General features: G+C 55.3%; 53 protein-coding genes and 2 tRNA genes (1 of these 55 running past the window's edge). 27 read left to right on the top strand and 28 right to left on the bottom strand.

The window, feature by feature from the left end:
* On the top strand, positions 1–257 hold a 257-nt coding region (locus ACIQZK_RS04770; protein ID WP_397575133.1), incomplete at its 5' end, for a hypothetical protein.
* 103 nt (positions 258–360) lie between these two features.
* Here the strand turns inward: ACIQZK_RS04770 and ACIQZK_RS04775 are convergent.
* Both ACIQZK_RS04775 and ACIQZK_RS04780 read right to left on the bottom strand, forming a co-directional pair.
* On the bottom strand, positions 361–921 hold the full coding sequence (locus ACIQZK_RS04775; protein ID WP_397575134.1) for a hypothetical protein: 561 nt from the start codon (positions 919–921) through the stop codon (positions 361–363).
* Positions 918–1,235: a hypothetical protein gene (locus tag ACIQZK_RS04780; protein WP_397575135.1), complete on the bottom strand. Its 318-nt coding sequence runs from the start codon at positions 1,233–1,235 to the stop codon at positions 918–920. The genes ACIQZK_RS04775 and ACIQZK_RS04780 overlap by 4 nt, the downstream gene beginning before the upstream one ends.
* Positions 1,236–1,488: 253 nt before the next feature.
* Here ACIQZK_RS04780 and ACIQZK_RS04785 point away from each other — a divergent pair, with 253 nt between their 5' ends.
* The 5 genes from ACIQZK_RS04785 (at position 1,489) to ACIQZK_RS04805 (ending at position 7,620) form a co-directional block, all read left to right on the top strand.
* Positions 1,489–2,433: a DUF805 domain-containing protein gene (locus ACIQZK_RS04785; protein ID WP_397575136.1), complete on the top strand. Its 945-nt coding sequence runs from the start codon at positions 1,489–1,491 to the stop codon at positions 2,431–2,433.
* 110 nt (positions 2,434–2,543) lie between these two features.
* Complete coding sequence (locus tag ACIQZK_RS04790; protein ID WP_397575137.1) at positions 2,544–3,998, top strand: hypothetical protein; 1,455 nt, start codon at positions 2,544–2,546, stop codon at positions 3,996–3,998.
* 95 nt (positions 3,999–4,093) lie between these two features.
* Positions 4,094–6,076 (top strand): hypothetical protein, encoded by a 1,983-nt coding sequence (locus ACIQZK_RS04795; protein WP_397575138.1) that lies wholly within the window; start codon positions 4,094–4,096, stop codon positions 6,074–6,076.
* On the top strand, positions 6,073–6,765 hold the full coding sequence (locus ACIQZK_RS04800; protein WP_397575139.1) for a hypothetical protein: 693 nt from the start codon (positions 6,073–6,075) through the stop codon (positions 6,763–6,765). The genes ACIQZK_RS04795 and ACIQZK_RS04800 overlap by 4 nt, the downstream gene beginning before the upstream one ends.
* A 327-nt stretch (positions 6,766–7,092) precedes the next feature.
* Positions 7,093–7,620 (top strand): hypothetical protein, encoded by a 528-nt coding sequence (locus ACIQZK_RS04805; protein WP_397575140.1) that lies wholly within the window; start codon positions 7,093–7,095, stop codon positions 7,618–7,620.
* Between the two features lie 464 nt (positions 7,621–8,084).
* Here ACIQZK_RS04805 and ACIQZK_RS04810 read toward each other — a convergent pair whose 3' ends face one another.
* The gene (locus ACIQZK_RS04810; protein WP_397575141.1) at positions 8,085–10,637 is read right to left on the bottom strand and encodes a TonB-dependent receptor; all 2,553 of its coding nucleotides are present in this window, start codon (positions 10,635–10,637) and stop codon (positions 8,085–8,087) included.
* Between the two features lie 224 nt (positions 10,638–10,861).
* Here ACIQZK_RS04810 and ACIQZK_RS04815 point away from each other — a divergent pair, with 224 nt between their 5' ends.
* Positions 10,862–11,002 (top strand): DUF2256 domain-containing protein, encoded by a 141-nt coding sequence (locus ACIQZK_RS04815; protein WP_324477484.1) that lies wholly within the window; start codon positions 10,862–10,864, stop codon positions 11,000–11,002.
* 81 nt (positions 11,003–11,083) lie between these two features.
* The gene (locus ACIQZK_RS04820) at positions 11,084–12,448 is read left to right on the top strand and encodes a peptide MFS transporter (protein ID WP_397575142.1); all 1,365 of its coding nucleotides are present in this window, start codon (positions 11,084–11,086) and stop codon (positions 12,446–12,448) included.
* Here the strand turns inward: ACIQZK_RS04820 and ACIQZK_RS04825 are convergent.
* Genes ACIQZK_RS04825 through betB form a run of 3 tightly spaced genes read right to left on the bottom strand, consistent with a single transcriptional unit; the run spans position 12,445 to position 17,457 of the window.
* Positions 12,445–13,809: an FAD-dependent oxidoreductase gene (locus ACIQZK_RS04825; RefSeq protein WP_395637405.1), complete on the bottom strand. Its 1,365-nt coding sequence runs from the start codon at positions 13,807–13,809 to the stop codon at positions 12,445–12,447. The two genes, ACIQZK_RS04820 and ACIQZK_RS04825, sit on opposite strands and share 4 nt — an antisense overlap.
* Entirely contained in the window at positions 13,806–15,473 is a 1,668-nt protein-coding gene (gene betA, locus ACIQZK_RS04830; RefSeq protein ID WP_397575143.1) for a choline dehydrogenase, read from the bottom strand. The genes ACIQZK_RS04825 and betA overlap by 4 nt, the downstream gene beginning before the upstream one ends.
* A complete protein-coding gene (gene betB / locus ACIQZK_RS04835) occupies positions 15,460–17,457 on the bottom strand; it encodes a betaine-aldehyde dehydrogenase (RefSeq protein ID WP_397575144.1) in 1,998 nt (665 codons plus the stop codon). Before betB ends, betA begins: the two co-directional genes overlap by 14 nt.
* A 349-nt stretch (positions 17,458–17,806) precedes the next feature.
* On the opposite strand from betB, the gene ACIQZK_RS04840 reads away from it, so the two are divergent.
* From ACIQZK_RS04840 to ACIQZK_RS04880, 9 genes are all read left to right on the top strand, one after another.
* Positions 17,807–20,800 (top strand): TonB-dependent receptor domain-containing protein, encoded by a 2,994-nt coding sequence (locus ACIQZK_RS04840; RefSeq protein WP_397575145.1) that lies wholly within the window; start codon positions 17,807–17,809, stop codon positions 20,798–20,800.
* Positions 20,801–21,206: 406 nt separating this feature from the next.
* On the top strand, positions 21,207–22,958 hold the full coding sequence (gene ggt, locus ACIQZK_RS04845) for a gamma-glutamyltransferase (RefSeq protein WP_397575146.1): 1,752 nt from the start codon (positions 21,207–21,209) through the stop codon (positions 22,956–22,958).
* Between the two features lie 101 nt (positions 22,959–23,059).
* On the top strand, positions 23,060–24,214 hold the full coding sequence (locus ACIQZK_RS04850; RefSeq protein ID WP_397575147.1) for an acyl-CoA dehydrogenase family protein: 1,155 nt from the start codon (positions 23,060–23,062) through the stop codon (positions 24,212–24,214).
* Positions 24,215–24,217: 3 nt separating this feature from the next.
* Positions 24,218–25,420, top strand: coding sequence for a CoA transferase (locus ACIQZK_RS04855; RefSeq protein ID WP_397575148.1), 1,203 nt, complete (start codon positions 24,218–24,220; stop codon positions 25,418–25,420).
* On the top strand, positions 25,417–26,631 hold the full coding sequence (locus ACIQZK_RS04860; protein WP_397575149.1) for an acetyl-CoA C-acetyltransferase: 1,215 nt from the start codon (positions 25,417–25,419) through the stop codon (positions 26,629–26,631). Before ACIQZK_RS04855 ends, ACIQZK_RS04860 begins: the two co-directional genes overlap by 4 nt.
* Entirely contained in the window at positions 26,628–28,217 is a 1,590-nt protein-coding gene (locus ACIQZK_RS04865) for an acyl-CoA dehydrogenase family protein (protein WP_397575150.1), read from the top strand. The genes ACIQZK_RS04860 and ACIQZK_RS04865 overlap by 4 nt, the downstream gene beginning before the upstream one ends.
* Positions 28,217–29,074: a MaoC family dehydratase N-terminal domain-containing protein gene (locus ACIQZK_RS04870; RefSeq protein ID WP_397575151.1), complete on the top strand. Its 858-nt coding sequence runs from the start codon at positions 28,217–28,219 to the stop codon at positions 29,072–29,074. Before ACIQZK_RS04865 ends, ACIQZK_RS04870 begins: the two co-directional genes overlap by 1 nt.
* 1 nt (position 29,075) lies before the next feature.
* Positions 29,076–30,233 (top strand): acyl-CoA dehydrogenase family protein, encoded by a 1,158-nt coding sequence (locus tag ACIQZK_RS04875; RefSeq protein ID WP_397575181.1) that lies wholly within the window; start codon positions 29,076–29,078, stop codon positions 30,231–30,233.
* 66 nt (positions 30,234–30,299) lie between these two features.
* The gene (locus ACIQZK_RS04880; RefSeq protein ID WP_397575152.1) at positions 30,300–31,466 is read left to right on the top strand and encodes an acyl-CoA dehydrogenase family protein; all 1,167 of its coding nucleotides are present in this window, start codon (positions 30,300–30,302) and stop codon (positions 31,464–31,466) included.
* Between the two features lie 114 nt (positions 31,467–31,580).
* On the opposite strand, the gene ACIQZK_RS04885 is transcribed toward ACIQZK_RS04880, so the two are convergent.
* The 4 genes from ACIQZK_RS04885 to ACIQZK_RS04900 form a co-directional block, all read right to left on the bottom strand.
* A tRNA-Thr gene (locus ACIQZK_RS04885) sits at positions 31,581–31,656 on the bottom strand.
* A gap of 18 nt (positions 31,657–31,674) precedes the next feature.
* On the bottom strand, positions 31,675–32,523 hold the full coding sequence (locus ACIQZK_RS04890) for a hypothetical protein (protein ID WP_397575153.1): 849 nt from the start codon (positions 32,521–32,523) through the stop codon (positions 31,675–31,677).
* A 25-nt stretch (positions 32,524–32,548) separates the two neighbouring features.
* A complete protein-coding gene (locus ACIQZK_RS04895; RefSeq protein WP_397575154.1) occupies positions 32,549–33,874 on the bottom strand; it encodes a replication-associated recombination protein A in 1,326 nt (441 codons plus the stop codon).
* Between the two features lie 48 nt (positions 33,875–33,922).
* On the bottom strand, positions 33,923–35,089 hold the full coding sequence (locus ACIQZK_RS04900; protein WP_397575155.1) for a glycosyltransferase family 4 protein: 1,167 nt from the start codon (positions 35,087–35,089) through the stop codon (positions 33,923–33,925).
* A 35-nt stretch (positions 35,090–35,124) separates the two neighbouring features.
* Between ACIQZK_RS04900 and ACIQZK_RS04905 the strand changes: the two genes are divergently transcribed.
* Positions 35,125–35,835 carry an MOSC domain-containing protein gene (locus tag ACIQZK_RS04905; RefSeq protein WP_397575156.1) on the top strand — a complete coding sequence of 237 codons (711 nt, stop codon included), beginning with the start codon at positions 35,125–35,127 and terminating at the stop codon, positions 35,833–35,835.
* A 7-nt stretch (positions 35,836–35,842) separates the two neighbouring features.
* Here the strand turns inward: ACIQZK_RS04905 and ACIQZK_RS04910 are convergent, their stop codons facing one another.
* The 11 genes from ACIQZK_RS04910 to ACIQZK_RS04960 all read right to left on the bottom strand — a co-directional run bounded on the left by ACIQZK_RS04910 (position 35,843) and on the right by ACIQZK_RS04960 (position 43,753).
* Positions 35,843–36,781 (bottom strand): hemolysin family protein, encoded by a 939-nt coding sequence (locus tag ACIQZK_RS04910; RefSeq protein WP_395635184.1) that lies wholly within the window; start codon positions 36,779–36,781, stop codon positions 35,843–35,845.
* A gap of 32 nt (positions 36,782–36,813) precedes the next feature.
* Positions 36,814–37,320 (bottom strand): rRNA maturation RNase YbeY, encoded by a 507-nt coding sequence (ybeY, locus tag ACIQZK_RS04915; RefSeq protein WP_397575157.1) that lies wholly within the window; start codon positions 37,318–37,320, stop codon positions 36,814–36,816.
* Positions 37,313–38,308, bottom strand: coding sequence for a PhoH family protein (locus ACIQZK_RS04920; RefSeq protein WP_183940254.1), 996 nt, complete (start codon positions 38,306–38,308; stop codon positions 37,313–37,315). The genes ybeY and ACIQZK_RS04920 overlap by 8 nt, the downstream gene beginning before the upstream one ends.
* Entirely contained in the window at positions 38,309–39,643 is a 1,335-nt protein-coding gene (miaB, locus tag ACIQZK_RS04925; protein WP_397575158.1) for a tRNA (N6-isopentenyl adenosine(37)-C2)-methylthiotransferase MiaB, read from the bottom strand.
* A gap of 9 nt (positions 39,644–39,652) precedes the next feature.
* Entirely contained in the window at positions 39,653–40,453 is an 801-nt protein-coding gene (locus tag ACIQZK_RS04930; protein ID WP_397575159.1) for a lysophospholipid acyltransferase family protein, read from the bottom strand.
* Complete coding sequence (locus tag ACIQZK_RS04935; protein ID WP_295492172.1) at positions 40,425–40,847, bottom strand: Fur family transcriptional regulator; 423 nt, start codon at positions 40,845–40,847, stop codon at positions 40,425–40,427. Before ACIQZK_RS04935 ends, ACIQZK_RS04930 begins: the two co-directional genes overlap by 29 nt.
* A 91-nt stretch (positions 40,848–40,938) precedes the next feature.
* The gene (locus ACIQZK_RS04940) at positions 40,939–41,373 is read right to left on the bottom strand and encodes a MucR family transcriptional regulator (RefSeq protein ID WP_397575160.1); all 435 of its coding nucleotides are present in this window, start codon (positions 41,371–41,373) and stop codon (positions 40,939–40,941) included.
* A 108-nt stretch (positions 41,374–41,481) separates the two neighbouring features.
* Complete coding sequence (locus tag ACIQZK_RS04945; RefSeq protein WP_397575161.1) at positions 41,482–41,892, bottom strand: GNAT family N-acetyltransferase; 411 nt, start codon at positions 41,890–41,892, stop codon at positions 41,482–41,484.
* Positions 41,893–41,933: 41 nt separating this feature from the next.
* A complete protein-coding gene (gene tsaB / locus ACIQZK_RS04950; RefSeq protein WP_397575162.1) occupies positions 41,934–42,542 on the bottom strand; it encodes a tRNA (adenosine(37)-N6)-threonylcarbamoyltransferase complex dimerization subunit type 1 TsaB in 609 nt (202 codons plus the stop codon).
* A gap of 21 nt (positions 42,543–42,563) precedes the next feature.
* Positions 42,564–43,154, bottom strand: coding sequence for a malonic semialdehyde reductase (locus ACIQZK_RS04955; RefSeq protein WP_397575163.1), 591 nt, complete (start codon positions 43,152–43,154; stop codon positions 42,564–42,566).
* Between the two features lie 23 nt (positions 43,155–43,177).
* Positions 43,178–43,753 carry a NifU family protein gene (locus ACIQZK_RS04960; protein WP_397575164.1) on the bottom strand — a complete coding sequence of 192 codons (576 nt, stop codon included), beginning with the start codon at positions 43,751–43,753 and terminating at the stop codon, positions 43,178–43,180.
* A gap of 97 nt (positions 43,754–43,850) precedes the next feature.
* On the opposite strand from ACIQZK_RS04960, the gene ACIQZK_RS04965 reads away from it, so the two are divergent.
* On the top strand, positions 43,851–44,675 hold the full coding sequence (locus ACIQZK_RS04965) for an SDR family NAD(P)-dependent oxidoreductase (RefSeq protein ID WP_397575165.1): 825 nt from the start codon (positions 43,851–43,853) through the stop codon (positions 44,673–44,675).
* A 52-nt stretch (positions 44,676–44,727) separates the two neighbouring features.
* On the opposite strand, the gene ACIQZK_RS04970 is transcribed toward ACIQZK_RS04965, so the two are convergent.
* Together ACIQZK_RS04970 and ccmA are read right to left on the bottom strand one after the other, a co-directional pair.
* A complete protein-coding gene (locus ACIQZK_RS04970; protein ID WP_397575166.1) occupies positions 44,728–45,375 on the bottom strand; it encodes a heme exporter protein CcmB in 648 nt (215 codons plus the stop codon).
* Positions 45,372–45,983: a heme ABC exporter ATP-binding protein CcmA gene (ccmA, locus tag ACIQZK_RS04975; RefSeq protein WP_397575167.1), complete on the bottom strand. Its 612-nt coding sequence runs from the start codon at positions 45,981–45,983 to the stop codon at positions 45,372–45,374. The genes ACIQZK_RS04970 and ccmA overlap by 4 nt, the downstream gene beginning before the upstream one ends.
* A 49-nt stretch (positions 45,984–46,032) precedes the next feature.
* Between ccmA and ACIQZK_RS04980 the strand changes: the two genes are divergently transcribed.
* On the top strand, positions 46,033–46,332 hold the full coding sequence (locus ACIQZK_RS04980; RefSeq protein WP_395635172.1) for a 4a-hydroxytetrahydrobiopterin dehydratase: 300 nt from the start codon (positions 46,033–46,035) through the stop codon (positions 46,330–46,332).
* Here ACIQZK_RS04980 and ACIQZK_RS04985 read toward each other — a convergent pair.
* From ACIQZK_RS04985 to rlmB, 3 genes are all read right to left on the bottom strand, one after another.
* Entirely contained in the window at positions 46,313–47,134 is an 822-nt protein-coding gene (locus ACIQZK_RS04985; protein ID WP_397575168.1) for an SDR family oxidoreductase, read from the bottom strand. The genes ACIQZK_RS04980 and ACIQZK_RS04985 overlap by 20 nt on opposite strands.
* Positions 47,135–47,255: 121 nt before the next feature.
* On the bottom strand, positions 47,256–47,879 hold the full coding sequence (locus ACIQZK_RS04990) for a DNA-3-methyladenine glycosylase family protein (RefSeq protein ID WP_397575169.1): 624 nt from the start codon (positions 47,877–47,879) through the stop codon (positions 47,256–47,258).
* An 89-nt stretch (positions 47,880–47,968) separates the two neighbouring features.
* Positions 47,969–48,727 carry a 23S rRNA (guanosine(2251)-2'-O)-methyltransferase RlmB gene (gene rlmB / locus ACIQZK_RS04995; protein WP_324477419.1) on the bottom strand — a complete coding sequence of 253 codons (759 nt, stop codon included), beginning with the start codon at positions 48,725–48,727 and terminating at the stop codon, positions 47,969–47,971.
* A gap of 144 nt (positions 48,728–48,871) precedes the next feature.
* On the opposite strand from rlmB, the gene ACIQZK_RS05000 reads away from it, so the two are divergent.
* Positions 48,872–48,957 (top strand) — tRNA-Tyr (locus tag ACIQZK_RS05000).
* 58 nt (positions 48,958–49,015) lie between these two features.
* Here the strand turns inward: ACIQZK_RS05000 and ACIQZK_RS05005 are convergent.
* The gene (locus ACIQZK_RS05005; protein WP_397575170.1) at positions 49,016–50,032 is read right to left on the bottom strand and encodes a LacI family DNA-binding transcriptional regulator; all 1,017 of its coding nucleotides are present in this window, start codon (positions 50,030–50,032) and stop codon (positions 49,016–49,018) included.
* Positions 50,033–50,063: 31 nt separating this feature from the next.
* The gene (gene ald, locus ACIQZK_RS05010; RefSeq protein ID WP_397575171.1) at positions 50,064–51,191 is read right to left on the bottom strand and encodes an alanine dehydrogenase; all 1,128 of its coding nucleotides are present in this window, start codon (positions 51,189–51,191) and stop codon (positions 50,064–50,066) included.
* A gap of 130 nt (positions 51,192–51,321) precedes the next feature.
* Between ald and ACIQZK_RS05015 the strand changes: the two genes are divergently transcribed.
* From ACIQZK_RS05015 to ACIQZK_RS05040, 6 genes are all read left to right on the top strand, one after another.
* Positions 51,322–51,789 carry an Lrp/AsnC family transcriptional regulator gene (locus ACIQZK_RS05015; RefSeq protein ID WP_395635154.1) on the top strand — a complete coding sequence of 156 codons (468 nt, stop codon included), beginning with the start codon at positions 51,322–51,324 and terminating at the stop codon, positions 51,787–51,789.
* Between the two features lie 338 nt (positions 51,790–52,127).
* Positions 52,128–52,853: a TorF family putative porin gene (locus ACIQZK_RS05020; protein ID WP_397575172.1), complete on the top strand. Its 726-nt coding sequence runs from the start codon at positions 52,128–52,130 to the stop codon at positions 52,851–52,853.
* 74 nt (positions 52,854–52,927) lie between these two features.
* Positions 52,928–54,274, top strand: coding sequence for a glutamine synthetase family protein (locus ACIQZK_RS05025; protein WP_397575173.1), 1,347 nt, complete (start codon positions 52,928–52,930; stop codon positions 54,272–54,274).
* Positions 54,274–55,545, top strand: coding sequence for an NAD(P)/FAD-dependent oxidoreductase (locus ACIQZK_RS05030; protein ID WP_397575174.1), 1,272 nt, complete (start codon positions 54,274–54,276; stop codon positions 55,543–55,545). Before ACIQZK_RS05025 ends, ACIQZK_RS05030 begins: the two co-directional genes overlap by 1 nt.
* A 20-nt stretch (positions 55,546–55,565) precedes the next feature.
* Positions 55,566–56,888, top strand: a complete 1,323-nt coding sequence (locus ACIQZK_RS05035; protein WP_397575175.1) for an aspartate aminotransferase family protein — start codon at positions 55,566–55,568, stop codon at positions 56,886–56,888.
* Positions 56,889–56,911: 23 nt separating this feature from the next.
* Positions 56,912–57,671, top strand: the 5' portion of a protein-coding gene (locus ACIQZK_RS05040) for a glutamine synthetase family protein (protein ID WP_397575176.1). Its footprint extends 644 nt past the window's final position; 760 of the gene's 1,404 nt are visible here — the first part of the coding sequence; the start codon lies at positions 56,912–56,914; the stop codon falls past the right edge of the window.

The following is a 57,671-nucleotide window of genomic DNA, read 5'->3' on the forward strand; positions in this document are numbered from 1 at the left end:
TCCCATGTTCATATTTCAAATCAGAAACACGAAACTATCAAACACAGGCGGACATGTATCAATCTGCTGCTGAAATTGTGAATGCACAAAGTTCAGATGGATCCGGAATTGTAAAAGGAATATTTAGTTGGGGATATCACTATCTAGATAACCCTAGAAAAAAAGACGTAGTAAATGATACCTGCTATGATTTTTCAGCGAGCATCAGAAATAAGCCAGCTGAGGCAGTACTGAGTTACTGGTTTAAGGGGTGGTGAATTATTGCTTCAATCAAGCTGAATGACGCAGCACTAGGACTACCGTTCAAAGGCAATAGTCGGAGTGATGTTCTAGGCTTTGCAACTAAACGCTTAACCTAGATCAAGCCCGTCGTATAAATCGCACAGCCACAGTCATCGCCAACACTATCGCTGCGAGAACAATGGCCGCGCCCAACACATCACCAACGAAGATAGCGGTAATCGCTTCAATATCTGCCTGCTGTTTGCCCATTCCCCACATCAGTGCGTTAAGAACAGCAGAATTTGCTGCAGCGCCGGAAACAGACAATGCAACCACGTGCCAACCGTTCAATCCATTCAGGTCATGACTAATCGTGAACAACTGCTTGCAGAACAAGACTGCAATCAATGGTGCAGCCCCTGACGATATAGACAGCAGAATCTCGTAATTGAAATCGTTAGGGCTTGCATGGGGTAGCGTAAGATAGGCTCCAAGCATCAGCCCTACGCCTCCGCGCATTCCTAATACCAAAACAGCGATCATGCGAAATGCGGCGGGCAAAAAAATCCAATGTGCGCGTTCAGAAAAAGAGGCATGAGAGAACAGCCACATATTTAGGTTGAACACAGCAAGCCAGAGTAATGCCACGCCGCAGATTGCGAACACTACGCGCAAAATTCTCTCCCCAGAGATGCTCATGCAGAACGAGTATCCGCGATGATTTGCTCTAGGCCATCTTCCAGTTTCCGAATATAGAGTAATGATGCTTTGGTTGGTCGAATATGTCTTACTCGCTTATCATTCAGAGCTACGTCTAATGCGATGATACCCTTGTCCTTCAAGGCAACCAAACGGCGGTATGCTGTAGTGGATGAAGGGTAGCGTGGGTCATTAATCACTTCTCCGACGGTCAATGTCGCTGAGCCGTACCAGCGAACAATCAAATCGTTCAAAAGCAGCTCTTCTTCTGCATTCAGCAGCTCAAATGGTGACAGGTCGCGGATTGCGCTCATTAGATTTAGAAAGCGGGCGAGGGTGGAGGAAATTTTCATAATGGTTGTATTATTTTTTTTTAAAGCCGCATTGGGAGTTTTTTCTCAGTTTTGTTCTATACAAAAACATAGCCTCTGTGTAATTCATCCCATTATTGAAAGCAATTCATTAATCGACGCTGATTATATTAGCAGTAGGTGCGTTGTATATGAATTGAAACATTCTGTTCGCAGAGGCGTGCTGTGCCGTTGAAGCAATTTTGGAGACCCGGTAGTGAAATTTAGCGAAGCTGTCCAAACTTGCTTTGGAAAATATGGCACATTCGAAGGCCGCGCATCGCGATCAGAGTTTTGGTGGTTTTATCTAGCAAACATCGCTGTTGTGTGGATAGCAAATTTCGTTTTTTCTGTGACGGGATATATGACCGGCGGCCAAGAGGGCGCTCTCATTTTATCGAACTTGATGCAGTTCATAATAAATCTAGTTTTCTTTATTCCATTCTTGGCAGCTAGCTCCCGCAGGTTGCATGACACCAATCGCTCAGCGTGGTGGGTGCTGCTAATGTTGACGATTATCGGACTAATTCCATTAATCATGTGGTGGGCGCAGAAAGGCGACCAGCTTGCAAATAGTTATGGTCCGCCAGCCACACTTGAGGATCAACCGTCTCTGGTCCCCATCCCAATAACGCAACAAGAAGAAGTTGCGTCTTTGAAATCCGCACCTCCAAGGCCGCAGATCAAGTCGAAGGCAGCAGCTGCCAGTTCCGCGACAACAAGTGATCCTGTGATGTCAGCAGCGGAGCCATACATGCCCACTACCCAGGTAGGCGTCGCGAATGCTCCGTCTGCCCCACTTAATCAATTGAGCAATGGCGTTGTTCCAACAAGCCCTCGGTCGGGCACATCTACTGGGGCCATTATAATCGGTGTTGTGGTCGTTTTGATCGCAATTATCGCTGCGGCATTATACCTAAAGCCTTGGAATTCAGGTGCTACAAACACCGACCCCCAGGCCCCCGCGGCCCTGACAGAGACAAAATCTCCGATTGCTGACCCCGCCGAACCACAAGCCGTCGCCACCCAGGCAACTCGCAAGAACAATCAAAAATCAAAAGCTCCTAGCATTGATACCATCGAGGCAGGAGATGTCTCAATTCAGGAAGATGAAAACGGTAACGTTCGAATCCGGGCCGGCGACATCACCATAGAGGAATGAATTTAATGCGACTTACGGCTTTTTATGCGGCGACTGCTATAGCCACGCTGGCATTGGTTACATCAGTTCCGGCTCGCGCAGCCGAGATGCGTGGCGAAGGCCGAGCGCCGATGACCAAGGATGCTAATTCCACACGCGCGCTTGCCGAAGTTGAAGCACGTAAGGATGTCATTCGCAAACTGCTATTGACCGTAACAACCAAGGCAAATGCAAAGGCCGTTGCCGAAGAGGACATTACAAGTCTCGCGCAACAGATACCTTCAAGCGCTATAATTACACGAGAGCCAAACCCTATCGGCAAGGAATATATACTTGCCATCACAGTAGACATTGATGGCGGCTGGCTTATCAAGCGTATGCAGGATATGGAAATTCAGCTTCCCTCAGAAGCGGTTCAGGCACGTATCATGCTCGTCCTTGATAGCTATATTGAAGTCGCGACCGACTCTGCCAAACCACAAAGTGAGGTTGTCGAGTATCGCAGAGAAATAGGGTCATCTTTTTCCGATAAAAGCATTGATGCATATTCCGAAAAGGAAAAATCTGCATCTTCCGAAAGCCAGAAGAGCGCCGCGAGCGCGCGGGGTTCCAGCGCGGCTGGCTACAGTAACCGTTATGGATCCGCTGCAGGCTCTTCGCGCGTCAGCGGAAGTGCTGCAAGTTCCAGCAAAAGTTCTGCAGCTTATTCCAACTCCATCAGCGCGGTCAGCAAAGCCAATGTGCAGGCCGAGGAGCGTGACAATACTTACTATCGCAAGGAAGTGATTTACCAAGGTGGCGTTGGGGTAAGCGGTTCGGCTAATGCGGCGGCTGCCAAGCTTAAGGAAGAACTGCGAGCTTATGATGTTGTTATGGAGGCTCCGACGAGTGCGCTGAGCAGATTTCAAGTCAAGGAGTTCGGCGAGCTGCAAAATGGTTCATCGCTACAGTGGGAGCAGTTCCGGAGCTTTGCGTCCGGCAGCGGATTCAATTACATAGTTGGCGGAAAATTAGAGATTACAAAAGAAGGTTATATCGACGATCAACGGCTGCATATCTGCTCAGGAACAATGTCAGTCGAAGGTTTCGGCACTAACGATGGTGTGCCAGGTGTAACCGATGGCAGCGCACTGGGTAAATCCTCAGGCGACAGTGAGCAAGGTTGCCAACGCAATTTAGCCGACCTGTTAGCAAAACAACTAGCCGACAAGATAGGGCCCCAGATACAGCGCACATGGCGCCAGCAATCGCTAAAAGCGTCTAACGCCAGCGACGCTCAGTCGCGCGCAGCAAGCGAGGGGGCTGAGTATAATTTATCGTTTAAATCACCGGCTTTTAACCTGCAATCTACGCGCTTGATCGTAAGTACCTTGAATGGTTTGGAGAGCATTCAAAAGCCAATTGTCACTGTTAGCAGTGGCCCAAGGGAATTGGTTTACCGAGTTAAGTATAAAAGCACGGACGGGCAGGACCTTGGCATGGCGGTACTTGGCGCACTTGCCGATAAAGACCCCGCCCTAGGCCAATCCCCTTTACCAACCCTGTCCGGCCAGACGGTTACGGTCTGCCTGGTTTCATGCCAATGAGGCTTTGGCCGAGAGCAACCTGGGCACTTGCTGGCGTTGTATTAACGGCAACATCAGTGCAAGCTAACGGCCTAAAAATATGGTTGGCGCCGGGTATGGCCGGATATGGTGAATCCAACTGCCCACCGCCAAGCGCGGATGGGCGTGCCCGAGCTGTGACGACCATAATCGATCAGGACCTTTGCAAAGATTTCCAACAAAATAAGGCATATTTCGAATCTCAGTTCAAAGAGAATATGGCCATAGATTTCGCTGGTCTTATTGAGGAGAAGCCTGGGCAGAGCCTCTCTGAGGCTACAAGTTTATCGCGACGTGCCGATGGTACGCTGGCGGCATCAATCCATCTCAGCCAGCTTGGAATATGGAAAGTACCAAGAAATAATGGAACGACTGTCGGGTACTTACCGATTAGTATCTCCCTGTTGCTCACAAATATAAAAACGGGCGAAGTTGTTTTTACAGATACGTTGACCACAATTACTCCGTTCACAGCCGAGAACCAAAATGTTGTGACGGTGGCGCGCGAGCTGCTGCCAAAACAAATGGCCGACGCCATCGGGGAGCTAGTGCAACAAGCGAAAAAACGCTTCAAGCCGGAGCCTGTCAGCGCGACCGCACAGGGCAGAATAGGCAAATCCTATGTCCTAGACAAAGGTAGAACCGCTGGCATCATCGCTGGTAACCTTTTGGACAGCGGATCGAACCAAGTCATAGTAGACTTCGCTGGTTCCGATTATTCGATAGTTCGTCTTGTTAATCCAGAGAGCCCCCTCGAAGATAACGCTGTCCTCCGCAAACAAAATTTGCGGCCGGCCCAATTTTTGTCGAAGTTACCCGCAATGGTCGTGATCGGCCAAACGCCCGAAGGGATGTCACCGGCTTATCTGAAGCTGACGTTTGAAAATAAACTTGGGTCTGCAAATATTTTTAACGTTGTTTCAGTGAACCCAAGCTTATCCGATATTCGAACCCTCGCTGGAACTGCAGCGGAGACTAATGCCGCGAGCGAAGCGCGTCCAATCCCAGAGTATTTTGTTTATCTCGAGAGCTTTGTCCTCGAACCCACGGAGTTTCCAACTAACATCCCCAATCGGACGATAAAGACATATGAAGCATATAGTTTTGGCTATGTAACAGACAGAACCGGGCGCGTAATTCACGCGCAAGTTGCGAACGACCGCATTACGGATGAAACGAGCGGCATCAGCTTTCCTAAGCAGCAGCGCCAAGAAACCGTGGTCACAAATTCAATCGACAAGTTAGTTACACAGATTGGATTGGAATTTAAACTTAATAGCCTCCGCCTTCCTGTCTCAAAAGCAGACGGACAGTTGGTGATCAGCGATCCAAGCGGAACGCTTACCGACGGCGCAACAGGCAGTGTGCTCCGAAATGCCGGACGTTTTGGTAGCATCAAAGTCCCCATATGGCGGTATGTCAATGAATCCATTGCCATCGCGAAAGACGGTCGCTTTTTACTACAAAAAACTTCCGATCCTTTCGATGACCCGACAAGCAGCGGAGATGTATTCACAGTCGAAAGCGGCGGCGACAAACCGAGTAGCTCAGGGACTGTGTACGGATTATGCAAAACTTCGGAGGGGTTGCCAGCAAGCGATCTTTCCGCAGATCCGTTATTTAGAGCCATTGGCAGATCCAGATTTTATCAAGCCACCCGCGTGCCATTGTATATCGAAGATATGCCGAACCAGGCAAGTGAACTTTTAAGAGGCTTTAAAGACAGCGGTCAGGGTTATGGCATCACCCAAAATCGCAATGCCGATTTATGCATTAAGACAATTTTTCGGTCGACCTACTCGGGCCCGGCCAAGGCGGGAAAAGGGCTTCAGGCAGAAACGCACAATATGGTCATGGGCTTCAATATTCTCAGCGACAAAGCCGAAAGGCTCACTGGGTATGGGGTCGCAATGGATTTAACAACCAGCCCCCTCCCGAACGAGACGCCATCTTCCGATATACAATTTAGCACGCTGCGAGAATTCGCCGCGCAATTCGATAAAAACGCTAGCACAATTGCAGTTAAAGTACCCTTACCACAGACGGAGAAGAGCAAATGAAATCTTCAAAATTACTTATAGCTTCAGCAGCAATGCTTATCGCTGCTGCCGCTGCGCCAGCGCAGGCCCAGTTGGGCGGACTTAAACCTAAAATTCCTGGGCTTGGCGGCGGCGGGGGAAGCGCGTCAACGGTCAGCGCAGCTGATATTGACGCTTACCTCGACCGAGCACAAAAAAATGCAGATACGCTGACATGGTCTTATGAGCTGGTAAAGCAGGCCCAAGCTGGCAAAGTAGACATTGCCGCTTTGGCAGCCAAAAGGAAGGAGTATCTAAGCATTCCCAATCCTAAGGATAGGAACGCAAAGCTCGCCGAGCTTAATAAAGCTGATGATAAATCAAGCGCCATGACAGAGCAATCTGCTGGAGATATTGAAAAAAATATTGCAGCTCTGAGTCCCGCAGTACGGGCTCAAGTAGGCGCCGCCCTTTTTAACTTAGCAATCGCCATTCCAAGGGCAGCCCAGCTCATAAGTGAAGCTCCAAATCTTATAAAGGGATTGGGCACAAATCCAGCTGCATTAGGCAATATCGGAAAGTTAAAAAATGCCGCTGGATTGCTAGCATCGCAAGTCAAATCCACAGCACAAATTGCTCCATATTTGCCAAAATTGATGTCGGCAGCGAAAGTGAAGCCTCCAGTAGATGCAAAAACTTCTAAAACCGTGCCGCTGGACGGCATCACTTGAATAAATATTCCGGTTAGGTTTGAAATCGAAAAATCTTCTGCTGCCCTTTTCGTCGTACCAAAATTTACGGCGCAAAGGGTGGCAAAAGAACGTTCTTCTGCAAATGGCAGACATGCGTGACATGATCTTGCCAAGTTAACAGCCGTCGGGAATTTTGTATCCGAAACCTGGGGGCGATAGCGATGTTAGCATAGCCAACGCTTTCTGCATCGGAGCCATGCCAATGCCGGTCCCGCAGCAGAACTTCTCTCACGCCGCCAGCGGCGACCGATAAAGCTGCGAAATAATATCAGCTACTTTCCGTGTCAGAAGAAGCCCTAGCTTATTTTGAAACGCCCGCACCCATCAGCACTGCAATCCGGATATTTTTCAATTCTTTTAAGCCTCATTCCTTTGGAAATGTTGAATTATTTGCCGTTCATAATCGGTTCAAAGACCAGTCTTATGTTGTGCCCCAGTGCTAAATTTTACAATCAATTTTCTGGAAAGGTGGACGATATGACGAAGAAGATTTTCCTGGTCCTTTTGAGCTTATCGATAGCAACGCCTGCGGTAGCTGGCGGCAGGGGTGAGTATAATAATGGCAATAATTCCAGTTATGGAAACCAATATAACTCTGATCGCGGGCGCTCTGATTACCGCGACCACAGACGTCGGGGTAATAACAGCGGAAAGGCACTGGCACTTATTGGCGGCGTGATTTTAGGGGCTGCCATCGCAAAAAGTGCAGAGCGCAACACGCGCAAGGTTTACTATGCCGAGCGCACTTACACGCCACGATGCTATAATCAGGAAGTTACCGAGCGGACCCTTTCTGGGCGCCTCGTGACCTACACAGAGACCTTCTGCGATTAGGAGACTTTCATGTGACCAGCTCACATGGGTAACAACAATGCTGGCGCCCCAATTGTAACAGTGGATAGACGGAGGTCATGTCCGTTACGTCCGTCATCAAACTGCATTCTAGCCTGAATTCAAACGAGGTTCGCACCCTCAGAGATAAGCAGCTTCCCATATAAAGCCTTAGCTATCTGGATCGCTTCATACGCGTTCGGGGCAGTGACATAATGTTTACCAAAGCGAGCCTCTAGCTCATTCTTTTTTCTGAGCATTGGCTTGGTTGCTTAGAAGGCTCATGCGTAAACTACGATATATTAAAACAGAGCCAAGTCGCGGTGCAGTCGCAATATGTGCGAGTAGATTGCAGAATGCCGCTCATCGATCGTTGGCTTTTGCGCGCCGTGCATCTGCCGCGGGCAAAGAAAAAGCCGGAGCAGTTATGCTGCCCCGGCTCATTCTGCCCTGAGGTTGTCAGGATATTAGAACTTGTACTTCACCGATGCACCGTAAGTGCGTGGTGCGTTTGGATAGCCAGAAATCGAACCGGACTGCACAACGCTTGGGAAAATAACGGACAGATATTGCGCATCCGTCAAGTTGCGGCCCCAAAGCGAGAATTGCAGACCAGTGTCGAAACGCAACGTTACCGCTGCACTCAGGTCGTTAACTTCACGCTTATATTGGGCGTCAGCTGGGTTGTCGTTCATCACGGTGTTGGATTCATTGTGGTAATCGGCATTGAAGACCAGCGCTTTGCCGTCGTTCAAGTCCGCCGTGTAGGTTGCACCCACGGTTGTCGACCACTTTGGAATGCCACCGACCGAACGGCCGCTGATGTCACCAAATTGCGATCCGACATAGCTGTCATATTTCGAGTCGAGATAGACGGTAGCGACGCGCAATTGCAGTGCGTCGATCGGGTTGAAGCTGCTGTCAAATTCGATGCCCTTCACCGACTGCTTACCGGCGTTGGACAGAACGAAGCCCGTGCCGATGAAGCTGTTGCCCTGGAAGTTTTTGATCGACTGATCAAAAACGGTCAGGTTGAATGCAACACGGTCCCATTTCGCTTTCAGGCCCAGTTCCATAACCGTTGCCTCTTCAGGAAGCGCATAACGCGTTCCGCTGGTGAGGTTGGCTGTGGCAAGACCAGCGGTCCGAATGGCCGACGGTGTGATCGGTGCGCCTTGTGCAGGTGAGCCTGCGACAAAATCCGAAACGAACGGACGCGAGTCAATCGACATGTTCCACGACGTTGCCTTAAACCCAGTGCCATAGCTGGCGTACAGGTTGATATTGTCCGTCGCTTCCCACGCAACACGTGCCGAATAGGTCAACTTACCATCGCTGGTGCGGCCATCTTCAACGGCATTTGGAAGGTTCAGGAACGGCGGCAAGAATTGCAGTGCCTGAAAAGGAATGAACGGGTTACAGACAGTTGGCGCGCCGTTTCTATTCGGGCAAGCGGTGATGCGTGGGTACAATGTGGTTGTATTGCCCACTGCACCGGCCGGAAGAACCGCAGGAACGCCAGCTGCACCAGCAACCTGGATCAAATCGATGCTTGAGAACACGTCGGTAATCCGAATGTCGCTCGCAATGTTCTTCTTGTCCTTGGTGTAGTTGAAACCACCTGTCAGAACGAGACCGTCGGTGAGCTCAAGGTCCGCCGTACCGAAGATGGAATAGGCTTTGTTCTTATAATCCCAATCTTCAAAACGCCCCTGACCTTCGCCGCCAAATTGGCCAGCGGTTGAAGGGATGCCTGCCAAGGCGCGGATGAGGGCTTCATTGCCGGTATATGCACCGCCGGTGAGGGCGTTTGCATAATTGCGGAAATCGCGACCAAGCGTCAGTGCCTGCTTGTTGTTGATGCTTTCATTAAAATAATAGGCACCCAGCAAGAAGTTGAATGGACCTTCAAAATCCGACGCCAAACGCAGTTCCTGAGTCTTTGTAGTGATGTCGACATCGCCGCGGTTTTGGCCAATCAAATCGGCACTGGTGAAATCGCTGTCCGCATTGGTTTTTGCGTGCGATTCACGATAAGCGGTGATGGAAGTCAGGCTCAACGAACCCATTTCATAATCGGCCTGCATGGAGATACCACCATTGGTGATGTCGTTTTCCGAATTGAAGTTCTGATATTCGCTGTAGCTGAAGATGCCGCGCGAATTTACGCGTCCACCGATGGCGCGAATGGCATTGCCAGTTGGACCGTCGAAGATATTGCCAACGAAGCAGCAATTTTCGTCGATCTTGTCATAGTCACCGATGAAGCGCAGCTTGAAGCTTTCCGAAGGTTCGATCAACAACTGCGCACGGCTATACCAGCGGTTACGCTCGCTTGTTTTTGATCCGTCGGTCAGGTTGGTGCCGTAACCGTCTGCTTTGTTGATGCCACCAGCAAGGCTGAAAGCAACATTGTCAGAGATTGGGCCCGTAACATCGGCCTTCGCGACGATTGCGTTACGATTGCCATAGCTGAGTTCAGCCGAACCGCCGAATTCATAGCTTGGTGCAGCCGTCACAATCGAGATAACGCCAGCCGAGGCGTTTTTGCCGAACAGTGTCGATTGTGGACCGCGCAACACTTCGACGCGTTGCAGGTTTGGAAGATCGCTGATCGCTGCAGCGGAGCGCGAACGGTAAACACCGTCGATGAACACGCCAACCGAACCTTCGATGCCGGGGTTGTTGGCGCCGTTGCCGAAGCCGCGAATGATGAAGTTGGTGTTGGCCGAACTTTGCAGCTGGCTGACGCGGAGCGAAGGAACGAGTGTCTGCAGATCCTTAAGGTCGCGAACTTGCGCGCGTTCGATTGCAGCAGCCGAGGTTACCGAAACGGCGACTGGCACTTCTTCAAGTGTCTGTTCGCGCTTCGTTGCCGTGACGATGATGACATTTTCGTCAGCTTCGTCGCTTGCCTGTGGCGCAGTGTCTTGTGCGAACGCTACCGAGCCAACGCTCAGCGACGCGATGCTGATCGTCGACAGCATTGCAGCCTTCAGCAGATGATTTCCGAATTTCATATTCACTCTCCTGTTGATCAATTTCCTAAGGCTTTGCGCCATTTTTATTGGGGATGAAAGCTTCAATTTGCCCCCAGCATCCCTCTGAGCAGCCTTATGGCGTACTGCGCTGATAACGTTTGAAATGCTGCGCAGCAAATAGTTAGTTTCATTCGCAGAAATATAGCCGAAACTGCGATAAAAATGTTACGCACATAACACACGCTCACAACTGGAAATTCGCAATGCCCAAGATGGTCAAAAAAGCAGACCTGCCGTCAAAAATATGCGCGGCATGTGAAAAGCCGTTTGCCTGGCGCAAAAAGTGGGCGAAAGATTGGGAAAATGTGCGCTTCTGTTCGGATCGCTGCCGACGCGCGCGCTAACCATTTCCTTGCACCCGTCGCCTAAGCGGGCATAGATACTATCGTCGCTAGCGGCGCACAGAATTTCGGGGGGGAATAAGCTTGGATAAGATCGCACAAACCGCGCATGGCCAGCCGTCTGGTCACCCCAAAGGTCTGTATTATTTATCCTTCACCGAGATGTGGGAGCGCTTTTCCTTTTATGGCATGTCGGCGCTGCTCACGCTCTATATGGTCAAAGAGCTGCTGCAGCCTGAAAATGCCGCGCACGTCATTGGGCTAGCCGCGCTCCGCAATATGTTCGAATTTCGCGGGCCGATGAGCGACGTCGCATTTTCGGCGATTATTTATGGTTGGTATGCGGGCCTTGTCTATTTCACGCCCATCGTCGGTGGCTGGGTCGCCGACCGCATATTGGGTGCAAAGCGCACGGTGATGATCGGCGTTGTCCTCATGAGCGCAGGGCATTTGGCGATGTCCTTTTATGCCAGCTTCCTATTTGCGCTCTTGCTGCTGATCCTTGGATCTGGATTTCTCAAGGGCAATATTTCCGCGCAGGTCGGGGCGCTTTACCCTCGCTCGGATGAATCCATGCGGTCGCGCGGTTTTACCATTTTTTCGACAGGTATTTGCATTGGGGCGGCGAGCGGGCCGCTTGTCACCGGGCTGGTTGCTGCCATTTATGGCTGGCATGCCGGTTTTGCGGTTGCAGCCGCTTTGATGTTGATCGCGCTCGTCGCTTATATTCTGGGCCAGAAGCACCTGCCGGACGACCGTCCGGTGGCGCGCAAACGGGAAAAGGCCCCGGCCATGACCGCTGCCGAACGCAAACGTGTGGCGGTGCTTTTGCTTGTCATTGCGCTCACCATACCCGCTGAAATTGCGTATCCGATGGTGTGGAGCATCGGCATATTGTGGGTCGACCAATATGTGAATTTGGCGACATCGCTTGGCGAGGTGCCATCGAGCTGGTTTGCATCGATGGACTCGATCGGTGCCATCCTTGCCGCGCCTGCGTTGATCGCGTTCTGGGCATGGCAGGCCAAGCGGGGCAGCGAACCCACCAGCGTGACGAAGGTCGGCATTGGAACAACCATCATTGCCTTTGCCGCACTTCTTTTCGCTTATGGCAATTTAGGACTGAGTGAACCAGACAGTGTGGGCGCGGGTTGGGCAATCGCGGGTTGGCTCATCATGGGGCTCGCCTGGATGTATTATTGGCCAACGACGCTGGCCATCGTCAGCCGGGCGGCGCCTGCGGGGATGGGCTCTTTCCTGATGGGGGTCGCGTTTCTGTCGCCCTTTTTCGGACATGTGCTTGCGGGGTGGGTTGGCAGCTATTTTGACCAAATGAGCCCGTCGGTTTTTTGGGCGATGGACGCGGCCATCGCTTTTGTGGGTGGCACGCTGATTTTGCTGTTCCGCAAACGCCTGCAAGCTGCGCTGGACCCTGATCTGTCAGCTTAAGAAATGCGGGCGCCTTGGCGAAGCAGTTCCCGTTGCACGGCGCTGATATCAATTTCGTCAAAGTCCCGGTCCGTCTTGACCGCCAAAGCCGCAGCAACGCCCGCACCTTGCCCCGCAACCGCACAACACATCATGTTGCGGACGGCGGCATGGCTGACCTTGTCACCGCCAATGACACGACCGGCGGTAATCAGGTGCTTCACATTTTTTGGAACCATCGACCGATAGGGAAGGTGAAAATAGCGGCCCGTCGTCGGCAAAATAAGATAGCCATAGCCGTCGATGAATTCAGGAAAGATGCCGATGCTATCGTCAAAGCGGCCCTGTTCCATCACATCATCTGCGGTCATGTTGTAAACCGCGTCAATCTTGCGCGTATCGCGAATGCCCAGTGTCATGCCGAAATTGCGCAGCTTTGCATCTTCGCAGCCCGGCATGAAGGCCTGCAACGCCGCAATGGCGTGCATCGCCTGTTTTCGCCCCGCCATTTCGCCATGGGTTAGGGCGTCTGGATTGGTGCCGTCCAGATACAGGTGGCACATGTTGAGATAGGTGAGGTCTCCTTGATCGGAAACGGTGCCCCATGTGCCGGCCATGGTTTTCACGCTGTCCGGTATTAGGCCAGCCTCCAGCGCCTTTTGGAACGGCTTGCGCAAGAATGGCGAGAACATTTCATCCTCTTTGCCACTGGTGATCACTTCCCACTCACCGCCCACGGCCCAGTCGCCATAGGTTTGCGGATCGGCCTTTACGGCGTCAATAAACCGCGTCTTGTTGACCCCGCACATGGAGAACATGACCGAGACGGACATCATCTCGTCTACGGGGTGCATATGCGTTGGTGCACCGGCCCGGTGGGCAATGTCAGCATCCCCTGTCGCGTCAATCACACGTTTGGCGAGGATGGCTTCGCGGCCCGCTTTGCTTTCGACGATGACGCCACGGATTATGTTACCATCCATGATGGGTGCGACACATAATCGGTGCAGCATGGGTATGACGCCTGCTTCCTCGACAAGCGTATCTGCAACGAACTTGAACCCTTCGGCATCGAGGCTGTGGCTGATCGATTGCGGCTCGGGCATTGCGGCGCCCATCATCTTGGCGCGGTCTTCAAATTCACGCCCGATACCTTCGCTGTCGATCGTCGCCGGATGCCGATACCATGCGAAGCCCTCGACCCCGACCTGCGTGATATTGCCACCAAAACAGCCATAACGTTCAAGCAAAGTCGTTTCGACGCCCGCCCGCGCAGACGCCAAAGCCGCAGCAAGGCCGCCCGGGCCTGAACCAATGACGAGAACGTCCGTTTGGCGGATCACATCAATCTGGCGGGCTGGCTCGAGGATAGTGTGTGTCATCTCTGGGTAACTTCCCAATTTGGCGCAACGTAAAATGGCGCATTAGACGGTGGGAGCATTGGCTTCCCAAGGATATGATCGGCGCCCTTTTCACCGATCATGATCGTCGGCGCATTCAGGTTGCCCGTGGTGATGGACGGCATCACCCCGCTGTCGACGACGCGCAGCCCTTGGACACCGATTACACGCAATTCGGGGTCGACTACGGCCATCGGGTCACGCGGACTGCCCATTTTGCATGTGCAACTGGGGTGGAGCGCACTTTCAACATGTTCAGCAATGAAGGCGTCGATCTGATCATCGGTGACGCAGTCTGCGCCGGGCTGAATTTCACGTCCGCGATAGGGGGCGAAAGCCGCTTGCTGGAAAATCTCCCGCGTCAGCCGCACGCATGCCCGCATGTCCACCCAATCGTCTGGATGGCTCATATAGTTGAACAAGATTTTGGGCTTATCGTGCGGGTCGGCACTTTTGAGCGTCACCGTGCCCCGGCTTTTTGAACGCATCGGGCCGACATGCGCCTGAAAACCATGTTCTGTTGCAAGGGACGACCCGTCGTAATTGATCGCCATAGGGAAGAAATGATATTGGATATCCGGATATTTTATGCCGGCGCGGCTGCGGATGAAGCCGCAGCTTTCAAACTGGTTTGACGCGCCTGTTCCCGACCGACCGAATAGCCATTGCGCACCGACCATGGCTTTGCCGAGAAGATTTGCCTTGCCGTAAAGGGTGATCGGTTGGGTGCAGGCCATCTGGAAATAGAATTCGAGATGATCCTGCAGATTTGCGCCAACACCGGGGCGGTCTGCGCGCACTGTAATGCCGTGGCGTTGCAATTCTTCTGCAGGGCCGATGCCGGAAAGCTTAAGCAGCTGGACCGAATTGATCGGCCCGCCCGAAAGGATGACTTCGCGTGCGGCGCGCAGCTGATGCATTTTGCCCGCTTGTTCATATTCCATGCCGACAGCGCGCGTGCCTTCGAACAGGATGCGTGTCGCCAGCGCATGTTCGATAACGTGCAGATTGGGCCGCTTGCGGGCTTCATAAAGATAGGCCTTGGCCGCCGAACAGCGCGTGCCATTCCGCACCGTCATATCCATCCGGCCAAAGCCTTCTTGGGCATAGCCATTATAGTCTTCAGTCAGGCTGTAGCCTGCCTGCTGTGCGGCATCGAGCCATGCCTGATGCAGTGGGTTGTCGAGCGGGCCATAGCTGGTCGACAGCGGACCATCTCCGCCCCGATATTCGTTGCCGCCTTCGTCGCGGCCTTCGGCGCGTTTGAAATAAGGCAGCACATCGGCATAGCCCCAGCCGGTTGCGCCTTCATCTTCCTTCCAACGTTCAAAATCGAGCGCATTGCCGCGAACGTAGACAAGTCCGTTGATCGATGATGATCCGCCCAAACCCTTGCCACGCGGGCAGTTCAGGCGGCGTCCATTCAGATGCGGTTCCGGCTCGCTTTCATAGCCCCAGTTCCACCGCTTTGTATTCATGGGGTAGGCGAGCGCGGCAGGCATCTGAATGAAGATCGACCGGTCACTGCCACCAAATTCAAGCAACACGACATTGTGCTTGCCATCGGCGCTCAGCCGGTCCGCCAGCACGCATCCAGCCGACCCTGCGCCGACGATGATATAGTCTGCGGCCTCAATAGGGGGCATCGATGGGCTCCATCGAGACATAAACGCTCTTGAGTTGGGTATAATGTTCAATCGCTGCCTTGCCGTTTTCGCGGCCCAGACCGGATTGTTTGTTGCCGCCAAACGGCATTTCAATTGGCGTGATATTGTATGTGTTGATCCAGCAGGTGCCAGCCTCCAGCGCCGCGATTACGCGGTGGGCGCGGGTCAGGTTGTTGGTGAAAATACCCGCGGCGAGGCCGAAGCTCGTGTTGTTCGCCCGCGCGACGACCTCTGCCTCATCCTCGAAATCAAGCACCGCCATGACGGGGCCGAAAATCTCTTCGCGGACAATAGCCATATCGTCGGTGCAGCCGGTGAAGATGGTTGGTTCAACAAAGGCACCCTTCGCCAAGCCGCCGGTCATCACACGCTTTCCGCCGGTCAGCAGATTTGCACCTTGTTGTTGGCCAAGCGCGATATAGCCCAGCACCTTTTCCATGTGCGCTGGTGAAATCAGCGCGCCCATCTGCGTCGCCGGATTGAGCGGATCGCCAATCACCATCGCCTCGGTGCGCGCCTTCAATTTTGCCAGAAACGCATCACGGACATTTTTATGCACAAAAACGCGCGTGCCGTTGGTACAAACCTCGCCCGCTGAATAGAAATTGGCGAGCAACGCGCCTGAGACCGCTTCGTCCAAATCCGCATCTTCGAACACGATCAGCGCCGATTTTCCGCCCAGTTCAAAGGTGACGTATTTCAGTGTGCCGGCAGCATCGACCATAACCTTTTTGCCCGTGCCGACTTCGCCCGTCAGCGACACTTTGGCGATATCGGGATGGAGGCTGAGCAACCGGCCGGTGTCGGCCTTGCCTTGCACGACCTGAAACAACCCATCGGGCAGGCCAGCATCGCGATAGGTTTTTTCCAACTCAATCGCGGTAAGGGGTGTTAGTTCGGCTGGCTTGAAGATCATCGCGTTGCCGCAAGCCAGTGCGGGTGCGGATTTCCAGCAGGCAATCTGAATGGGATAGTTCCACGCGCCAATGCCCGCAACGACGCCTAAAGGCTCGCGCCGGGAATAGCCGAATGCGCCTGTACCAAGATCATGATGTTCGCCGGCAATCGTGCGCGCAAGGCCAGCATAATATTCGATACAGTCCGCGCCGGATAAGACGTCTACGGCAATTGTTTCTTGAATGGGCTTGCCTGTATCTTGCGTTTCAAGCCGCGCGAGCACGTCATTGCGTTCAACGAGCAGGGCGGCGGCGCGGTGAAGGATGCGTCCGCGTTCTACGCCCGGTGTTTTAGCCCATAGCTTTTGCGCATCGGCCGCGCGGGCCACAGCCTTATTGACCTCTGCCTGTCCATCGATGCGGATTGTCGCGAGCAGTTGCCCTGTTGCCGGATTGACTGTGTCAAAGCTTGTGGCGGCATGCGAGGGCAGGGTGTCCTTCAGGTTGCGCGCGATGAATTCAAAAATCAGGTCGCGTGCCAACCCGTTCTGCAGCGCCACGCCGCCATTCATCGCGGCACGCAACCAAACACCGTCGATCATCGCGGCGATGGTGTCCGCCATTGGGGATACGTCCTGCGCGTCGACAATCTGCCGCAGATCAAACTTCAAATTCGACAACATGCGCTGTTGATGCGCACGCTGCACCCGCGCCAGTTGCGGAACATGGAGCGCCTGTCCCCAAAAAGACAGCCAAACCCGGGCGGTTTCTTCGGAAAAGTCGTTATGCCCAAGATGGGAGTCCACCAGCGCCTGTATCCGCGCACGGGGCCCAGCAGCGAGCCGGAGACGCGCGGTCGCCTGATTGTTCAATTGACGTACTACGGCGCGGAAGGCGGCTTCGAGCAAGGCTTCTTTGCTCGCAAAATAATGAACGATCAAAGCTGCCGAGATACCGGCATGGCGTGCAACTTTGTTGAACGTAAATTCAACTATTCCAAATTCAGCCAAAACACCGATAGCGGAAGCGATGATATGTTGGCGACGATCAGCTCGAATCTCTTGCATAAGAGGAGATATCAAACATTGAACGCTTATTCAATCGTGCCTAGAAACGGGTGTTGTTCCCCTCGATCCACCCGTTGTCACTACGCCCGGCACAAAATCGCCAGCGGGTTCGCGTCAGGGGGAAGCCTCCAGTTGGACGGCTAATCACCTGATAACGCAATAGGCATGTCATCGGCATATTCTCCTCTGCACGCGCAGTCCTAGAAACAACTGGTGATCAATCCATAACCATAATGGAATGGATTATTCACAAAATTGTAATGACTATTGCTTGTCAATGTAAGCGATTGGTGCAATTCGGGTAAAAATGCACAAGCCGCAAGGGGGCGGCAAAGGGAGGCAATTTACAGTGTCGAAAATTTCAATGCGTGCCGGTTTGTTGATCGGCTGTTCCATCATCGTGTCCACACCATCGTTCGCGCAATCTGCGGGCCAACCGGAAGCAGAAGCCGAAACGACCGAAGCAATCGTGGTCGTCGGTAGCCGCATCGAAGGCTCAAAAATCGCGGAAACCCTTCCGGTTTCGGTGCTGAGCGAAGACCGCATCGCCGCCACGGGAAGCGTTTCTGGTGACGATCTCTTCCGTTCCATTCCGCAAGCAGGTGATGTCCAGTTCCAAGAGGCCCGGACGACCGGCAACCTCAACGATGCGCGCGGCGACAATGCCTCGATCAACCTGCGCAGTGTCGGCACCGGCAACACGTTGGTTCTGGTCAACGGACGTCGCATGATTTTGACGCCGGGCACGCAGACCGAGAATTTTGTTCCGGTACAGACGGCCAACACGAACTCGCTTCCCGTTGGCGCGACGCGCCGGATCGAAGTTTTGCGCGACGGTGCGGCTGCTGTGTATGGCGCGGATGCCGTGGCCGGTGTGGTCAACGTCGTCACGGACGATAGATATGAAGGACTGCGTTTTGACACGCGTTACGGCTCTGCTGACGGAACGAATGAAAAAACCGGCGCAATCAAGGCTGGTTTCAAAACCAAGTCCGGCGGGCGATTTACATTTTTTGGCAGCCTGACAAAGCGGACGCCTTTATTCGCAAGCGAACGGCCATTTTCGGCAAGTGAAAACCATATGCCAAAGCTGGTCGGGACGCCTTGGGAAGCCGATACCGGCTTCGACAACCGTTCAACGTCATCGCCGTGGGGCGCGTTTACGGTAACGGCCGTTCCGTCGCCCACCATTCGTCAAGGCACATCGACGACAGCATTGACGACGTCGGGCGTTTTCCACATCGAACCGATCGCAAATACTGCAGCTGGCTGTTCAAGCGCCGTTTTCAACGGCAATCTCTGCCTACGCAGCGGTGGCATTACCGGTGCGACCAGCCGTGTGCTGCGTTATGATGAAAACCCCGATCGTACGATCCGCGGCGGTCTTGACCGCATCAATCTTTTCAGCACCTTCCGTCAGGACATCGGATCGGTCGAACTTTTTGGTGAACTCGGCTATTATAATGCCAAGCTTGAAGGACAGCGTGAACAATCCGCGCCGATTTCCAGTGCAGTCATTACGGTCCCGACCACCAATTATTACAATCCCTTTGGTCCAACCACGTTCAACGGCGTAGACAATCCAAATCGTTTGGCCGGATTGGTCGGCGTGCCAACGACTGGGCTTGCACTGCGTATCACAAACTATCGCCCAGTGGACACCGGTCCGCGGACGTTCGTCGTAACCGACGACAGCATCCGCTCGCTGATCGGCGTGCGCGGAGAGTGGGGCAATTTCAAATGGGATTCGGCGGCCTCTTATTCTTGGGCGCGCACCGACGATCACACAAAAAATGCGGTCAGCAACACGCTGTTTCAGGCCGCGCTCGCTCGGTCGACCCCCGATGCGTACAACCCGTTCAATGGTGGCAATCAACGCGATTTTTCGATCGGTGATGGCACCCCGAACAGTGCGGCCACCATTCAGTCCTTCTTGGTCGATGTGCACCGCATCAGCACGACATCGCTTGGCACATGGGATTTCCGCATTTCCAACAGCGATATCTTTAGCCTGCCTGCCGGTGGCGTAGGCTTCGCCAGTGGTCTCGAAGCGCGGCGCGAAACCTATTCAGATAACCGGGATAACCGTCTGGATGGCACCACGACGTACACAGACAGCGTTTCGGGTATTCGCTATGGCACCGACATCATGGGCGCCAGCCCTGCGCCCGATGTAAAGGCGCGTCGTACCGTAGTGTCGGCATATGCCGAACTCGCCGTGCCGTTGATTTCGGACGATATGGAAATACCGCTGATCCAATCCATTGATCTGCAAGTTGCGGCCCGCGATGAACATTATTCCGACTTTGGAAATGTGTTCAAGACCAAGGTTGCCGGTGCATGGACCGTGATGGATGGCATCAAACTCCGTTCGGCATGGTCACAAAATTTCCGCGCACCCAACCTTGCGCAATTTTATAGCGCTGGAACACAGGTCGCAAATACGCGTACTGACTTTGCTGCTTGCCGCCTGAACCCGTTGACAACCTGTAGCGGTATTAGCACGCTTGAAGTGCGTTCAGGCAATCAGAACCTGACACCAGAAAATGGGGAAACCTTGTCGGCGGGTATCATTATCCAGCCTTTCCGTAACCTCACTTTCACGGCGGATTATTGGTCATTGCGTTCGAAGGGCGTCATCGGCCTGCAAGGCGCGCAAAACCAGATTTTGTTCGATCTTCTCGAACGGCTGGGCGGGCGCAGCAACCCGAATGTCGTGCGTCTGGCGCCGGTTGGTACGCAAGTGATCGGCACCATCGATTATGTTAAGGATGATTATTTCAACCTTGGACTGCGCGAGTTGGAAGGCCTGGATTTCGGCGTCAGCTATGATGTGCGCAATACATTATTGGGCAGTTTCAACATCGACCTCAACGCGTCCAAGCTGCTGACATATGAACAATCCGCATCTGAACTGCAGGCACAATTGATCGCGGCAAACGCGGCCGGAACATTGGGAACGGGCGTGACGATTACGCAAGCCGGAAGCCAGATTCAGGTCAACGGTAATCCCGAGTGGCGCATGAGCGGAAACCTGACCTGGAAATCAGGCCCCGTCAGTGCGGGCGTCTTGGTCAATTATGTCGGCGCTGTTTTCGACACGGGAACGATTAAGGTAGCCGATCAGTTTTTCAAGTTAGACAGCGTGACCACGGTCAACACCTATGTGCAATATCGCGCGGGTGAGGATCAGGGGGCATTTTCGGGCACACGGTTCCGCGTAGGCGCGCGTAACTTGTTCGATAAGCAGCCTCCGCTTGCATCGACGAACTATGGCTTCCTGGGATCGTTGCACGATGCCGTCGGCCGGTTTGTCTATTTTGAGCTGTCGAAAGAGTTTTGATTAAGCGGTCTGACTGCTTGGTCGGAAGCGGCGCAGAAATTGCACCGCTTCCGGCCAAGCGTCGCCGAAAATGAACATCATCGATGTCTCCAAAAAATTGTTTTCTGCCCGCTTGATGGTGCTGTCCGTGTTGCCGGGATTGCCGAATTGGGCGTCAGAAACACTCGGGTCGATCAACGCCAGCTTGTGCCGTTGCTATCGACCGCAGCGGGCGTTCTGCCCGCGCCGCTGATTATGCGGCATCATATCAGGGCTGGACCGGTATTCACCCCATAACGGCCAACGTGCTTCCCATTATCAGGACCATTGCGCCAAGGGTTACAATCAACGTAGGACATGGCATGTTGATTTGGACATATGCGATGGGATCGGCCGAACGGGCTGCGCGATTGCTGGGAGGAGTTTGATGATGAAGTTTATCGGAAAATGGTCACGTGCGGGCGTCCTATTGCTGTCCATGGTCGCGTTGACGGCATCCCCAGTCGTTGCGCAGAAGAAACAGCTGCTCGAATATCCCAGCATCCATTCCCCCGTCGTTGGCGAACAGGGCATGGTGGTGTCACAAAATGCAATCGCGTCAGAAGTCGGCGCGGACATATTACGCGGTGGCGGTAATGCGGTGGACGCCGCTGTTGCCATTGGCTTTGCTCTGGCGGTCACGCTCCCGCGCGCGGGCAATATCGGTGGCGATGGCTTCATGCTGGTGCATGATGCCAAGAGCGGGGAGCAAGTCTTTTTCGATTTCCGTTCGGTCGCACCAAAGGCCGCAACCCTTGCGATGTTCTTGGATAACCAGGGCCAAGAATCGCAAATCGCCAGTCGTGGTTATTTGGCCCCGTCGGTCCCCGGAACGGTTGCAGGCCTATATATGGCGCATAAAAAATATGGCAAAATGCGCTGGGCAGACGTTGTTGCGCCCGCAATCGCTTTGGCCCGCGACGGCGTGATCCTGACGCCGGACGAAGCCTTTGTGTTTGGTTGGGGAAAAGAGCGCCTGTCGACCAGCACGGCTGCCAAGGCCGCTTATTACAAGCCTGACGGCGCGTTGTATCGGGCAGGGGAAAGGCTGAAGCAGCCAGACCTTGCATGGACGCTGACGCAGATTGCAAAGCGCGGGGCGGACGGTTTTTATAAGGGTCCGGTGGCGGATCGATTTGCCGCCGACATGAAAGCCAATGGCGGATTGATCACCACAGAAGATTTGGCAGCCTATCGCGCGATTGAGCGTAAGCCATTGCGCGGGACATATCGTGGCCTTGATATCGTAACGGCGCCACCAGCCAGCGCAGGCGGTGCGACGTTGCTCAATATGCTCAACATCGTTGAGAATTTTGACCTGAAACAAAACGGCGTCGGTGCAGCCAAGTCGCTGCATATCATGGCCGAGGCGATGAAGTTGGGATATGCGGATCGCTATGCTGTTTTGGGCGATACCGATTTCGTCACGACGCCGATCAAGGGTTTCATTTCAAAAAGCTACGCCCTGTCACGCGCCAAGCTCATCGACCCCGACAAAGCCAAGCCGGTTGCGCAAATGGGTGTGGGGGATCCATTGAAATATGAAAGCCCGTCGACCACCCATTTCTCGGTTGCGGACGCGCAAGGCAATGTGGTGTCAACGACCTACACCTTGGGCGCCGATTTCGGTTCGGGCGTGATGATCTCCGGAACGGGCGTGCTGCTGAACAATCAAATGAATAACTTCTCGCACGCACAGGCGGCAAAAGCGCTGCGTGAAGGCTTGCCACCCCCCCTGAATGCCATGGCTCCGGGGAAACGGATGCTGTCGACGATGATGCCGACAATTGTGATGAAAAATGGTAAGCCTTGGCTCATAACCGGCACGCCGGGCGGCAGCACGATCATCAATACGGTCATGCAAGTGATCGTCAACGTCGTCGATTTCAATCTCAATGTCGAAGAGGCCACCCATCAGCCCCGCATTTATCAGGACACCAGCGATAAACTGCGCGTTGAACCAAATTTCAATGCCGATACGGTGCGTGTTTTGCAGAGCTTAGGGCACACCATCACTTCTGACGAAACGATGGGCAGTGCGCAATCCATCATGATCGAGAATGGTCTATTTTTAGGTGCCGCAGACCCTAGACGCCCCGGCGCGCAGGCCATTCCGCCCGAACGGAGGCAGCCGCGTTGAACGCAATGTCACGGTTTTGTTGAACGGGTGTTTTGAATTTCAAAAACGAACAGTAATCCATGGCGAAGCGCAGATTTTCTATGGGAGTGGAGAAGAACATAATGGATAACGACATTTTCGAACAATTCACGGAACAGCTGCGACGTTATATTTGCGAACGGCTGATCCCCGCGGAAAAGGAAGTGCTCGAAACGGAAATGATTTCTGAAGCGATCATGGCCGAAATGCGTGACCTTGGGTTGTTCGGGTTGACGGTTCCCGAAGAATATGGCGGCGCTGGCATGAATATTCAGCAATATATCCGCACCATGCGTGAATTCAGCTACGCGGCACCATGCTTTCGCTCTGTGACGTCAATCAATGTCGGGATGGTGTGTTCCGCGTTCAAAAATGGCGGGACGGATGCGCAAAAGGCGGAATGGCTGCCGCGTTTGGCGGCTGGCGAAATTGCGTCCTTTGGTCTGACAGAGCCCGGTTCCGGATCCGACTCTGCGGCGATGCAGACCACAGCGGTGAAGTCAGGCAATGGCTGGGTATTGAACGGTACAAAACGGTACATCACCAATGCGCCATTCGCGAATGTCGCGTTGATCATGGCGCGGACAAGCAAGGAAGCCTTACCCAAAAACGCGCATGTCTCTGCTTTTATCGTCCCCATGGACACCGCTGGCATCACCGTGGGTAAGTCCGACAAGAAAATGGGGCAGGCCGGTAGCCATATCGCCGATATCATCATGGAAGATGTGAAGCTGCCTGCGGACGCCATATTGGGTGGTGAAGAGGGCAAGGGCTTTGCCTTTGCCATGAAGAGCCTCGACAACGGACGCATGTCGGTTGGCGCAGCGGCAACGGGCTATGCGCGGCGTGCACTCGACAGCGCGCTGCGTTACGCCAATGAGCGCAAGGCATTTGGCGAACCGATTGCCAATTTCCAGCTTATCCAACAAATGCTCGCCGATAGTGAGATCGAGATTTACGCAGCGGAATGCATGTTGGATGACGCTGCCCGCCGTGCCGATGCCGGTGAGAATGTGCTGCGCAAAGCAGCGGCGGCCAAGGTGTTCGCGTCCGAAATGTGTGGGCGCGTGGTTGACCGCGTGGTGCAGATTTACGGCGGTGCGGGATATTTGGCGGAATATGATGCGGAACGTTTCTACCGTGACGCACGCATTTACCGGATTTATGAAGGTACAACGCAAATCCTGCAGCTTCAAATTGCCAAGCATATGCTGCGTGAATGGGCAGCTCAGGCCTGATGCATGTATAATTTGCTCGATGGTCTCAAGATTATCGAGGCGTCGTCCTTTGTGGCGTCGCCGACAGCTGGCCTATATTGCGCGCAATTCGGGGCAGAGGTGATCCGTGTCGATCAGGTGGGTGGCGGCCCGGATTACCATCGCTGGCCAGTGACTGAGGCGAATGACTCGCTCTATTGGGAAAATCTAAACCGCGCGAAAAAATCAGTCGCGCTTGATCTCTCCAGCCCGCAGGGGCGCGAGTTGTTGCAGGAACTGGTGCGGGCCACCGGTCAGTTCATCACCAATTTTCCCGCAGATGGTTTTCTTTCGCACGCAAAATTGGCGGAAGGACGCGCCGATCTCGTGACGGTCCGGGTCATGGGCTGGGCCGACGGAGCGCCTGCGCTGGATTACACGGTGAATAATGCGGTTGGCTATCCCATGATGACCGGGGCTGGCCCGGAACCTGTCAATCATGTGTTGCCCGCTTGGGATGTCATCAGCGGCGCTTATGCGGCATTTGCAATGTTGGCGGCCATTCGTAGGCGGGAACAGACCGGCGAAGGCAGTGAGGTTCGCATTCCCCTGTCAGACGTCGCCATAGGCACAGTTGCCAATCTGGGCGGTGTCGCAGAGGTGTTGCATAATAATGCCAATCGCCCTCGGCTCGGCAACGCGGTCTATGGATTGTTTGGGCGCGATTTTGTGACCAAAGACAATGTGCGCACGATGGTGGTCGTTGTGACCCACCGCCAATGGGCGAACCTTGTTGGTGCGCTTGGTTTGACGGCGCAGGTGGAGGCAATAGAGGCCGAGCGCGGCGTGAGCTTTGGCAAAGACGATGGTCTTCGCTTTCAGCACCGCGATGCGCTCTATCCTTTGTTTGAACGGGCAATTGGTTCGCTCGATCATGCGATGATGGCTTCAACGCTTGATGAGGCCGGAATTGTGCATTCGGCCTATCGAACTATGTTGGACGCTGCGCATGACCCACGCTTGGTCGGCAATAACCCGATGTTTAGCGACTTTGACGCCAATCCATCAGGCTTCAATTATCCCGCTGCTGGCGCGTTTGGCACTATTCCCCAATTGCAGCGTGGCGACGCAAAGGCGGCCCCGCGCAATGGGGAGCATAGCGAGGAAATTCTAAGCAGCATGCTTCACCTATCCTCGGGTGAAATTGCCCGCCTTATCGACTCTGGAACTGTAGGAATTGCCCAATGACCAAACTTCGCCGTGCAGCCATCGTCGCCCCTATTCGCACGCCCGTCGGCAAATTTGGCGGTGCGCTCTCGTCCTTAAATGCAGGTGAGTTGGGTGGCATCATCTTGAAAGCGCTTGTGGAGCGGACGAAGATTGATCCGTCCCGCGTGGACGATGTTGTGTTCGCGCAAGGATATGGCAGCGGAGAGGCCCCATGCATCGGGCATTGGTCATGGCTGGCCGCTGGCTTGCCGATTGAAGTGCCCGGCTACCAGATCGACCGTCGTTGCGGTTCCGGGCTTCAGGCGATTGTGAATGCCGCGATGATGGTGCAAACCGGGGTGAGCGACATGGTGGTCGCGGGTGGATGTGAAAGCATGTCCAACGTCGAACATTACACCACCGACATCCGCAAAGGTGTTCGGGCAGGCAATCTGACCTTGCATGACCGGTTGACCCGTGGACGGGTGATGAGCCAACCGGTTGAACGCTTTGGCGTGATTTCGGGGATGATTGAAACCGCCGAAAATCTGGCCAAAGACCATGATATCAGCCGCGAAGCGTGTGACGCATATGCGGCCCGATCGCACCAGCGCGCAGCGGCGGCATGGGCAAATGGCTTGTTTGACGATGAATTGGTGCCCGTCAGCATCGCGCAACGAAAAGGCGATCCAATCGTCTTTGATCATGATGAAGGCTATCGCGCCGACGCGACGCTTGAGACAATGGCTGCGTTACGCCCGCTGGAAGGCGGCGTGGTCACTGCGGGCAATGCCAGCCAACAAAATGACGCTGCAGCCGCATGCCTTGTCGTTGCAGAGGACAAGCTTGAAGAGCTTGGTTTGGAACCCATAGCCTATTTCCACAGCTGGGCCGCAGCCGGTTGCGAGCCATCACGCATGGGCTTTGGTCCCGTTCCAGCAACAGAGCGGCTCTTTGCGCGCAATGGCCTTTCTTGGGATGACATCGGTCTGATTGAATTGAACGAAGCCTTTGCGCCGCAAGTGCTCGCCTGTCTCAAAGGCTGGGGCTGGTCGGATGATGACAGTCGCCATGACATGCTGAACGTCAACGGTTCCGGTATTTCGCTTGGCCACCCAATCGGCGCAACCGGCGGCCGTATATTGGCGAACCTGACGCGCGAAATGCAGCGGCGTGACGTGCGCTATGGACTGGAAACAATGTGCATTGGCGGTGGTCAAGGCATAGCGGCGGTGTTTGAGCGCGCATGAGTTTTGCGGCTGCTCTCGAAGCTGCTGAGGGCTACCGCGATGCGGCGAAGGCGGCGCTGTCCGACCGGGTAAAAGAGCGGTCGATCGACGCCGACCAACGTGCGGCACACGGCTTTTCGTGGATTGCGACAAGCGTGGCTGCGCTCGCGGCAGTGGCCGGTTGGCTTCGCCTACATAATAATGGAACCGAACTTGATCGACAGGTTGCGACGCTGATTTTTGCCGAAACGCTGGGGCAATTGACCGGCGGATTGCCGATGGGACAGAATGAAATATTCCGTCCCGTTGATCTTGGCATGTCGCAACAGGCGGCACTGTTGGCCGCACGTTGCGAAGATCTATTGGGTGCAGATCATGCTGCGCTACGCGCCGATGTTGCGCAGGCGCTGGCGTCAGGAGCGATGCCGAGCGAAAGCCTGCATGATGCAGAGCTTGATGCCATTCGCGATCAATATCGCCGCTTTACGAACAGCGAGATTTTGCCGCACGCGCATCGCTGGCATCTGGCCAATGATTTGATCCCCGATGACACGATTTCGGCAATGGCGGCGCTTGGTACTTTCGGCGTGTGTATTCCTGCCGAATATGGCGGGCTTGGTTTATCCAAGCTGGTCATGTGCGTTATAACCGAAGAGCTGTCGCGTGGCTGGATTGGCGCGGGTTCGCTGAGCACGCGGTCTGAAATCGCCGGTGAATTGATTTCCATGGGCGGCACTGAAACGCAAAAGGCGCATTGGCTGCCGAAAATTGCCAGCGGAGAAATTTTACCGACCGCCGTGTTTACGGAGCCTGACACAGGGTCTGACCTCGGCGCGTTGCAAACCCGCGCGCAACGGACCGCTAACGGATGGACGATCGATGGGGCCAAAACATGGATTACGCATGGCAGCCGTTCCGATCTGATGACGATGCTGGTGCGCACTGTGCCCGATGCGAAAGGCTATGCCGGGTTGTCGATGTTGCTCGTCCCCAAACCGCGCGGAATGGATATCGACCCGTTCCCAGCAACGGGCATGTCCGGCAGCGAGATCGAGGTGCTCGGTTATCGCGGCATGCGCGAATATGCGTTGCAATTCGATGGCATGGTTGCCCCTGATGACGCTTTGTTGGGCGGCGAAGAGGGGCAGGGGTTCAAGCAGTTGATGCGCACATTTGAAGGCGCACGTATCCAGACCGCAGCCCGCGCCGTGGGTGTTGCCAAACGCGCATTAGAGCTTGGCCTCGATTATGCCGTCAACCGCAAGCAGTTTGGCAAAGCGATCATCGGGTTCCCGCGTGTCGCCGACAAAATCGCCATGAGCGTGGCCGATTTCGTGATGACCCGTGAACTGACTTACGCTGCTGCCCGCGCCAAGGATTCCGGAAAACGCTGCGATATTGAGGCGGGCATGGCGAAGCTGCTGGCGGCCCGTGCGGCATGGAGCAATGCCGATGCGAGCTTACAAATTCATGGCGGCAATGGCTATGCGTTGGAATATGAAATCAGCCGCGTTTTGTGCGACGCGCGCATATTGAATATCTTCGAAGGTGCCGCAGAAATTCAGGCGCAGGTGATCGCCAAGGGTTTGATGGGAGGCGTAAACTGATGGGCGTTTGGGACGCATGGATTGGGCGTGAGGAGGTGCGGACAGACAGGGTCGACAGTGGGCTGGCGGCACGATGGCTTTCCACCCTTGACCGGGATGCACCGAGCGATGGCAATGTGCCGCAGGGGTTGCACTGGTGCCTGTGTGTGCCCGACGCACCAACGGCAAAGCTTGGGCCCGATGGGCATCCGTTGCGCGATGATAGCGCGGGGAGTTTTCTTCCTCCCATAGCCTTGCCACGCCGGATGTGGGCATCCAGCAAAGTAGAATTTCTTGCACCCTTGCGGGTTGGCGCGGTCGTCACGCGGACGTCGCGCATATCGTCCATCTCCGAAAAGTCGGGCAATTCCGGCCAACTGGTTTTTGTCGATGTCGCGCATGAAACCTCCACTGAACATGGATTGGCTGTGCGCGAAGTGCAAAGCATCGTGTATCGCGAAGCCTTAGGGCTAGAAACGCCGCTATCGCCGCCGGTGGAAAGCGCGTGCAGCTTTGACGCAAATGGCTGGGAGGGTCAGCGCGATGTTGTGCCAAATGAGCCGTTGTTATTCCGCTTCTCCGCGCTCACGTTCAACAGCCACCGGATCCATTATGACCTGCCATATGCCCGCGATGAAGAACGCTATCGCGGGCTTGTGGTCCATGGTCCGCTGACAGCGAGTTTGCTATTGGACCTCGCCCGCCGGGCGTTGGGGGACAACGCATTGGCCAGTTTCGCATTTCGGGGTGTATCTCCCGCGATCTGCGGAGAGGCTTTGCATCTCGTGATGCGCGGATCAGGCAACGATATTGAACTAGCCGCCTTTGCAGGCGATGGACGACAGATCATGGCCGCTTCGGCGCAAGGACATATTTGAAATGACAGAGGGTGAAAATACCGCCGAAATCCGCCGCTCCGTTCAGGCATTATGCGCCGATTTTCCGGGTGCATATTGGCGGGGAAAGGACAGCGCGCGCGCCTATCCGGGCGAATTTGTGGATGCGCTGACCAAGGCAGGGTTCCTCGCGGCGTTGATACCGGAAGCTTACGGTGGGTCAGGACTCACACTCTCTGACGCGGCCATTATCATGGAGGAAATTCAGGCCTCAGGCTGCAACGGCGCTTCGGCCCATGCCCAGATGTACATCATGAACACGCTGCTGAAATATGGCAGCGAAGCACAGAAGCAGGAATATCTGCCACGTATCGCGACAGGCGAGCTGCGCCTGCAGGCCTTTGGTGTTTCTGAACCGACCAGCGGCACCGACACGCTTTCCTTGCGGACGGTGGCTGTGCGGGACGGTGACGAATATGTCATCAATGGGCAGAAGATTTGGACCAGTCGTGCCGAATATTCCGACCTGATGATGTTGCTGGCACGGACAACCCCGCGTGAAGAAGTCGCAAGTAAGACCGAAGGGCTTTCCATCTTCTTGGTCGATATGCGCAAGGTGGTCGGAAACGGTATGACCATCAAGCCAATCCGCACGATGATGAACCATTCAACGACCGAAGTCTTCTTTGACGATATGCGCATCCCCGCGTCGGCCTTGGTCGGCGAAGAAGGCAAGGGTTTCCGTTACATTCTGTCAGGCATGAATGCCGAGCGTATCCTCATTGCCGCTGAATGTATTGGCGACGCCAAATGGTTTATCAAAAAAGCCAGCGATTATGCCAGCGAGCGCAACGTCTTTGGCCGCGCCATTGGCCAGAACCAAGGCGTGCAGTTCCCGATCGCGCGCTGCTACGCCCAAATGTGCGCAGCAGAATTGATGGTGCATCATGCAGCGCGGGTATTTGACGCTGGCGGTAACCCGGGCGCGGAGGCGAATATGGCCAAACTTCTGGCGTCAGAAGCCAGCTGGGCCGCCGCGGACATGTGCGTCCAAACGCACGGTGGCTTTGGCTTTGCTGAAGAATATGACGTCGAACGTAAGTTCCGCGAAGCACGCCTTTACACCGTGGCCCCGATCAGCACCAACCTGATCCTGAGCTATCTTGCCGAGCATGTTCTCGGCCTTCCGCGCAGCTATTGATTGAAATGATGTATGACATGAAAATCAACAGCACAGCTGCCGCATTAGTCAATAAAGGCCCAATGGATGAATTTTGAACTCGCCGAAGAACATCGGATGTTAAAGGATCTGGTCCGCAAATTTGTGGACTCCCAACTGGTGCCGCTCGAAGGAGAGGTTCTGGCGCGCGATACTGCAGGCAAGGGCAGTTATCTGACCAAGGATGAACAGGCCAAGGTTGATGCCGTCTCGAAAGACCTTGGTCTGTGGGGGCTGGATGCACCTGAAGAAGTCGGCGGCATGAATTTGCCGATGGTGGCGATGGTTGGGGTCGGTGAGGAATTAGGCCGGACCGCGACGCCATATACATTGCCGCCAGACTCTCCGAATTTGCGTATGATGATGGCCGCTGCGGACGAAAAGCAACGCGAACATTATCTTGCGCCTTATGTGCGTGGTGAAACCATTTCTGCCATTGGCATTTCGGAGCCTGGTGCTGGTGCTGACCCGCAATTGATGAAAACCACCGCCGTCCACGATGGCGACGACTGGGTCATTAACGGCCGCAAAATCTGGATTACCAAAGCGGATGAAGCCGATTTCACGATCTTGATGGCGGTAACCGACAAGAATGCCAATGGACGCAATGGCATGTCGGCATTTTTGGTGGACCGCGATACGCCCGGGTTCAACGTGTTACGTAAAATCCCGATGATTGACGGCACCGCGACCTATGAAATCGCGCTTGACGATTGCCGTGTTCCGGGCTGGAAATTGCTCGGGACGCGCGGGCAGGGTTTTCTGCCCATGCAGGTGCGGCTTGGCACGCGGCGTATTGAAATGGCGTCCTGGTCGATCGGCATGGCGCAGCGCGCATTGGATATGATGATTGAATATGCGCCACAGCGCGTCACATTTGGGAAACCTTTGTCTTCACGCCAGACGGTTCAAAATTGGATCGCCGATGCCGCCACGCGCATTCATGCCATGCGTTTGATGACCTATGACTGCGCGTGGAAAATCGATGAAGGGCGCGACACGCGGCAGGAAATTTCGATGATCAAATCCTATTGTACCGAAGCGGCATATGACATTGTCGATCATGCGATGCAGATGTTCGGTGGTATGGGCATGACACGTGAAATGCCGCTATATTTGCTTTCAAACAAGCTACGCACGATGCGGATTTACGATGGACCCAGCGAGATCCACAATTGGGTCGTCGCCCGTGATTTGCTCGGGACCCGTGAGTGACCGAGGTGCCCGCGAACAGGCAACGCAACGTCGCCCGATAATTACTATGTGATTGCTGGAAATTGAATATGCTGGGACTTGCACCGGCATCGACATTTAAGTCTTTTGGAAAAGTGGTGCCGGCTACAAGGTTCGAACTCGTGACCCCCTGATTACAAATCAGGTGCTCTACCAACTGAGCTAAGCCGGCACTGTGGCGCCCATTGCCTCAAATGATACCAAAGGTCCAGCCCTCAGTTGCAGCTATTTCGCAATTTAATGCAGCTGGCGTCCAAAATTGTGGATTTGACGCGGTTTTGCGCAGCCATGCGGCGGTGAGCAGGGCATCTGTCGCATGGTCTGTGTAGCGTTCCAGCGGTGTGTGGGGCAGAGAATCCAACGCACTAAGAGCATCGTCCAGCCCTTTTGCGTCGCGAATCTTGCTGCGGCCTTTGGCAACACCTGCAGCGCGTGCAGCGATTGTTGTATATATTTCCACCACCACAGGGCCGCGTTCGGGCATAGGGTCAAATGGCCATATCGCGACATGGTCGCGGACATGGTTGAGAAAGCGCATGCCGGCAAAGCTGGCCTTTGCGACTTGTGACGCGCCGATGGCGTCGAACACGGTCGAGATCTTCCCGCTGCTGTGCTTGTTCAACAACTCGCATTGCCGCCAATGTAAGAATGTCGATTTTACGCCATCGGCAGCACCGAAGTAAAAATGACGGCGATGGTGTTTTTCAAGGAATGAGGCTGCGCCCAAATCGGGATCGTCGCAGATGTCGTCAACATAGGCCCAAAAAGGCTTGGCAGATGTGGGCAATGCATCGCCGGGTAAATAGCTGCCGCGCGCAATCATGGGGGGCGCGAAGCTGAAGTCGAAACCAATCAGCAAATCATCATCTTGCGCCAGCAGCCAATCGGCAACCGCCTGACGCGACCAAATGCCGGAAGGTGCAGGAATAAGGCGCGGGGCTTCATTGCCGGCTTCGCAGACGGCAAGGGCGATACCGGGATGGCGACTGCCCTTCGCCCCCGACCAATCGGCACAGGCAAAACGCGTAAAGGGCCGCATCAGGCGTTTGGGCAGTGGGTTGCGGTCATGCTGCGTCGGGATCGGCTTTGCGGGCGCGCAGACGGTCCCAATATTGCAGCCGTTCTATGATCTTGCGTTCAAAGCCACGTTCGACGGGTTGATAGAGCTGCGTCGGCGGAACTTGGTCCGGCCAGTAATTGGCGCCGGAAAATCCGTCTGCGCTGTCATGGTCATACGCATATCCTGCGCCATAGCCGATGTCTTTCATCAGCTTGGTTGGTGCGTTCAATATGTGCGCGGGCGGCATTAACGACCCAGTGTCGCGTGCCAGCTTCCACGCGGATTTTTGCGCTTTATACGCAGCGTTCGATTTTGGAGCGGTCGCAAGATAGAGACACGCCTGGACAATGGCGACTTCGCCTTCGGGGCTACCCAGAAATTCATAGGCGTCCTTTGCCGCGAGACATTGGACGAGCGCTTGCGGGTCGGCGAGGCCGATATCTTCGCTGGCGAAACGGACGAGGCGGCGCAGGACATATAAGGGCTCTTCGCCCGCCACCAACATCCGCGCCATCCAATAGAGCGCAGCTTGTGGGTCAGAGCCACGCAAGCTTTTGTGCAGCGCGGATATCAGATTGTAATGGCCTTCGCGGTCTTTGTCATAGACCGGCATCCGCCGCTGCAGCAGCGCGGCCATCGCGGCCGGGTCGAGCGGGTTTTCGATCGTGATGGAAAACAGCGTCTCGGCCTGATTAAGCAGGAAGCGACCATCGCCATCTGCGCTCGATATCAGCGCAGATTTGGCATCGGCCGTGACGGGCAGGGCGCGCTCCATGATATCTTCTGCGCGCGCGAGCAATGTTGCCAAGGCGGCGTCATCAAGGCGGTGGAGCACCATGACCTGCGAACGCGATAGCAATGCGGCGTTTAGTTCGAACGACGGGTTTTCCGTGGTGGCGCCAACGAGCGTGACGAGGCCGCTTTCGACAAAGGGCAAAAATCCGTCTTGCTGCGCGCGGTTGAAACGGTGGATTTCGTCCACGAACAATAAGGTTTGCTTGCCGGTTCGTGCCATCGTCTCGGCTTCGGCAAACGCCTTTTTGAGGTCCGCAACGCCGGAGAAGACGGCGGAGATCGGCTTATAATGCATGTTGACGGCATCCGCCAGCAAACGCGCAATGCTCGTCTTGCCAGTGCCTGGCGGGCCCCAGAGGATCATGGACGACAATTTGCCCGCGGCCACCATCCGGCCAATCGCGCCCTCTGGTCCTGTCAGATGCTCCTGACCAATGACCTCACTCAGCTGCGCAGGACGAAGCTTATCTGCCAGTGGCGCTGTTTTTGGCAGCGTCTCTGTTTGTGCGGGTTCGTCGTGAAAAAGGTCGCTCATGCGTATTGGGATCCGGTACCGAGCAGCCTGCCTAACACACGCATCCCGTCAGCGCGCAGCAATAGCACGCGCAGCCCGTTGACGGATGAGGCGCAGGTACGTGTCTGCAACGGTCTGGTTGATCGCATCCCAGCTGTAGTCGAGCGATCTGCGCTCGCCTATATTGCCATGTTCGGCGCGCAGGTCCGTATTTACGCAATAGGCCTGCAGCGCGTCAGCAAACTGGTTGATTGCGCCCGGCGTTATAAGGCGTCCCGACACTTTGTCTTCGACCAGGCTTTGGCTGCCCGTTGCTTTTGCGGCGACGACGGGCAGCCCGCAGGCCATTGATTCCAGCGTTACGTTGCCAAATGCTTCCGTGACCGACGGGTTGAAAAACATATCCATGCTCGCGACGGCCCGTCCGAGATCCGCGCCAACCTGAAATCCGGCAAATTTGGCATCGGGTATCCGCGATTCGAACCACGCACGTGCGGGGCCATCTCCTATCACCAAAACCTGATGCGGGACGTTACGTCGTTTGAGTTGGTCAATGGTGTCCGAAAAGACATCAAGACCCTTTTCCATCACCAGACGGCCCAGAAACCCGATGACAGGGGTGTCGTCGGATATGCCCAGTCCGCGCCGCCATTCCATGTCACGGCGCCCTGGATTGAATATCTCCCTGTCGACACCACGCGACCAGATGTCGATGTCGTAGTTCATCCGCTGTTCGCGCAAGACTTGGGCGAAGCTTTCGGACGGTGCAACCAACGCGTCGCATTTGCGATACAGGCGGCGGATCCATGCTTCGACGACCGGCTCGATGAATGACATGTTATAGTAACGGAAATAGGTTTCAAAACGGGTGTGCACCGAACACAGAACAGGCAGGTTCTGCTTTTTTGCCCATTTGACGGCCTTGCGTGAAACACGGTCAGGGCTTGCGATGTGGACAATATTTGGATTGAACGCCTCAAGATCACGTCGAACGCTGCGCGATAACGACAATGGTATGCGATATTCGGGACGAAAGGGTATGGCCATCGAAGGCACGGACACCAGATCGCCCGTTGCTTCAAACGCGGGATTTTCCACTGTCGGCGAATAAATACGCACCGACGCGCCTTGGCATAAAAGATACCCCACCAGACGGTTGAGCGCCTGATTGGCGCCATCGCGTACATAATTATAATTGCCGCTGAAAAGCGCAATGCGAAGGTCGCTGGTGTGCATTGATGCGCTTTTATCGGTGGTAAAGCAAAATGCCAATGGGAATGCTGCATTTGGTGGGATATGTTGTCGCGATGATTTTAACCCAAGTCGACACCCTGCTGATTGGCGGCCCTAAACCCTTCCGCGTTGACGGCACGATGAGCGCCATGGCCCGCGCGCCTGTGAACCAGCCCGTGATGCTGGGTACACTGGGGTTTGAAGGCGATAAGGTGGCCGACCCAACGGTGCACGGCGGCGTTGATAAAGCGGTGCATTTTTATCCTGCCGAACATTATCCCAAATGGATTGCCCATTTTGCAGCGGAAGGTTTTACGAATCCCAAACTCGATTACGCTGGGGCCTTTGGCGAAAATATCAGCGCATCGGGGCTGACCGAGGACAAGCTGCGCATTGGTGACAGGTTCCGGCTGGGACAGGCCTTGGTTGAGGTTGCACAGGGCCGTCAGCCATGTTGGAAGCTCGATCATCATTTTGGCGTCCATGGCCTGTCCGGAATGGTCATCAGCTCAGGCCGCTGTGGCGGCTATTTCCGCGTTATTGAGGAAGGCGAAGTCGCACCGGGCGACCGTATAGAGCAGGCCGAGCAGGCGGGGCATGATTGGACCGTCGCTCGCACATTCCAACTGCTGATCGGCGGCGGGCATAAGATGGCGGGTGCGCTAACAGAATTGCAGGCGCTTACGCAGCTTGAAACATTGGCCGAATCCTGGCGCCTGCGCGCCGCGAAACTCGCCGCGCAGCTTTAACGGCGGTTTATTCGTCTATTTCTTCCGGTTCGGGCGATGGTGCGAATAACCGGATGCGCGTGACCCGTTTTTCGTCCGCTTCCAATATTTCGAGTTTCCATCCGCTGGCTTCATGTGTCAGCATTTGGCCGACATCGGGAACTTGCCCGGCAATAACAAACGCGAGCCCGCCCAGCGTGTCGACATCTTCTTCGACTTCGGACAATTTAGGGTCAATGGCCTCAGCCAGATCGTCAAGCTCAGCGCGCGCATCGGCCTCCCACATGACGGGGCTTAACTGCGCGAACATGGCTTCGGGTTCTTCGTCATGCTCATCTTCGATTTCACCGACGATTTCTTCAACAAGGTCTTCAATCGTCACCAGGCCTTCGGTGCCTGAATATTCGTCGAGAACGATGGCCAAGTGCGTGCGCGTCCGGCGCATTTCGTCGAGCAACGCGAGAACACTCATATTCTGCGGGACGAAGCGCGGCTGACGAATAAAGGCTTCCAAGCTTTCGGGAGGCTGTTCACCCGATGCAAGAACGGCGAACACGTCCTTGATATGGATCATGCCGATGATGCTATCCAACGTCTCCCGATAGACGGGCAAGCGGCTGTGCCCATGTTCGGCGAAGGCAGCGATGCAATCAGCAAAGCCAGCGCTTTCGTCAATCGCGACAATATCGCTGCGCGGCACCATGACATCGTCGACCCGGTGCTCGCTAAAATGCAGAAGGTTGCGCAGCATAGTGCGTTCAACCGCGGTCAGGTCGCCGTCATTGTCCGATTGGTCATTATCGTCGCTATCTTCTTCGTGCTCAGCAATTGCTTCTTCAAGCTGCTCGCGCAAAGTTGGCTCGTGATCGCGGCCAAAAAACATCGTTTTCAGCCGCTGCCATATTCGTCCGTCGTTATCGTCGTCGGTTGCGGTTCTTGAACCGCTAAAACTGTCACCCTCGGGCATAATGGAAGCGTATTGGCCTCTTTTTGGTTGAATTATGCGTCATATGGATTGTGAAGCCCCATGGATGCAAGCGCTTTTACTTCTAACGCCTCCATGGCTTCGGCCTCTTCGTCGTCAACATGGTCATGGCCAAGCAAATGCAACATGCCGTGGATCACCAAATGTGTGGCATGGTCCGCGACGGAAATTTGCTTTTCCTCCGCTTCTGCAGCGCAGGTTTCATATGCCAAGATGATGTCACCCAGCATGATTTCGGGCGCGTTATAGGTCCCGTCCAGCAATGCGTCGATTTCGTCATCGTCGAGCATGGGGAACGACAGGACGTTGGTTGGCTTGTCCTTTTCGCGCCATTCACGGTTCAGTGCATGCACCTCTGCATCGTCGGACAATTTGACGCTGACGCTCATCGGGACGACCGGGTCGGCCAGTTCAGGTATCGCGGCAAAACGGACAGCCGCATCGACTGCCTTTTCAACTTCACTTTGCCCGAAATTGCTGCTGCCCCATGGCAAGCCGATGTCTAATTCGACGTCAATCACGCCCGCCCTCATAGGCATCGACGATCCGTCCGACCAAGGGATGGCGGACGACGTCGCTGCTATTGAAGCGGATGGTTTGAATGCCATCGACCCCTTCAAGACGTTGAACCGCGTCATTCAGGCCCGACATCCGTTCACCACCGGGGATATCAACCTGATGCGGGTCTCCGCAAATGACCATGCGGCTGTTCATGCCAAAACGGGTCAGGAACATCTTCATTTGCGCGGCAGTTGTGTTCTGGGCTTCGTCGAGAATGATGAAGGCATCGGCCAATGTACGGCCGCGCATGAAGGCGATAGGGGCGATTTCGATTTCACCGGACGCAATGCGGCGCTCGACCTGTTCGGCTGGCAGGCAGTCGTACAAAGCATCGTAAATGGGGCGCAGATAGGGATCGACCTTTTCCTTCATATCGCCCGGCAAAAAGCCAAGCCGCTCACCCGCTTCGACTGCTGGACGCGAGAGGATGAGGCGTTGCACGGCACCGGTGATCAGCATCGCCACAGCCTGCGCAACTGCCAGATAGGTTTTTCCGGTTCCTGCTGGCCCAAGTGCGAAGATAATCTCGTCGCGCGCCAATGCCTCCATATAGGGGATTTGCGTGGCGGAACGCGGCACTAGGGTTTTCTTGCGCGTGCGGATCATGATGCCGGGGGCGGCATTGTCTTCCTTGCGCAATATGCCTTCCAGCGTGGGTTCGGCGGTCATTGCGATAATCGACTGCACGGCTTCGGAATCCATTTCTTGTCCGCGTGAAATGCGCGAATAAATATCGTTGAGAACATCGCGTGTCCGACCAATCGCGCCAGCTTCACCTTCGATTTGGACGCGATTGCCGCGGGCCGAGATATAAACGCCAAGCCTGTTTTCAATTGTCACCAGGTTGCGATCAAATTCGCCAAATACCGCATTGATAAGATGTGGCTTGTCGAAGCTCATTTCCAGCCGGGACAGGTCACCGGCTTGCGCTTGGGCTTTTTTGGCCATTCAGGCGGCTGCTCTCATCGTTGGTTCACCTTTTAAGCTAAGGGGGCCAGAATCGGTAATCTGAACGCTAACAATATTGCCGATAGAAAGGTCCGGCGCAAGGACATGAACCGACTGCAGCCACGGTGATTTGCCAATCAATTGGCCATCAAATTTGCCCGGCCGTTCGAGAAGAACATCGCAGGTTTTGCCAACGGTATTTCGGTTGAACGCGGTTTGATCTGCGACGATTTGCGCCTGCAACCGCTGGAGCCGTTCGTCCATGATTTCCATGGGTATCTGGTCAGCCATATCGGCGGCGGGCGTGCCGGGACGCGGGCTATATTTGAATGAATATGCCTGCGCATGCCCGACTTCACGCACAAGGCGCATGGTGTCTTCGAAGTCGCCTTCGGTCTCGCCCGGAAAGCCGACGATGAAATCACCCGAAAAGGCGATGTCAGGCCGAACGGTGCGCACGCGGTCCAAAATGCGCAGATAGCTGTCGCGGCTGTGGCTGCGGTTCATTGCCTTTAATATGCGGTCCGAACCCGATTGTACGGGCAGGTGCAGGAACGGCATCAGCTTTTCGACATCGCCATGCGCAGCAATCAGCCCCTCGGTCATGTCGTTCGGGTGGCTCGTCATATAGCGGATGCGGCGCAGGCCGGGAATTTTGTCGAGCGCGCGGATGAGGCCATCGAGACCCTGCAACTGGCCTTTGTCGTCTTCACCGTCCCAAGCGTTGACGTTTTGGCCCAACAAAGTGATTTCTGCGGCCCCCGCGTCAACGATAGCCTTTGCCTCGTCAATCAATTCGCTCCAGCCGCGCGAAATCTCCGCGCCGCGCGTGTAAGGCACAACGCAATAGGTGCAGAATTTGTCGCAGCCTTCCTGAACCGTCAAAAACGCAGACGGCGCTTGCTTGCGGCGTGCCGGAAGTTTGCCGAATTTGTCGAGACCGGGCAGGTCAAGGTCGACCACGCGTTCACCGCGTCCGACCGCGGCAACCATCTCGGGCAAATTATGATAGGCTTGCGGGCCGACAACGATGTCCACTTCGGGCGCTCTGCGGCTAATCTCGCCGCCTTCGGCCTGCGCAACGCATCCGGCCACGGCAATGACTGGGCTGCTGCCGTCCTTGCGACGCAAGCGGCCGATTTCAGAATAGACCTTCTCTGCCGCTTTTTCGCGAATGTGGCAGGTGTTGAGCACGACAAGATCGGCATGTGCCTTTTCATCGGCCGGCGTCATGCCTTGGCTTTCGAACATTTCGGCCATGCGTTCGCCATCATAGACGTTCATCTGGCAGCCGTAATTTTTGATCGAATAGGTTTTGGGAGAATCCGTGCTCATAGCGCGCGTCTATACATAGCGCCGTGCACCCCCGCCACCCTCCATCGCTGCACCTATGCGCGCACGCACTTCAGCGGAAATCGCTTTGCGGTCGGGGTAGTGCAGAGGATCAAACGGCTCCAGAAAATGCAGGGTCGCCGTAATCGGTTTCAGATAGGACAAAAGCCGCCAGAAATTCTCGGTCACTTTTTCATCGCCGACCCACGCCACACGCGGGGTATGGTGCCCGTAGCTTAGAAATACCGGCTGAACGAGCATGCCGGATGGTGGCGGAACAAGTGCGGCAAATAAAGATGGTTTGAACGGCAAAAGGCCCGAACCGTCATGGGTTGTGCCTTCCGGGAATATCGTAACCGGTTGATCGCCGGTCATTGCCGCGCGCAGATCTTCCACCTGATTTCCGACGCTGGCGCGGTTTTCGCGGTTCACAAAGATGGTATTGTTGATCTTGCAAAGCCACCCAATCAATGGCCAGCCCTCAATCCCGTCATTGGCGACAAAGGTGCAACCGGTAACACCCGACATCACGGGAATGTCGATCCAGCTATGATGGTTGGCGGCGTAAAACACATTCGCGCGCACCCGGTGTCCCGTCGTGGCGGTTGCAATACCGCTGGTCCAGCTGATCGACAGAAGAAACAGGCGCGGCCACGGCGATGGCCGTTTGAGAAGCCGCCAGAGATTGTGGAGGAGCAAGCTCGTGACCAAGCTGGCGGCCATCAGCAGCAGCCGGGCGGTAAACAAAAACTGGCCAGCTAAAAATGCAGCAGGGTTGCGGCGTTTAATCCTTGCGGTCGATGGCGACGCCATAGAGTTCCATACGATGGTCAACGAGACGGTAGCCGAGGCGCTCTGCAATAATTTTCTGCAGCGCTTCCAGCTCGGGGTCGACGAATTCGACAACTTTGCCGGTTTCGACGTCGATGAGGTGATCGTGATGCGCCTCTGGCGACGCTTCATAACGCGCGCGCCCGTCCCCAAAATCGTGGCGGTCCAATATGCCCGCTTCTTCGAACAACCGGACAGTCCGATATACGGTGGCGATCGAAATCTTGGGATCGATGGCTGACGAACGGCGATAGAGCTCTTCCACATCAGGATGGTCCGTCGCATCCGAAATGACGCGCGCTATGACGCGGCGTTGGTCGGTAATACGCAGGCCGCGTTCGTTACACAAAGCTTCAATGTCGATTTTAATGTCCATCGCGATACACATTTAGTGCCGCGCCACGATTCGTCAAAGAAAAAGGCCGGAGAATGCTCCGGCCTTATTTTTCAGTGAAGCTTTGACCGCTTTACTTGATTTTTTTCTTCCGACCCGAACCCGGTGCACGACCAAGGCCGATTGCCTTTGCGAGTTCGCGACGTTGTTCTGCATAAGCGGGTGCAACCATCGGATAATCGGCGGGCAGACCCCATTTTGCGCGATAGTCATCCGGTGTCATGCCATAATGGGTCATCAGGTGGCGCTTCAGCATTTTCAGCTTCTTACCGTCGTCCAAGCAGACAATATAATCGCGTTTTACCGAATTGCGGACTGCAACAGCTGGTTCCAAAACTATTTCGGGGGCAGCAGCCGTTGCGGAAAGACCGGCGAGTGCCGCGTGCACATTTCCAATTAAAGTTGATACGTCCGATACCGCGACACTGTTGTTGCTGACATGAGCAGCGACAATATCGGCGGTCAGAGTAATTAACAATTCAGCGGTATCGTTACTTTCTTGAGACATATTTTGAACCTTTGGACCCATTTTTATAGTTTGTTTATATTTTACGACTTGTCTGATGCATATAGACTTGAAATGAAGTCGTCAAGAAAAGCCGCTAGCTTTCAAATATTAAAGATCAATGAACATCGTAATCGCGTCTAGACTTATTCCTTCTGCGCTTTTGTAATAATTTTTGCGCCGTCCGATCGGTGCAAAGCCAGCCTTCACATAGAAAGAAGATGCAGGGTTCCCGTCGCGAACTTCTAGAAACAATTTCTCCCGGCCGGCGATTTGGCCTCTATTTATCACGTCGCTGAGAAGATTTTGGCCAATCTGTTGGCGCTGGTACTTTCGTGCAACGCCAATCATTAGCAATTCTTCATGTTCAAAAATCCAGCGCGTAATGGCGAAACCGCATACCACGTCACCATCTTTGGCAAGTAACAATTGGCAGTCCGGCAGGACTAAAGTGGACAGGCATTGCGCCGCCGTCCACGCTTCGCCAAATCGGGAGTCGAAGGCGTCGGACATGATGGGCATGATGGACGCAATGTCTTTTGCATCGCCTTCAACGACGTGGATCATGCCCGGACTGCGGCCGGTTTTGCGTCTGGCGCCCTTCCATACACAGGAACGGGCGGAAGGGCATGGTCGTCGGGTAGATGTGCCCATGCGCGGGCGTCAGGCAGAATGTCGGTCCACACCCGATCTGCGCGCTGGGGGGCAATGTCGCCGGCAACATGGTCGGCGACGGCAACAGTCGCCAATAGTTCAGGCAAAACCGACCGCGCGGGCGCTATGGAATGCCCGGCGTCATTAAATGCTTCGAAGAAATACTCGCCATGGCCGCCTGTCATGATGACATCGACAGCGGCGTGTGATGCGCTTTGTGCGCGCGCCATCGCTGCCAGCAAGGATAGGCAACCATAGCCGTGTACCGGTATGTGCCACGCCAAACCCAATGCTTTGGCGGCTGCGACGCCCACACGGATGCCTGTGAAGCTGCCGGGACCAACATCCACCATGATCTGATCGGCTTTGCCGTTATCCGGCAACGCGGCGATGAGCGGAAGCAAGCGTTCGGCATGCCCGCGGCCAATCACTTCATGCTGGGCGGCCAGCAATTGCTTGCCATCGAACAACGCAACTGAGCACGCCCGTGTGGCGGTATCGATGACCAATGTGCGCATGATCGCCTGCGGCCGTTTAGGTTAGGCGACCTGATTGAAGCGGTTAAATTCAGGGCGCGGGCTGCGTGCAAAAATGCTCGCTGTGTCGCCATAGCCAAGCGTACAGATGAAATTCGACTGGACGTTAGTTCCGGCAAAAAATGCCTTGTCGACAGCGGCATTGTCAAAACCTGACATTGGGCCGGTATCCAACCCCAATGCACGCGCGGCCAGCATCAAATAGGCGCCTTGCAAGCTGCTGTTCCGAAACGCCGTTTTTTCAATGGCCACGTCGTTGCCGGCAAACCAGCTGCGGGCATCGGCATGAGGAAACAATTCGGGAAGCTGTTCGTAAAATTCGAGGTCCATTCCGATAATCGCCGTGACAGGCGCTTGCAGAATTTTGTCGCCATTCGACGGCATCGTGCATGCCGCCAGCTTTTGTTTGGCTTCGGTGGATGTGCACCAGATGATGCGCGCGGGAAGACAGTTCGCAGATGTCGGACCAAATTTCATCAGGTCCCAAATGCCCTCAAGCTGCGCGTGCGACACGGGCTTGTCCAGATACCCATTGTAGCTGCGGGCTTCACGGAACAGTTGATCAAGCGCGACGTTGTTTAATGCTTCGGACATAAAATTTCTTTCAGGCGGGGAGTTTAGGCGGCACGCACTTCGACGACTTCGGGCACATAATGCTTCAGCAATTGTTCAATGCCATTTTTCAGTGTTGCCGAAGAAGAGGGGCAACCGGCGCATGCGCCCTGCATCTGCAAAAAGACGATGCCCTTTTGAAAGCCGCGGTAGACGATGTCTCCGCCGTCATTGGCAACGGCAGGACGGATACGCGTTTCGATCAATTCCTTGATCTGGACAACAATGTCGGCATCTTCTGGATCATCGAGCGGGTAATCCGCATCTGCCGATGGAACAGCAAAGCCGGCGGCAGCTGGTTTGAAAAGCGGCATGTTTGCGCTAAAATGGTCGAGCAAAATGGCAAGTACGTCTGGTTTCAGGTTGGACCATTCTGTCCCGGGTGCAGCAGTGACCGAAATAAATTCGCGCCCAAAAAATACTCCGGTGACATCACCAAGTGCGAAAAGTGCCTCCGCCAATGGGGAGGCTTCAGCCTCTTCAGGGGCGGCAAAATCCCGCGTTCCATTTTCCATCACGGCGCGGCCGGGCAGAAATTTGATAGTGGCGGGGTTCGGGGTCAGTTCAGTTTCTATCAGCATTTCACGCATGTGGTGCGGTGGCGGTAAAAGTGCAAGCCAGAATGTCTTGACAGGGGCGAAGCCACGGTTGACCAAGCACGCCAAAAGGAGAGTAGAAATGGTCGATCAGTCGCATAAAACAGCCTGGATAACGGGCGCATCGTCGGGGATAGGGGAGGCGCTGGTCAAAGCATTTGTCGGAAGCGGCGGCCATGCCGTGCTGTCAGGCCGAAATGTCGCTGAACTGGAACGCGTTGCGCATGCTACCGGCGCGCCCGAGCGCTGCTTCATTCTGCCATTCGACACCGTCGATTATGCGGCGTTGCCATCAAAAGTCGCTGAAGCCATTGCCTATCAGGGCAAGATCGATGTGTTGGTCAATAATGCGGGCATTTCGCAGCGCTCACCCGCCATCGACACCGATCTGTCGGTTTACCAGCGGATTGTTGATGTAGACTTGCTTGCGCCGATTGCGCTGACGCAAGCGCTTTTGGGGCATTTGGTTTCAAATGGACATGGCCAGATTATCATGATCTCCAGTGTCGCAGGTAAAGCAGGCATCCCTATGCGGACGGCCTATTGCGCGGCGAAACACGGCCTCATCGGATATGCCGATGCGTTGCGCAGCGAAGTTGCAGGGCAGGGCGTCAAAGTGCTCGTCGTCGCGCCGGGTTCTGTGCGGACCAACGTATCGCGCAATGCATTGAATGCCGATGGAACGGTGCGTGGCACAAGCGATGCTGCCATCGATAACGGTATCGATCCAGATGTCGTCGCAACCACGATTTGGGATGCGGTTGACGCCGGAAAGCGCGAGATTGTTATCGCCGAAGGGATGGAGGCAGGCATTCCCGTGCTGCGCGCGCAGGATCCCGAAAAGCTGTTCGACATGGTCGAAGCGATGGTCGCCGACGGCTATGCGCAGAAAATCGCGGCGCGCTAATCTGTCTGACGACGGGGCCGCACATGAGCCCCGCGACAGGTAAGTTTTTTCCTTAAGTCCGGCCTGCGCGTAACGCCGCGCCGGCGGCAAAGGGCGATAAGGCTGTAATTGCGAGCGCAGTCGCCGCAAGCAGCTGCATCGCGTTGCCGGGATTTTCCGACAATGTGCCCGCGCCAAAGATCAGCAACGGTATCGTGATGGGCACGAGCAAAAGCCCGCCCAGCGCGCTCGCTCCGCTAAGACCCGCCGTCAGCGCTGCGATGGTGACTGATAGCCCGGAAAGCGCGGGTAGTGCTAAGGCAAGGCCAAGCAACAACGTCCCCAATTGCGCCTCAGGCAATCCGATGAGTGCGGAACCCACAACCGTCGCGAGAAGAAGCGGAAGGGCGAAGGCAAAAATCTGGCCAATGATTTTGGCGGTGGCGACCAATTCGTCAGACCAGCCGCGCATCGCTAGCTGATCCAATATGCCCGCTTGCCGGTCCGGAAGTATAAGCCGCTCAATCGGCAGGAGCGTCGCCAGCAGCGCAGCAATCCACAATATACCGCCGCCCGTGCGTGCAAGGAGCGCTTTGTCAGGCCCCGTCACAAACGGAAACAGCGTCGCAACGGCGAGATAGAATATCACCGGCAGCCATAGACCGCCGCCCGTCCATGCCAAACGCACATCGCGCGCAACCAAGGCTGTAAATGCCTTCATGCGTCGGCCTCTGGTCTGTCGAGAATGAGGCTGTGCGCCACGTTAATCGATGGTGGCTGGTGGGCCGCGACGAGCACTATGCCACCGGTTGCGGTGTGGGCGGTGATGGCTTGGTCAAGGCGGGCGCAGCTTGCGCTGTCCAAGCCATTATAGGGTTCGTCGAGCAACCAGATATCCGCCTTCGACGTGAGCACGCGTGCGATACTGGCGCGTTTGCGTTGGCCGGTCGACAGGAAGCGCACGGGAACCTGCGCCAGACCTTGCAAATCCATGTCCGCCAATGCCGCGCCGCGCGCATCCGCAGACGCGCCGTCCATATCCGCCCAGAACATGAGGGCTTTTTCGACCGCCAAATTTGGATCAAGCGCGAGATTTTCATCGGCGAGGGCAATCCGGCCGTCCGTCTTCATCGACCCGGCGGTCGCATGTAACAGACCCGCGATGAGCCGAAGGAGCGTGGATTTGCCGCACCCATTTGCGCCGCGTACCCAAATGATATCACCACTGCGCGCAGTAACCGAAAGTCCGCGCAGCACGAGGCGGTTGCCGCGGATAACCGCGACATTCTCAACGTTGAGGGACGGCAAGGGCGCTTGACGTGACGACATTTGACGACTTAGGCATGAATTCCATCAATTGCAAAATCAGGATGACGTTATGCAGGTTTCAAGGCTCGATGAAGCGGATCGCGCGGCGGTTTTGGAACAGCTGCCTTTGTGGTCCTATGACGCTGATGCAAAAGGGATAAGGCGCACGTTGCGCTTTGCGGATTTTGCCGAAGCCTTCGGTTTCATGGCGCGCGTCGCAATCCTTGCCGAAAAAGCGGACCATCATCCCGAATGGTTCAACGTGTACAACCGTGTTGAGATATTGCTGACAACGCATGATGCGGGCGGCTTATCGCGGCGCGACGTTGATCTGGCCTCGGCCATCGACGCTATTGCGCCGACGGCTTAACCACATCGCCTAAACCGCCCAGCAAGCCCAATTGTTTGCGCAGCCGGTTCGGGAACCAACGGGCCGAAAAAGCAAGTTGCTTCGCCATTTTGTTGACGGGCGTGTGGACCTTGTCACCGTGGATGGCTTCCCATGCAGCTGGGCCGATGATGGAGACGGGGCTCACTTCGACGCCAGCCGATTGCAATCTTTCCTTGCCGGTCATGTTGCTGTTTGCATCAACCGCGCCAATGATGTTGGTGTCGATAAAGCCGGGCATGAGGCTGCGGGCCTTGATTCCCAATGGGCGCCATTCAATGTCATGCGCTTCGGCAAGGCCGCGCACCGCGAACTTGGTCGCGCTATATACGCTAAGTCCAGCCGATCCGTAGATGCCAGCAGCTGAGCTGGTGTAGAGGACGCAGGCATCAGGTGTATTTTTCAACAGATCAAAACATGCGCGGGTTCCGCTGATAACGCCAGTCAGGTTGATGGCGATCATCTTGTCGATATCCTCGTCGGTCATGTCCTGAATAGGTCCGCCCGATCCAATACCTGCATTGTTGAACAATACCGTCATGTGGCCATTTGTGTGCTTGGCAAAGTCGGCGACGGCGGCTTTCCACTGTGCACGATCGGTCACATCAAGGCGGTGGCGCGACCATTGGCCGGCTGGCAATAAAGCCGCGGTTTCGTCGATGCCCTTTTCATTGACGTCAGCAAGGCCCACGAACCAACCGACATTGGCAAAGTAACGCGCAACTTCGCGTCCTAAACCCGACGCGGCGCCAGTGATGAAAATGCTTTTTTGCGTTTCGGACATAATTTCGGCTCTCCCTTATTCACATGTCTGTCAGCCACATCAATTTACCCGAAAGGTCAACTGAATATTGCGGCCGCGGCTTTGCTTGGACTGAAGATCGGACTTAAGCTCTCGTCCGTTATCAAATCGCCTGAAACCCCTTGGCGTAAATGTGCCATGTAAAAATGGCAGCCGCGCCGCGATACGGGCGCCAGCGTTCGGCGATGACGCGTATATCTTTTTCCGATGGCCGCGCATCCAGCTTCAGCAAACGGCCCACGCCTTCTTGCACAGCAAGGTCGCCCGCGGGCCAAATGTCGGTCCGGCCCTCGGCAAACAGCAAATATATCTCCGCAGACCAGCGGCCAATGCCCTTTACGCGGGTGAGGTAGGTAATTGCCTCCTCATCATCGGCGGGCAGGGCATTGAGCGGCAATTCACCCGACAGCACGAGTTCGGCAAGCGAACGCGCATAGCCCTGTTTCTGTCGGCTCAACCCGCACGCTCGCAAGGCGTCGAAATCTTGCGCCAATAACTTGTCCGGCGGGCAGTCTGGACCAATAAGCGCTTCAAGCTTGTTCCACACCGATGCGGCTGCCGCGACGCTCACCTGTTGCCCGACAATCGTACGCAGCAATGTCGCATAGCCCGGTTCCCGGATGCGCTCGTCCGGGTAACCCGTAACCGCAAGCGCCTGCTTTATGCCCGGTTCAAGCGCCGCCAGTGCATCAAGGGCAGCATGCAATTGTGCAGCAGGAATACCCATCAGCGCGCTCCGCCCAACAACGCCATGGGCGTAGCAGCGACCTTCATCCCCAAATTTACGCGATTCTGCCGCATGTTTGCTGTCCTTGTTTAGCCCCGCCGGACGGTTGCCGCATATAATGCGATCGCCGCAGCGTTCGACACGTTCAACGACTCCATGTGTTCGCTGATTGGCAACTTCGCCAGCTGGTCACAATGCTCTTCAATGTTACGACGCATGCCATCGCCTTCAGCGCCCAGAACAAGCGCGTTGCGGCCCGGCGTCAGCGCTTCGTCCAACGTCACGCTGGCATGGCCCGACAGACCGATTCGCCAATATCCGGCCTCAGCAATTTCTTCCAACGCACGGGCCAGATTAACAACGCGGACCCATGGGGTGATTTCAAGCCCGCCGGAAGCCGCCTTTGCCAATGCCCCCGATTCTGGTGGCGCGTGCCGGTCCTGCGTCACAACGGCGACTGCATTGAATGCCGCGGCCGTGCGGAATATCGCGCCGACATTGTGGGGATCCGTGACCTGGTCGAGGATCAGCAACGGGCGATTGTCATCATTGTCGACCGCAAGCGCATCGGTCAGCCAGACGTCCTCCAATGGCGCAACTTCAAGCACGAGGCCCTGATGCGGTGCATCTTTCGGTACAAAGCGCGCCAAATCATTCACCTCGGCATATTGGACCGTCAGCCCGTCGGGAATGACGATTTTGCCGATTTCTTCGCGTGTGCCCCACAGATTGATGAGTCGCCGATCGGGATTATCAAGCGCAGCATATACGGCGTGACGGCCATAAAATTTGGGATTGCCGCTGGAAACTGCAGCGCCGCGACGGCGCTGGCTCTTATGGGAAGACATTTGAAACACCTGTTGATGAAAAAGAAGACGATATAGGCCCCTTTCCCACTTGAGGCATTGACAGGCAAGGGCCGTTTCGCCATTGGGCTGCTTCTTCGTCGGGACCGGCCCTTATGCTTTGGCATAATGCCCCGTCAAAGAAGTGGACAGGTGGCCGAGTGGTTAAAGGCAGCAGACTGTAAATCTGCCCGGTTTTCCGTACGCTGGTTCGAATCCAGCCCTGTCCACCATTTTTCCGAATAAGCGATTGTTATACAGTGACTCTGTCGCTGCGCTTGAGTTGGGCGCTTAAGCGGTTCCGCGCTTCAGCAGCTTAACCGGCACAGGTGCGATGTTGGGTGCATCGCCCTTCAATACAGCAATCAGTGCCTCCACCAGCATTTCGCCGGCCTGAACATAGTCCTGCTCAATTGTGGTGAGAGGTGGTTGTGCATAGGCGCCGGTTGCAATGCCATCAAAGCCGATGACGCGCACGTCGGTGCCGACCGCGATATGCTGTTCATCAAGCGCACGCATCGCACCCAGAGCGATAAAGTCATTGGCGCAGAACAGACCGTCAAAATCGACCTTATCGCGGATCAGGCCGTTGACGGCTGCATAGCCTTGGTCTTCGCGCACCGCGTTTTCGGGAAGTGGTGGGCAGATGGTCGGCATGCCCTTTTGCGCCATCACCGCCATATAGGTTGTCAGCCGATCCTGAAATGGCGGCTGTTCGCTGTTCGTCGGGCCAATATAGGCAATTTTCTGGCATCCGCTGGACAGCAAATGTTCAATGGCAAGCCTTGCACCCTGCGCATTGTCGCTTTTAATCGACAGCAGATCTTCTTTGCTGGCGCCCCAGCAGATCATCGGTGTTTTGTGCCGCGCATATTCACCAAAAAACTGCCAGCCTTCAATATTCTGACCGCTGCCGATGACAATCAATCCGTCCGCCTGTCTGCTACCGGTGTAATTGGCGAAGAAGTTAGCCGGCGAATCCTGAAACGAAACGATGAGATTGTAGCCGCGCTCAGACGCGGATGCCGCGATGCAGCCCAACAGCGATAGATAAAATGGATTGATGTTGGCTTTATTCTCTCCGCGCCGGCACAGAATAACCAGCGCAATGGAGTAAGTTTGCTGCGTGCGCAGGCGAAGGGCGTTGTGGTCGACCGAGTAATTAAGTTCGTTGGCGAGCGCGACAATGCGGGCACGCGTGACTTCATTTACCTTTTTATCACCGCGCAACGCCCGCGAAACTGTGGGTTGTGACACCCCTAGCATCGCGGCGATTTGATGCGCCGTTATTCGCCCTTCTTTGCCCATGCGGCGCTGTTAGCACCTGAACCTGCGCAAGTCACGCGGCGAGCGCGGACACTGGCGTGACAAAATCAAGGCCAAGGCTTTCGGCAACGGCTTGGCTCGTCACCTTGCCGTGATGTACGTTCAAACCGGCGAGCAAGCCACGACCCGTTTCCGTGCTGCCATCAAGCGCGGCGGTACCCTTGCTTGCCAGCGCGAGGCCATATGGCAATGTCGCGTTGTTGAGCGCAGCCGCGCTGGTTTGCGGAACGGCGCCGGGCATATTGGCCACGCAATAATGGATAATGCCATCAACGACATAGGTCGGCTCGGCATGCGTGGTGGCATGGCTGGTTTCAAAGCAGCCGCCTTGGTCAATCGCGACATCGACCAGAACCGAACCGGGCTTCATCCGTTTCAACATTTCGCGGGTGACCAGCTTGGGCGCGCTTGCGCCGGGGATAAGGACGGCACCAATCACGGCGTCGGCGATGCTGATTTCATGGTCAATGGTTTCCAGCGTTGAATAGCGGGTACGCACCCGTCCGTTGAACAGTTCATCCAACTGGCGAAGGCGGGGGATTGAGCGGTCAACGATGGTGACTTCTGCGCCAAGGCCAACGGCCATACGCGCGGCATGGGTGCCGACAACGCCGCCGCCAAGAACGGTAACGCGGCCCGCGGGCACACCGGGAACGCCGCCAAGTAATATGCCTGCGCCGCCCTTGCTGCGACGCATCGCTTCGCCCGCTGCCTCAATGGCCAAGCGGCCAGCGACTTCGCTCATGGGCGCCAACAGGGGCAGGGTGCCCTTGTCATCGGTGACGGTTTCATAAGCAATTGCGGTGCAACCGCTGGCGATTAAGCCTTTGGCCTGCTCAGGATCTGGGGCGAGGTGGAGATACGTGAAAAGCAACTGGCCGGGGCGTAGCAAGACCCACTCGCTCGGCTGGGGTTCCTTGACCTTTACGATCATGTCGCAGCCAGCGAAGATTTCTGCGGCTGTCGCGGCGATTTCGGCACCCGCTGCGCGATAAGCATCGTCGCTTGCCATGATGCCCGCGCCTGCGCCCGATTGCACGACAACCTGATGGCCGTGGGCGACATATTCACGAACCGCGCCGGGGGTTAAGCCGACACGATATTCATGCACCTTGATTTCGCTGGGGACGCCGACACGCATAATCTCACTCCTGAAAAATTATCTGTCGCGGAAATAGCATCTTCGATATGACGATACTGTGCAAAGATTCGACTATTTGTGTGAATAGACGCATAGAATCGGCGATATTGAATATATAAATGGAAAATTTATGCAACTTGATCGAACAGACCGTAAATTATTGGGCGCACTCGTGCAGAACGGACGGGCGACGCAGGCGGAATTGGGCGAAGCTGCCGGCCTGTCGCCAAGCGCGGCGGCGCGTCGGCAAAAATCATTGGAAGATGATGGGATCCTGCGTGGCTACCGCGCGGATGTGAACCTTCGCAAACTTGGGCTCGCGGCAACGGTGATGGTCACCATCACGCTCGATAGCCAGAGCGAAGAGGCAATGGCGGCATTTGAAGCCGCCGTGGTGGGAAGTCCGTCGACCATCCGGTGCCACCTGATGAGCGGCCGGAATGATTATCTGCTCGTCGTGCGCGCCGCATCGATTGAGGATTATGAGCTCATTCACCGGCAGGAAATTGCGCGATTGCCAAGGGTCGCGCGTATCGAAACTGCATTTGCATTGCGCGAAGTCGTCAACCGCACCGTCCCGCCGCGGCTTTTTGACTGATCGCATAAAAGCGCACCGACCGGCAGGCTTGCAACATCCCGACCATTCGCAGAATTTGTGCGGCGTTACTTTGTGGTGCGCGCGCCGATACCGCAATCCTGCGCAAGACTGTGACGGTTTTGTCACATTGCGTAAAAAGGACAATGACGTTGACACAAAATGACTTGCCTGCGGCAGGTTTTGATGTTTGTGTGCACCTGCACAATAAAGCGCAGGCCGATGTATAGCGGTATTGCGCAGGCATTTAGATTTAGCGGGATAGAACGGTATCTGCCGGATGTAGCGCTATGCGGTCGCTTTCGGCGCAGTTTTTTGTGTACCTAAGAAGGGGTAATTTTATGCGTAAATCCATTTTGAAGCTGGCAACAATGAGCGTCGCGATGAGCGCGATGGCTATTTCAGTTCCTGCTTTCGCCCAAGACGCGGCGGCAGAAGAAGCCTCCGGTCCTATCACTATTTCGGGCGGTGCCGCTTTGGTATCCGACTATCGTTTCCGCGGCGTATCGCTTTCTGACAAGGGCTTTGCACTTCAGCCATATTTGACCGTCAAGCATGAGTCCGGCTTTTATGTCGGCGCGTGGGCTTCAAATCTCTCCGAAAATGACGGCGATGATGCGGAAGTTGACCTTTATGTCGGTTTTTCGGGTGGTGAAGAACTGACTTACGACATCGGTGCGACATATTATGTCTATCCGGGCGTATCCAGCTTCAACTATCTAGAGCTGACCGGTAAGCTTGGCTCAACTATCGGTCCAGCAACCGTGGGCGCGCAGTTGAGCTATGTCCCAAGTCAGGACAACACCGGTAACACCGATAACGTCTATGTCGCGACCAACGCTTCGATCGCTTTGCCTGACTCACCAATTTCGATCGTCGGCTCAATCGGCATTGAAGATGGCGCGTTTACCGCGGGCAGTGAAAAGCTCGATTGGACGCTTGGTCTGACCGCTAATGTTGCAGGCTTTACACTTGGCGCATCTTATGTCGACACCAACCGTCGTTCGGTGTTTGCATTCAAAGACAGCGCGGCCGGCGTCGTATTTTCGCTCAGCTACGGTTTCTAAGATCGTATATTGAATATTATGATGTGCGCGGGCTGGCTTGACCTTTTCAAGTCGGTCTGCGCACATATTGTTTTATGACTATAAACCTCGCCAACTGGATAGCCGAGCATAAGATCGACGAGGTCGAATGCATCGTTCCTGACATTAACGGCGTGCAGCGCGGCAAAGTATTGCCGGCCAAGAAATTCCTGTCGTCTGTCCGCGACAAATCGCTCCGCATTCCCGGTAGCGTCTTCATCTGCACCATTGATGGCCATTATCCCGAAGATATCGAAGATATTTGGGACAAGGATCCCGACAAAATCCTAATTGCTGATCCCGACACCATCTGCATTGCGCCCGGTTTTAAATCGCCAACCGCATTTGTCATCGCCGACGTCTTAAACGGTGATGGCACTGAAGTGGAAATCGCGCCGCGCACGATATTGAAAAAGATACTGGCCCTTTACGCCAGCCGCGGGTGGAAACCCATCATTGCGCCCGAGGTTGAATTTTATCTCGTCAGCCAAAATGTCGATCCCGACTTTCCGCTTGTGCCGCCGACGGGGTCAAGCGGACGGGCGGAAACGGCTAGTCAGCCTTATGGTCTTGAGGCGATGAACGAATATGAAGACATCATCGATCACATCTATGATGACTGTGAATTGATGGGTCTCGATATCGACACGATGATTCACGAAATGGGCGCGGCCCAGCTTGAGGTGAACTTTCTGCACGGCGACCCGCTGAAGCTTGCGGATCAGGTTTTTCTGTTCAAACGCGTGGTGCGGGCCGTCGCCAAACAACATGGCGTCTATGCCACATTTATGGCGAACCCGATGGCGGGCCAACCGGGCAGCGCGATGCATCTGCATCAATCGGTTGTAGATGCTGAAACCGGCCGCAATCTGTTTTCGAACGCCAATGGCCGCGACAGCGCGCTGTTCCGGAGTTACATCGCCGGGCTTGTGAAGTTTATGCCACAAGTGTCACCGCTTTGGGCGCCCAACGTGAACAGCTTCCGCCGGATGCGGCCCGATAGCGCAGCGCCGATCAATGTGCAGTGGGGCGAAGATAACCGCAGCTGCGGTTTCCGCGTGCCGATTTCCGACAAGGCCAATCGCCGCGTCGAAAACCGTTTGCCCGGCGCGGATTCCAATCCCTATCTCGCCATGTCGGCATCTTTGGTCTGTGGCTATATCGGCATGGTAGAACGCATGATCCCGGCAAAGGCGATCACCGGCAGCGCGTACAACCGTGCGCGGACGCTGCCCCGGACTTTGGAAGCGGCGCTGGACCGTTTCAGCGCTTGTAAGCCCGTCCGCAACCTGATTGGCGAAGAGTTTTTCGATATCTTCTATGCCATCAAAGACTATGAATTGTTCAATTACCAATCGGTCGTATCAAGCTGGGAACGCGAGCATTTGTTGTTGAGGGTGTAATGCCTGACCGGTTGAACGACAGCTATTACCGCGCGACCGCGAATGGCTGGGAAACGCAGCGCCCGCTCGATTATGCTTTGGATTGCGACGTCGTTGTCATTGGCGGCGGCTTTACGGGCTTGTCTGCCGCCTTAGCTTGCGCCGAAAAAGGGCTGAAAGTCGCTTTGATTGAGGCCCAGAGCATCGGCTTTGGTGCATCAGGCCGCAATGGCGGGCAGCTGATTCCCGGTTTGCGTTGGTCGATGCGTGAAATCGACGCGGCGTTTGGGCGAGAGCGGGCAAAAGCCATATTCGATTTGGCGTGGGGTGCAGGCGCGCGTGTGCATGACCGCATCGTCAAGCATGATATCCCATGTGATCTGAAATCCGGCCATCTGGAAGCCGCCTATAAGCCCGGACATTTCGACGACATGCAGCGCGAGGCCGCGTTTTTGGCGCGCGAATTTGGCTGGGATTCAGTCGAGATTGTCGCGCCTGCCGACATCAGCACGCATATCAATGGCGGCGATTATCACGGCGGCCTTTATGACGCCAAGGGCGGGCATTTCCATCCGTTGAACTATGCGCTTGGATTAGCAAAAGCTGCGATGGCGGCAGGTGTTTTGATATTCGAACATAGCGCTGCGCAAAGGCCGATGGATAATGGAACCTATGTCGAGATTGCGGCGGGGACAGGATCGCTCACCGCCCGCCATGTGCTTATGGCCACCGACAACTGGACGTGCGATATTGCGCCGGAACTTAGCCGCTACACTGTCCCCATTATGAACTATAACATCGCGACTGCGCCGTTGCATAATGCTGACCAGCTTTTGCCCAGTGACGCCGCGATTGCGGACAGCCGGTTTGTTTTGAACTATTTCCGATTGAGCGCGGATAAACGCCTGATTTTCGGTGGTGGAGAGAAATATGTTCGACGCCCGCCTGCGGACATTGCAGGATTTGTCCGAAAGCATATGGTTGAGGTGTTTCCTTCGCTTGCCCAGACACAGATTGATTATGCATGGGGAGGTGCCGTGGGCGTGACGATGAACCGGCTGCCGCATATGGGGCGTAAGGGGAATATTTTTTACGCGCACGGCTTTTCCGGTCATGGCGCGTTGGTCACGACGGTCGCGGGCGAGGTGATGGCTGAGGCCGTGCTTGGTACCATGTCGCAATTCGATGTCTTTGCCGGCCTGCCGCACAGCCAGTTTCCAGGCGGCAAATGGCTGGCACAGCCGCTCGCGACCCTTGGACTGCTCTATTATGCGATGCGAGACCGGCTGTGATTGAAAGGGCCGCGATAGAAATGATGCGCGCGCGTGAGGTTGCGCGGTTTGTTGCCGCGAACCCAAAGTCGCATGGGCAGTCCCAAGCGTCAAAAAGCTGGTTTCAGGGCGTTCCGTTCCATTGGATGCTCGATTGGTCCACGCCATTCCCGATCGTCGCTCAGGAGGCGTCTGGAGCGACGCTGACGAGTGTTGACGGGCAGGTCTTTGATGATTTCTGCCTTGGCGATACCGCCAGCATGTTCGGCCATTCGCCACAGCCATTGGTCGACGCACTGACCGCGCAAGCGGGGCAGGGGCTGAGCTATATGCTCCCCACATCAAAGGGCGTAGAAGTGGGCGATATGCTCGCCGCGATGTTCGGACTGCCGCAATGGCAAGTGACGACCACGGCAAGCGAGGCAAACCGCGCGGTCATCCGCTGGTGTCGTGGCTTGACTGGACGCGACAAGATTTTGATCTTCAATGGCTGTTACCACGGCGCGGTCGATGATGTTTTTGTCGATCTGCGCGATGGCGAAGCGGTCAACCGGCCCAGCCTGATCGGACAGGTACAGGATTTGCTACCGACCACGGTTGCAATCGAGTTTAACGATGTGGAGGCGCTTGAGGCTGCATTACGCGGTGGCGACATCGCATGTGTGCTCGCTGAGCCGTTGATGACCAATATCGGCATGGTGCGCGACGCGCCGGGCTTTTTGGAGTCGTTGCGGCGGTTATGTGACGAAACCGGCACAATATTGGTGCTTGATGAAACCCACACCATTTCTTCGGGCTATGGCGGCCATAGCAATACCCATGGGCCAAAGCCCGACATCATGGTGGTAGGAAAATCCATCGGCGGTGGCGTGCCATGTGCGGTATATGGATTTACGGCCGAGATCGCGGAAAAGATGGCGGCGCTGAACCAGTCGCGTCCGCCGGGGCATAGCGGCATCGGCACGACATTGTCGGCTAATGCGCTCGCCATATCCGCAATGCACGCGATGTTAGAGCAAGTCATTACGCGTGATGCTTATACCCATATGCTGGCGACGGCTGACCGGCTGGTATCGGGTTTAAATGCCGTGATCGCGGCGCACAAGCTTGACTGGCATGTCAGCCATGTCGGTGCCCGTATTGAACTGATATGCTCTGCTGTGCCGCCGCGTAACGGCAGCGAGGCGCGTGCCGTGATGGACCATGCGCTGGAAAGCACGATTCATTTGTACCTCGCCAACCGCGGCATATTGCTGGCGCCATTCCATAATATGATGCTCGTCAGCCCCGTGACTTCGCCGGCGCAGGTCGATCGGTTGGCGTTTGAGTTGAACAATGCGCTGACTGAGCTACAAGCGTCTTAAACAGGGTAAGTGAAAGTGACGTCATGACAATTAAGCGGGCCAAGTCATCTGCGACCATCGCCGCACGAAGCGAGGCTGAGGCCTTTTTTGCGGCTAACCCTGATATTGACTCTGTCGAGATGATTTACACCGACATGGGCGGCGTGCCGCGCGGCAAGCGGCTGCGCCAGCATGAGGTGCTATCGGTCTATGAAATCGGTCGCTTTTTCCCGGGCTCCATCTCCGTGGTCGACATCACTGGACAAGATACCGTTGAAACAGGCTTGGTCTGGGAGGATGGCGACGCTGACCGCTCAATGAAGCCAATTCCGGGCACACTGGTGCGGACGCCATGGGCGGGGGACAATGCCGCACAATTCATGGTCGATTTTTACGAGCTGGATGGCCAGCCGCATGATCTGGACTCGCGGCATGTGTTGGGTTTGGTCGTTGACCGTTTCGCAGAAATGGGTCTGACCCCTGCATTGGCTGTGGAGCTTGAATTTTACCTGTTGGATCCAAAGCGTGCCCGTGATGGTTCCATTCGCCCCGCGCGACCCGATTATAGCCACGAAACACCACAAATGGTGGAGGTTTATGGCCTGCGTGAACTCGACGACTTCCGGCCTTTCTTTGATGAGCTGTATGAAACCTGCGATATTCAGGGGCTTCCGCTGGAATCCGCGATATCCGAATTTGCGCCGGGGCAGTGCGAGCTGACTTTGCGGTACAAGCCCGACGTGTTGCGGGCGTGCGATGATGCAATCATGTACAAACGGGTGGTGAAGGCCGTGGCGCAAGCGC

This window comes from Sphingorhabdus sp., assembly GCF_044338195.1.
GTDB lineage: Bacteria > Pseudomonadota > Alphaproteobacteria > Sphingomonadales > Sphingomonadaceae > Sphingorhabdus_B.

Excerpts from the sequence above, each read along its gene's own strand:
- ACIQZK_RS04775 (WP_397575134.1), bottom strand. The coding sequence starts at position 921 with ATGAGCATCTCTGGGGAGAGAATTTTGCGCGTAGTGTTCGCAATCTGC.
- ACIQZK_RS04780 (WP_397575135.1), bottom strand. The coding sequence starts at position 1,235 with ATGAGCGCAATCCGCGACCTGTCACCATTTGAGCTGCTGAATGCAGAA.
- ACIQZK_RS04790 (WP_397575137.1), top strand. The coding sequence starts at position 2,544 with ATGACCAAGGATGCTAATTCCACACGCGCGCTTGCCGAAGTTGAAGCA.
- ACIQZK_RS04795 (WP_397575138.1), top strand. The coding sequence starts at position 4,094 with ATGGCCGGATATGGTGAATCCAACTGCCCACCGCCAAGCGCGGATGGG.
- ACIQZK_RS04800 (WP_397575139.1), top strand. The coding sequence starts at position 6,073 with ATGAAATCTTCAAAATTACTTATAGCTTCAGCAGCAATGCTTATCGCT.
- ACIQZK_RS04810 (WP_397575141.1), bottom strand. The coding sequence starts at position 10,637 with ATGAAATTCGGAAATCATCTGCTGAAGGCTGCAATGCTGTCGACGATC.
- ACIQZK_RS04815 (WP_324477484.1), top strand. The coding sequence starts at position 10,862 with ATGCCCAAGATGGTCAAAAAAGCAGACCTGCCGTCAAAAATATGCGCG.
- ACIQZK_RS04825 (WP_395637405.1), bottom strand. The coding sequence starts at position 13,809 with ATGACACACACTATCCTCGAGCCAGCCCGCCAGATTGATGTGATCCGC.
- betA (WP_397575143.1), bottom strand. The coding sequence starts at position 15,473 with ATGCCCCCTATTGAGGCCGCAGACTATATCATCGTCGGCGCAGGGTCG.
- betB (WP_397575144.1), bottom strand. The coding sequence starts at position 17,457 with ATGCAAGAGATTCGAGCTGATCGTCGCCAACATATCATCGCTTCCGCT.
- ggt (WP_397575146.1), top strand. The coding sequence starts at position 21,207 with ATGATGAAGTTTATCGGAAAATGGTCACGTGCGGGCGTCCTATTGCTG.
- ACIQZK_RS04850 (WP_397575147.1), top strand. The coding sequence starts at position 23,060 with ATGGATAACGACATTTTCGAACAATTCACGGAACAGCTGCGACGTTAT.
- ACIQZK_RS04855 (WP_397575148.1), top strand. The coding sequence starts at position 24,218 with ATGTATAATTTGCTCGATGGTCTCAAGATTATCGAGGCGTCGTCCTTT.
- ACIQZK_RS04860 (WP_397575149.1), top strand. The coding sequence starts at position 25,417 with ATGACCAAACTTCGCCGTGCAGCCATCGTCGCCCCTATTCGCACGCCC.
- ACIQZK_RS04865 (WP_397575150.1), top strand. The coding sequence starts at position 26,628 with ATGAGTTTTGCGGCTGCTCTCGAAGCTGCTGAGGGCTACCGCGATGCG.
- ACIQZK_RS04870 (WP_397575151.1), top strand. The coding sequence starts at position 28,217 with ATGGGCGTTTGGGACGCATGGATTGGGCGTGAGGAGGTGCGGACAGAC.
- ACIQZK_RS04875 (WP_397575181.1), top strand. The coding sequence starts at position 29,076 with ATGACAGAGGGTGAAAATACCGCCGAAATCCGCCGCTCCGTTCAGGCA.
- ACIQZK_RS04880 (WP_397575152.1), top strand. The coding sequence starts at position 30,300 with ATGAATTTTGAACTCGCCGAAGAACATCGGATGTTAAAGGATCTGGTC.
- ACIQZK_RS04890 (WP_397575153.1), bottom strand. The coding sequence starts at position 32,523 with ATGCGGCCCTTTACGCGTTTTGCCTGTGCCGATTGGTCGGGGGCGAAG.
- ACIQZK_RS04895 (WP_397575154.1), bottom strand. The coding sequence starts at position 33,874 with ATGAGCGACCTTTTTCACGACGAACCCGCACAAACAGAGACGCTGCCA.
- ACIQZK_RS04900 (WP_397575155.1), bottom strand. The coding sequence starts at position 35,089 with ATGCACACCAGCGACCTTCGCATTGCGCTTTTCAGCGGCAATTATAAT.
- ACIQZK_RS04905 (WP_397575156.1), top strand. The coding sequence starts at position 35,125 with ATGGGAATGCTGCATTTGGTGGGATATGTTGTCGCGATGATTTTAACC.
- ACIQZK_RS04910 (WP_395635184.1), bottom strand. The coding sequence starts at position 36,781 with ATGCCCGAGGGTGACAGTTTTAGCGGTTCAAGAACCGCAACCGACGAC.
- ACIQZK_RS04920 (WP_183940254.1), bottom strand. The coding sequence starts at position 38,308 with ATGGCCAAAAAAGCCCAAGCGCAAGCCGGTGACCTGTCCCGGCTGGAA.
- miaB (WP_397575158.1), bottom strand. The coding sequence starts at position 39,643 with ATGAGCACGGATTCTCCCAAAACCTATTCGATCAAAAATTACGGCTGC.
- ACIQZK_RS04930 (WP_397575159.1), bottom strand. The coding sequence starts at position 40,453 with ATGGCGTCGCCATCGACCGCAAGGATTAAACGCCGCAACCCTGCTGCA.
- ACIQZK_RS04935 (WP_295492172.1), bottom strand. The coding sequence starts at position 40,847 with ATGGACATTAAAATCGACATTGAAGCTTTGTGTAACGAACGCGGCCTG.
- ACIQZK_RS04940 (WP_397575160.1), bottom strand. The coding sequence starts at position 41,373 with ATGTCTCAAGAAAGTAACGATACCGCTGAATTGTTAATTACTCTGACC.
- ACIQZK_RS04945 (WP_397575161.1), bottom strand. The coding sequence starts at position 41,892 with ATGCCCATCATGTCCGACGCCTTCGACTCCCGATTTGGCGAAGCGTGG.
- tsaB (WP_397575162.1), bottom strand. The coding sequence starts at position 42,542 with ATGCGCACATTGGTCATCGATACCGCCACACGGGCGTGCTCAGTTGCG.
- ACIQZK_RS04955 (WP_397575163.1), bottom strand. The coding sequence starts at position 43,154 with ATGTCCGAAGCATTAAACAACGTCGCGCTTGATCAACTGTTCCGTGAA.
- ACIQZK_RS04960 (WP_397575164.1), bottom strand. The coding sequence starts at position 43,753 with ATGCTGATAGAAACTGAACTGACCCCGAACCCCGCCACTATCAAATTT.
- ACIQZK_RS04965 (WP_397575165.1), top strand. The coding sequence starts at position 43,851 with ATGGTCGATCAGTCGCATAAAACAGCCTGGATAACGGGCGCATCGTCG.
- ACIQZK_RS04970 (WP_397575166.1), bottom strand. The coding sequence starts at position 45,375 with ATGAAGGCATTTACAGCCTTGGTTGCGCGCGATGTGCGTTTGGCATGG.
- ccmA (WP_397575167.1), bottom strand. The coding sequence starts at position 45,983 with ATGTCGTCACGTCAAGCGCCCTTGCCGTCCCTCAACGTTGAGAATGTC.
- ACIQZK_RS04980 (WP_395635172.1), top strand. The coding sequence starts at position 46,033 with ATGCAGGTTTCAAGGCTCGATGAAGCGGATCGCGCGGCGGTTTTGGAA.
- ACIQZK_RS04985 (WP_397575168.1), bottom strand. The coding sequence starts at position 47,134 with ATGTCCGAAACGCAAAAAAGCATTTTCATCACTGGCGCCGCGTCGGGT.
- ACIQZK_RS04990 (WP_397575169.1), bottom strand. The coding sequence starts at position 47,879 with ATGGGTATTCCTGCTGCACAATTGCATGCTGCCCTTGATGCACTGGCG.
- rlmB (WP_324477419.1), bottom strand. The coding sequence starts at position 48,727 with ATGTCTTCCCATAAGAGCCAGCGCCGTCGCGGCGCTGCAGTTTCCAGC.
- ACIQZK_RS05005 (WP_397575170.1), bottom strand. The coding sequence starts at position 50,032 with ATGGGCAAAGAAGGGCGAATAACGGCGCATCAAATCGCCGCGATGCTA.
- ald (WP_397575171.1), bottom strand. The coding sequence starts at position 51,191 with ATGCGTGTCGGCGTCCCCAGCGAAATCAAGGTGCATGAATATCGTGTC.
- ACIQZK_RS05015 (WP_395635154.1), top strand. The coding sequence starts at position 51,322 with ATGCAACTTGATCGAACAGACCGTAAATTATTGGGCGCACTCGTGCAG.
- ACIQZK_RS05020 (WP_397575172.1), top strand. The coding sequence starts at position 52,128 with ATGCGTAAATCCATTTTGAAGCTGGCAACAATGAGCGTCGCGATGAGC.
- ACIQZK_RS05025 (WP_397575173.1), top strand. The coding sequence starts at position 52,928 with ATGACTATAAACCTCGCCAACTGGATAGCCGAGCATAAGATCGACGAG.
- ACIQZK_RS05030 (WP_397575174.1), top strand. The coding sequence starts at position 54,274 with ATGCCTGACCGGTTGAACGACAGCTATTACCGCGCGACCGCGAATGGC.
- ACIQZK_RS05035 (WP_397575175.1), top strand. The coding sequence starts at position 55,566 with ATGATGCGCGCGCGTGAGGTTGCGCGGTTTGTTGCCGCGAACCCAAAG.